Here is a 55071-nt window from a genome sequence, read left to right on the forward strand (position 1 = left end):
CGAGTGAACGTCCTGTGGGCTCTCATTCGTGACGGACAGTGCTTCCAACGCGGACTCCCGGTCACAGCGGCTGCTTGACAACAGCATTAGGAGGTGCGGTTGCCGGCGGCGTCGTAGCCGAGGGTGGTGGTGATCGTCTGGCCGGTGGCGACCGGTTCGGTGAGCTTGACCGGGCGGCCCAGCGCGTCGTAGGCGGTGCTGGTGACGGCGCCGGTGGCCGGGCTGGTGGTGGTGAGCGCCCGTCCTTCCAGGTCGTAGCCGGCGGTGGTGGTGCGCAGGACGGTGCCGGCCGCGTCGAGGTCGTCGGTGGCGGCGGGGTTGCCGAGGGCGTCGTAGCGGGTGCGCACGGATTCGCCGAGGGGGGCGGTGACGCGCACGGTGCGGCCGAGGCCGTCGTACTCGGCCTTGCTGACGCGGCCCATCGGGTCGGTGGTGGTGACCGCTTCGCCGGCGGGGTTGCGGGTGGAGCTGCTGGTGTTGCCCGCCGGGGTGGTGACGGAGGTGCGGTTGCCGGCGTCGTCCCAGGTGAACTTGGTGGTCAGGTTCTGGGGGGTGGGCTGGCGTTCGACGGTGGTCGCGGTGAGGGCGCGGCCGAGTTCGTCGTAGGTGGCCTCGGTGCGGGCGCCGACCGGGTCGGTGGCGGAGAGCCGGAGGCCGGTGGGGGTCCAGGTGGAGGTCGAGGTGGGCGGGGTGTCGTAGAAGGGGGGCTGGGTGCCGAAGCCGCCCTTTGTGTTGGGCTGGACGGTCTGGACGCGGTGGTCGAGGCGGTCGTAGGCGTAGGTGGTCCTGCGCTTGAGTCCGTCGGTGGTGGCCGTGACCCGCGAGAGCTTGTCGTACTCGAAGGTGGTGATGGAGCCGTAGGGGAAGGTGGAGCCGGGCTGGTAGTAGGTGGGCAGGCTGATCTGGGTGGTGCGGCCGAGGCTGTCGACCTGCTTGAGGGTGGTGTTGCCGCGCGGGTCCTTCTCCCGGACGGCTTCGCCGAAGGCGTTGTAGCCGGTGGTGGTGGTCGGGCGGACGGTGGTGGCGGCGCCGCCTTCGCTCTCGGCGGCCACCGGCGGGGCGGTGGCGGCGGTCTGACGGCCGAGGACGTCGTACTGGTAGGTGCTGGTGTAGGCGGCCGGGTCGGCGCCGGGGGCGTTGCCGTTGGGGGTGGTGGTGGCGGTGAGCAGGCCGCGCTGGTCGTAGCTGAAGGTGCTCACCGCGGTGGGGCCGCCGGCGGAGGAGGCGAGCTGGCTGCGGGTGCGGCGCCCGGCGGTGTCGTAGGTGCTGGTCTGGACGCTGTTCTCGGTGTCGCTGACCTTGATGGTGCTGGTGGTGACGCGGTCGTCGGCGTCGTAGCCGAGGGTGGTGGTGCGGGCCAGGCCGGCCGGGTCGAGGACGGTCTGGGTGAGGCGCCCGGAGGGGTCGATGGTGCGCACGGCGGTGGTGCGGCCGCCGCCGGTGGTCTGCTTGACGAGGTGGCCGGCGCCGTCGTACTCGTCGGCTTCCAGGACGATGGGGTGGGTGCTGCCGTCGGCCTGGGTGACGTTCTGGGCGGTGACGGTGGCGGGCAGGCCGTCGTCGAAGTAGGTGTAGGCGGTGACGGCGCCCATGGCGTCGGTGAGGGTGGCCAGGCGGCCGGCGGGGTCGTAGGCGCGGGACTCCGTGGTCAGGTCGCGCACGCCCTTGCCGTCGCCGTTCCAGCCTTCGACGACGGTGGTCGCGGGCTGGCTGCGCGGGGTGTAGGTGTAGCGGGTGACCTGGCCGAGGGGGTCCGTGACGGAGGTGCGGCGGCTGAGTGCGTCGTAGCCGTAGCGGGTGACGCCGCCCATGGCGTCGGTGTCGCTCTCCAGGCGGCCGGCGCTGTCGTAGCTGCTGGTGGTGGTGCGGGCTCCGTCGAGGCCGACGATGTCGGCGGTGGTGCTGGCGGTGGGGCGGCCGTCGGCGTCGAAGGTGGCGGTCGTCTTGGTCTGGTGGGTGTCGCCGGTGACGGCGTCGGTGACCTGGGGGCCGGTCTGGGCGGTCTGGCGGCCGAGTTGGTCGTACTCGTAGGTGGTGGTGACGCCGGCGGGCTGGGCGTCGGAGGTTTCGGTGGTCCAGGTCCTGCGGCCGGCGGTGTCGTAGCCGTAGGTGAGGGTGAGTCCGCTGGGCAGGGTGGTGCGGGCCAGGTCGCCGGTGGAGTAGTAGGTGTAGCTGGTGACGGCTCCGGCGGCGGTGGTCTCGCTGGCGAGCAGGCCGGCGGGGGTGGTGCCGCCGCTGTAGCCGGGTTCGGTGCCGGTGGTGTAGCTGGTGCGGGTGGTGCGGCCGTCGGGGCGGGTGGTGGACAGCGGCAGGCCGAGGGTGTTGTAGGCGACGGTGGTGCGGTAGGTGGTGTCGCCGGGCCCGGCGGAGCGGGCGTCGCGGGTCTCGGTGGGCTTGTCGTTGCGCGGGTCGCGCGGGTTGGCGGGGTCGTAGTAGTAGCTGGTGTAGGAGGTCCAGCAGGAGTTGACGTCGCGGCAGGTGGTGAGGGAGACGGTGTTGCCGCGGGCGTCCTGGCCGCTGACGGTGGAGTGGCCGTTGGGGTCGGTGACGGTGTGGACGAAGCCGCCGGTGTCGTAGGTGTAGCTGGTGGTGTTGCCGGCTTCGTCGGTGCGGGAGATGAGGCGGTTGCCGCGGGTGGCGTCGTGGATGTCGGTGGTGGTGTTGCCGGCCGGGTCGGTGAGGGTGACGCGGGAGGCGAGTTCGGTGGCCGAGGAGGCGGAGCGCGCCTGGTAGTGGGCGGCGACGCGGTCGGCGGACAGCGGGTGCTGGTAGATGGCGACTTCGTCGATCTGGCCGGTGAGCCAGGACCATCCGCCGTTGCCGGCGGGCCAGTTGCCGAGGTAGCCGCCGCCGACGGTGACGCGGTCCATGTCGAGGTGGTTGACGGTGCCGGAGGCGGTGCCGACCAGGGCGCCGTCCAGGTAGAGGGACTGGGTGCCCTGGGCGGCGCTGATCACGACGTGGTGCCAGGAGCCGTCGGTGACGGTGCCGGCGGTGGTGATCGGGCCGTTGTTGGCGCCGAAGAACATGCCGCGCAGCTTGCCGTCGGTGCCGACGTACAGGACGGGCACCGTGTTGCCGCTGGCGTTGTTGGCCTGGTCCAGGAGGATGCCGGTGCCGCCGGTGCGGAACCACATTTCGGCGGCGAGGTCGGTCTGGCTGCGCAGGATCTGGGCGGGCACCTCGACGTAGGAGGTGTTGGTGCCGTTGAGCTCGACGGCCCGGCCGTCGCCGGGGCCGAACACGCCGGTGGTGCCGGGCTTGGCGGCGGGGGTGTAGGTGCCGTTGCCCTTGAGCGCGGCGACCTCGCTGGCGGCGGTGGTGCCGCCGGTCTCGTCCAGGCGCCAGTAGCCGCCGGGCGAGTCGGCGACGACGGAGCCGCGGTAGCCGGTGCCCTGCCCGCTGACCTGGGCGCTGCGGGCGCGGTAGTGGGCGACGACGTCGCTGTCGGTCAGCGGGTGCTGGTAGATGGCGACTTCGTCGATGCTGCCGGTGAAGTGGCTGATGTCGCCGGGGCTGGCGGGCCAGAAGCGGGCGGTGCCGGCACCGATGTAGGTGTGACTGTTCTGCTGGTAGTCGACGGTGCCGTTCTGCACGCCGACGATCCGGCCGTCGAGGTAGATGGTCTGAACGGTGCCCTGGACGGAGAACACGGCGTGGTGCCACGTGCCGTCGGTGACGGCGTTCGGGGAGGCGATGGTGGTGTCGGCGGTGCCGTAGAAGCGGTTGCGCAGCTTGCCGTCGGAGCCGATGTACATGACCGGGGTCCAGGTGCCGCCGACGCCGTTCGGATCGTCGATGGTGCGGCTCTGGTCGCCGATCAGCACGCCGGGGGTGGTGGTGTTGAACCAGAGTTCGACGGCGACGTCGGTCTTGGCGTGCAGGACGTCCTGCGGGATCTCGATCTGGGACTTGGCGGAGCCGTCGAAGCGGGCGGCGGTGTCGTCGGTGGGGGCGAAGACGCCGGGGGCCTTCTTGGTGACGCCGTCGCCGTAGGTGCCGGCCAGGCCGTTGCCGACCTCGCTGGCGGCGGTGGCGCCGTCGCGTTCGCCCAGGCGCCAGTAGCCGGCCGGGCCGGAGGCCTTGACGGCGTTGCTGTAGAGGAAGGAGCCGCCGCTGTAGGTGGGGTCGGAGAGCTTCCAGTCGCCGAGGGCGGCGTCGGTGACCTTGGTGACGCGCTCGGTGGTGGCGTCGTAGGTGACCTGGGCGCTGGGGCGGCCGCTGGGCAGGGTGGTCTTGGTGAGCTGGGCGCTGCCGGTGCGCAGGGCGTAGTGCTCGGCGACGGTCTGCTCGGTGAGCGGGTAGTCGTAGATCGCGGCTTCGTCGATCTGGCCGGTGAACCAGGACCAGCCGCCGTTGCTGGCGGGGTAGTTGCCGGCCCAGTTGCCGGTGTAGCCGCCGCCGAGGTAGGCGCGGTCCATGTTGAGGTGGTCGATGTCGCCGGGGGTGGTGCCGACGAGGGCGCCGTCGAGGAACATCGCGGTGTTGTCGCGGGCGCCGGCCAGGACGACGTGGTGCCAGGTGTTGTCGGTGACGTCCTTGGTGCTGGCGACGGGGGCGCCTGGGCTGTTGAACTTGCCGCGCAGCTTGTTGTCGGTGCCGACGTACAGGGCGGGGACGACGTTGTACGGGGTCTCGCCCATGGCGCGGTTCTGGTAGGTGAGGATGACGCCGGCGGAGCTGGTGCGGAACCACAGTTCGACGCTGCGGTTGACGGAGGCACTGATGGCGCGGTTGGGCAGTTCGACGTAGCTGGTGGAGCGGCCGTTGAAGGTGAGGGCCTGGTTGCCGCTGGCGGTCAGGGCGCCGTCGGTGCCGGGGGTGGTGTCGCGGGCTTCGGCCGGGGCGCGGTCGCTGACCTGGGCGTCGTTGGTGAGGGAGCTGCCGTCGGCCTGGCCGAGGCGCCAGTAGCCGGCGGGGCCGGCGTCGCGGACGGCGGTGCGGTAGCGCGAGCCGGTGCCGTAGTCGTAGGCGGTGCAGCCGGTGGGGGCGGCGAGGTCGACTCCGGGCGGGCAGACCTTGGTGAGGCGATCGCCGTCGTACTGGTAGGACCAGCCGCCGGTGGAGCCGGCGGGGGTCACGGAGGTGACGTGGCTGCCGGTCCAGTTGAGGTTCAGGGCGCGGCCGGAGGCGGTGTCCTTGACCTGGACGAGGAGGCCGGAGGTGTAGACGAGGTCCTGGGTGTGGCCGGCGGTGTCGGTGATGCGGGTGAGCTTGCCGTCGGCGCCGAAGGTGTGGACGGTGCCGGCGCGGTCGGTGAGGGTCCAGCCGCCGCCGTCGGCCTTGCGCAGGTCGGCGGCCATGCCGCCGCCGGGGACGTAGGCGTTCTTGCCCGGGTCCCAGCCGAAGCGGGCGCGGGAACCGTTGGCGGCGGTGAGCAGGACGTTGCCGGGCAGGGCGAGCCAGTTGCTGGACTCGACCTGGATGCGCATGTCCCAGGAGGTGGACCAGCCGGCGCCGAAGGCTCCGTCGGTGCGCGGGTCGAGGGAGTTGTAGCTGCGGGTGACGGACAGTTCGGGGCCGACGGTGGGCAGGGCGGCGTCGGTGGCGGCGGTGGTGTAGTTGCCGGCCGCGGTGTTGACGCTGCGGCCGGCGTCGGCGGCGGCGCTGTACTGGTTGGGCTGCGGCAGGACGGTGCGGATGTAGGAGGCCTCGGTCCAGGGGCTGGATCCGGCGCCGTCACCGGCCTTGGCGTACCAGGCGTACTGCTCGTTCCAGGTCAGCCATCCGGGCGGGACGACGAAGCGCGGCTGGCGCTTGAGGTAGTCGGTCTCCTTGCAGTCCACGTGGGCGTCGGCGCCGACGACCCGGCAGACCTGGAACTTGTAGTCCAGTTCGGGGTAGGGCGCGCGGTCGGGGTCGACGCCTTCGGCGGTGAGGGTGGGCTGGAGCTGGTAGACGACCGCGCCCGAGGGCGGGGCGAGGCGGGTGATGTACGGGGGGACGTTGACGGAGGAGATCTGGATGTTGACGGTCGGCACGCCCGCGTCGGCGTAGAAGTTGCTCACCTGGTACTGGTCCATGGTGAACGCGACGGTGTAGGCGCCCTGCGGGAGGGCGCGGATGTGCGCGTCGACGACGGCGCTGCCGCCCGGGGGGACGTCGTTGGGCATCGCCGTCCAGGCGATGTTGGTGCCGTAGTTGGTGATGTTGTTGCCCCACTGGTCGAACAGCAGGTACGACATCTTGTAGTTGTTGGTGGGGGTCCAGGTGTCCGAACCGCGGTTCCACACGCGCAGGCGCACGATGCCGTCCTGGGTGGCGGTCACCGGCTGCTGCAGGCCCCAGAGTTCGTAGTCGGCGCCGTAGGGGGACCAGGTGACGTCCAGGGCGGGCTGGCCGCCGTTGTTGTTGACGCTGCCGAACTGCTTCCAGGAGTAGTTGTCCCAGACGTCGGTCTTGACGGCCAGGCCGTAGTTCGGGGTCCAGTGGTGCGTCCAGGAGTTGACCAGGTTGCGGCCGTCGGCACCGAGGTCGATCGACTCCCAGGCCTGCGGGCAGGCCCAGGCGCTGGAGGCGTTGGGGCGCCAGCCGTGCGCGAAGGAGGGGGCGGCCAGGGCGGGGCCGGTGGCGGGGGCGTTCGTGGCGCGCACGGACCAGGGCGCCCACCAGGAGGTGACCTGGTGGACGGTCACCGTACGCGGGGTGCAGCTGTAGGACCAGCCGTTGAACAGGCTCAGGCGGGCGCCGAGGATGTTGGCGTTGCTGAGGGAGTCCTCGATGCCGCCGAACTTGATGAACGAGGAGGCCTGGTGGCCTCCGCCGTCGTTGGTGCCGACCTTGAGGACGGTGTCGCCGGAGAAGTCCATGTTGTAGTTGGAGTACGCGTACGTGCTCTCGTTGGCCTGGACCCGGGAGACCGTCGGGTCGACCTTGACCGGGTAGACGCGCTCGGGGGCGTGCAGCCAGGCCCCGTCCAGCGTGACCTTGAGGGCCTGGCCGCCGGCCGGCAGCTGGACGAGCGCGTAGGTGACGCCGCCGGTGATCGCGCCTTCCTCGGTGTTGGGCGTGAAGGCGGAGTCCTGCATCCAGCCGGCGGGCATGCGCCCGCGCAGGGTGCCGGCGGCGTCGGTGAAGTGGACGGAGCCGTCGGCGTCCAGGGAGGCGGTGACGCCCTGCAGGCGCAGCGGGAAGACCCACTCGGTGGGCGCGGTGGCGTCCTTGAGGACCAGGGTCTCCTTGAAGGAGGAGCTTCCGGCGAGGACGGTCAGGTCGGCCTTGGGGCGGGCCTCGGGGTAGGTGATGAGGCTGCCGTCGGCGGTGCCCTGGACGGGGGCGGCGTCCTGGAGGCTGTAGCCGACCGAGATGCCGTCGGCGACCTGGAGCTGGACCAGCGGGTCGGCGTCGGCGGTGAGGCCGAGCTTGAGCTGCTGCTCGCCGGCGGTGGTGGTCCAGTCGTTCTGGACGGGGGCGGCGCGGCCGGCGGTGGCGGTACCGGCGGGTATCAGGGTGGTGTCGATGGCCGCCCAGGAGCCGTCGGCGCGGCGGAAGTTGACCGGCTCGGGGTAGCTGCGGGTGGTGAAGGTCCCGTCGGCGTTCTGGAAGGTCCGTTGCTGCGCGGTGCGCTTTTCGGGGAGTTCCTTGCTGGTGGCGGGGTCGAAGCTCTTGGCCGGGTCGACCTTGCCGGCGGGCTTGGCGACGGGCTTGTCGGTGACCTTGGCTTCGGTGGCGGGCAGCGGCGCAGGCTGCTGCGGGGCCACGTTCTGGGCGGGCGCGGCGGGCTTGTCCTCGGGCAGTTCGCCCGGGGCGGGGGCCGCGGCGGGGTGCCCGGAGCCGTCCTTCGCGCTGGTGGCGGCGGTGGTGGCGGCGTGGCCGTGGCCCTCGGCGCTGCCCTGCGGCTGCTTGGGGCGCGGGCCGGGGTCGGCGGGTGCGGCGGCCGCGGCGCGGCGCAGCAGGGTCTCGGCGGCGGCCGACCCTTGCGCTGTTCCGAGGACGACCATGGTCATGGCCAGCAGGATTGCCAGGGGACGGCGCAGCACTCGGGAACCCACCAGACGGTCATAGGAAGGCAAATGAAACGGCAGTAGGTATAGCTGACCGTCAGTAGGCAGATAAAGAGACAAATAGCTTCATGTGCGGAAGATCACGTTCCGGTACGGGAAAAACACGCACAGCAGGGAACCGGACACCCGAAGTGACGCCCCCGCAGGCGATCGCGCCCAGCTAGGCTCGCCCGTGCCGGGGTCTCCTGCGGAAAGGGCGGGGTGCGCACATGCTCGGGTACGACGCGGACGGGTTCGTACGGAACGGGGCGCCCCACCGGGTGGTGGCCGGGGCGGTGCACTACTTCCGCGTCCACCCCGACCTGTGGGAGGACCGGCTGCGCCGGGTGCGCGCCCTGGGCGTCAACACCGTGGACACCTACGTGCCCTGGAACTTCCACGAACTGCCCGGCGGCCGCTTCGACTTCACCGGCTGGCGAGACCTGGCCCGGTTCGTGCGCCTGGCCGGCGGCCTGGGCATGGACGTGATCCTGCGCCCCGGCCCGTACATCTGCGCCGAGTGGGAGTTCGGCGGCCTGCCCGCCCGGCTGCTCGCGGTGGACGGGCTGCGGCTGCGCTGCGCGGACCCGGCGTACCTGGCCGAAGTGGACGGCTGGTTCGACGCGCTGGCGCCCGAACTGCTGCCGCTGCTGGCGAGCCGGGGCGGGCCGGTGGTCGCCGTGCAGGTGGAGAACGAGTACGGCAGCTACGGCGACGACACCGCCTACCTGCGCCACCTGCGCGACGGGCTGGTGCGCCGCGGCGTGGACTGCCTGCTGTTCACCACCGACGGCGCCCACGACACCATGCAGCAGGGCGGCGCCATCCCCGGCCACCTGGCCACCGCGACCTTCGGCTCACGCGCCCCCGAACGCCTGGCCGTACTGCGCCGCCACCAGAGCCAAGGGCCGCTGACCGCCATGGAGTTCTGGATCGGCTGGTTCGACCAGTGGGGCCTGCCCCACCACGTGCGCGACGCCAAGGAGAGCGCCGCCGCACTGGACGAACTGCTCGCCACCGGCGCCTCCGTCAGCCTCTACATGGCGCACGGCGGCACCAGCTTCGGCCTGTGGGCCGGCGCCAACCACAGCGGCGCCCACCCGCTGGACGCCGGCTACGAGCCGACCGTCACCAGCTACGACTACGACGCGCCGATCGGCGAGGCCGGCGAACTGACCGAGAAGTTCCACGCCCTGCGCGAGGTCATCGGCCGCTACCTGCCGCAGCCGAAGCCTTCCGATTGTGAACTGCCCGCCGCCCCGCCCCGGGTGGCGCCGCAGCGCCTGGAGGGCGCCGACGGGCAGGCAGCGCTGCTGGAGAACCTGGACGCCCTGTCCCAGCCGCAGCAGCACGCCGCGCCGCTGCCCATGGAACGGCTCGGCCAGGACCGCGGCCTGATCCACTACCGCACCCACGTGCCCGGCCCGCGCCCCGAACTGCCGCTGCGCATCGACGGACTGGCCGACCGGGCGCAGGTGTTCGCCGACGGGCGCCCGCTGGGCGTACTGGACCGCAACTCCCCCGGCGCGACCCTGCCGCTGGCCACCGGCGCGGGCGGAGCCACCCTGGACATCCTGGTCGAGGCACTGGGCCGGGTGAACTACGGCCCGCAGATGGACGACCGCAAGGGCATCACCCGCGGCGTCTCCCACGGCGGCCAGCGGCTGTTCGGCTGGGAGATCCACCCGCTGCCGCTCACCGACCTGTCCGCACTGCGCTTCACCCACAGCGAGGCGCAGGCCCGGGACGGGGAGCCGGCCTTCCACCGCTACACCGCCGAACTCCCCTCCCCCGCCGACGCGTTCCTCGCCCTGCCCGGCTGGGGCCGCGGACTGCTGTGGCTGAACGGCTTCCTGCTCGGCCGCTACTGCGCCGCCGGCCCCCAGCGCACCCTCTACGCCCCCGCACCGCTGTGGCGGGCGGGCGGCAACGACCTGGTCGTCCTCGAACTCGAACGGCACGGCCGGGCACTGGAGTTGCGCGACCGGCCCGACCTCGGACCGACCACGGCGGCGCCGAGCTCCCAGTACTGACCGCCCGGCGCGGCGGTCAGTCCCACCAGAAATACCAGCTGTGGGCGTCGACCAGCTGCTCGGCGTACGCGGTGAGGGAACCTGCGCCCTGGTGGACCTGGTCGGGGCAGGCGGCGGTGTGCTCGGCGGCCAGCGGGAGCGCCTCGGCGAGCGTGGCGGGCGGCACGGGGACGCTCAACTGCAGGGTGTCGAAGCCGACTTCGACCACCTGGGCGCCGAAGCGGCGCTCCCAGTCGGCGAGCACGGCGGCGATCTTGGCGGTCCTGGCGTGGTTGGCCGGGCCGCTCCACCCGCACACCGCCAACGCCTCCGCGCCGCTGCCGGCCCGTACCAGGCCCAGGCGGACGTCCTTGACGGACTGCAGCACGTCGGCCAGCCCCCGCGCCTCGGCGTCGGCGGCCCCACCGGGAACGGCGGCGGCGGGCGCGAGACCGGGCCAGACGGCGCCGTAGGGGGCGAGCACCTCGGACTCCTCCTCGACGTCCTCGGGATCGACGTCCTCGGGATCGACGCCCTCACCCGGCTCCCACCACTCGCGCAGCACAGCCGCCGGGTCGTACCCGGCGAGACCGCAGGCCTCGCCCGGGTACAGCTCGCCGGACAGCCAGGGCCGGAAGTCCGGGTCCGCGTCGTCCAGCGGGCTGAGCAGGAGCGGCCACAGCCCGCTCTGCGGGTACGCGCGGTGCAGCTGCGCCCACAGCCCGGCGGGGGCGGGGGCGTCGCTGATCCACAGCAGCGGCTCCCGCCCGTCCCCAGCCCGCCCGTCCCCCTCCTCTCCGACGACGAGGCGGCCGGGCGGGAGGGGGACGGTCAGGTCGGCGAGGGCGGCGGCGAGGTCCGGGGGCTGGCGCATGCGGCCCACCGTAGGGGCGGGCACCGACAACGGGCCGACGACACCGGGCCGACGACGGCCGCTCAGGCCCAGGGCAGGGACGCCCGCGTGCGCCAGTACTCCTCGGCGGGCTCGGCCATGCCGTCGAGGGCGGCGAGGTCCTGCGGGGTCAGCCGTGCGTCGGCCGCGGTGAGGTTGGAGGCGAGCTGGTCGAGGGTGGCGGCGCCGGAGAGGACGACGTCGGCCCAGGGCTGGGCGGCGGCCGCGGCCAGGGCGAGGGCGTCGGGGGTGGTGCCGGTGCGGGCGGCGAGGGCGCGCAGGGCGGCGGTGTCGGCTCCGGTGGCGTTGCGCCCGGCCAGGCGGCCGTTGGCCATGCCCTCCTTGACGACGACCAGCCAGCCGGCCGCGTGGGCCTCGGCGAGGGCGGGGGCGGCGGAGGTCTCCAGCGGGTTCCAGGTCGCCTGGACGGCGGCGAACAGCGGGCGGCCGGCCACGGTGACGGCGAGGGCCTCGCGGATGGTGTCGCCCTGGGCGGGCCCGCTGGTGGAGAGCCCCACCCGCACGCCCTCGGCGGCGAGGGCGGCCAGGCGCTCGTGCAGGGCCGGGTCGGTGAGGGCGGGGCTGCCGGGGACCACGGAGTGGACGAGGTAGACGTCCAGGCGGTCGCCGAGCAGGGCCCGGGTCTCGCGGATCTGACGGTCGTACACCGCCGTCGAGTGCTCCTTGACCTCGTGCGCGGCGACCCCCTCGGCCTGCCAGCCCGCCGTGTAGGTGTAGCCCCACTTGCTGCCGATCGTCGCCTGGGCCGCCGCCTCGGGGCGGGCGTCCAGCCACTGCGCGAGGAACTCCTCGGCGCGGCCGTAGGAGCGGGCGGTGTCGAAGTAGCGCACCCCGGCCGCGTACGCGGCGTCGAGCAGGGCGTGGGTGCGCTCGCGCAGCGCCTCCACGGTGCGCTCGGCGGGCAGGTCCGCGTCGCGCCCGAGGGTGATGTAGCCGGGCCGGCCGACGGCGGCGGTGCCCAGGCCCAGCCGCGCGGGCTGCGGGCGGGCGACTGCTGCGGTGGTGTGGTCGGTCGGCATGGCGTGGTCTCCTCGGGCGCGACGGTGCTCACCTGGGACTCTAGCCGCGGGCCGGCAGCCGCCCGTGATCACGGGCCCCCGGCCGGGACGCGGGGACGGCGGCGTGGCCGGGTGTGACGGTATGCGCGGGTGTAACGGTGTGCGCGGGGACGACGCGCCCGGGCTCCGGGTACCCCGAGGACGAGGTGCGGACGGCCTGGACCGGCGCGGCGATCGGCGCCCCGGCCTCGCGGGCGGCACGCCCCGGCACGACGGCCGGGGCGAGGGCCTGGTCCAGGCGCAGCACGAAGTTGACGTAGTCGAGCGGCTTGCCCGGCCAGTGACAGTCGTTGCTGGTGAGCAACTGGCTGCGCACACCGTCGCGTTCGGTGACCGGCCCGGGGGTGGTGCGCAGGTTCGGCTGCCAGCTGCGCCCCCACAGGTGGTGCTCCAGGGACAGCGTCCAGTTCTCCTCGTCCACCTCCAGCACGGCCCCCTCCCGCCCGGCGAGCACCCGGGCGCCGTACGGGCTGCGCACGACCGCCCGCTGGTCGAAGTCGGCGCTGCGGCCGACCACGGTGATCCGCCACGCGCCGTGGAACCTGAGCATGCCTGCCTCCTGACGCCGCGGCGCCCGCTCCGGCAGAGGGCGCCCCTTCCACGTCTACGGCCGCCGCCCGCCCCACGGCTCAGCCACCCGAAAGGTCGGCCCCGCCGACTTCCCGCGCAGCCGCCCACCTCCACCCACACACCCCCGCCTGAATCCCGGCTACGCACCAAAAGTCGGCCCCGCCGACTTCCCACGCAACCGCCCACCTCCACCCAACACCCCCCACCACCAACCGAACCCAGCCACCAGCACCACACCAAAAGTCGGCCCCGCCGACTTCCCGCGCGGGTGGGCGGTCAGCGGCGGGCGGTGGCCAGGGAGCGGAGCTGGACGTGGACGGTGGCGGGTTCGGTGCCGGTGAGGGCGGCGACCTGTGCGGCGGACAGGTCGAGGACCAGGTGCAGCAGGAGGACGTCCTGTTGCGTGGCGGTGAGGTGGGCGACGGGGCCGAACGGTCGCGGCCCGGCCAGGGCGCGGACGCGGCGCCGTACCGCCTGCCAGGCGCAGGCGGCGGGGCTGGCGGTGGCCAGGGCGTCGAGCCAGTGGCCGCCGAGTTCCTCGAAGGCGTCGCGGACGGCCAGTGGCGCGTCGGCGGGCGGCAGGAGCAGGGCGGCGTAGTCCAGGTAGTGGCGCAGGTGGAGGTCGTGCAGCGCCCACAGGCCCAGGTCCGCTCCGGGGGCGGCCGGTTGGCGTGGTGGTGTCGGCATGGTGGTGTCCCGAGGTGGCGCGGGGTGCGCGGGTGCGCGGGTGGGTGCCGGTCCGCGGACGGAGCGCGGGTGTCGCGCTCCGTCCGCGGGCCTGGTCACACGGGTACCGGCGGGTTGTCGTCGGTGCCTTCGCGGCCCGGTGCGGCGGGGTGGCCGGGGTCGTCGGCCCGTTCGGCGGCCAGGCTGTTGCGCAGCATCACCCAGAGCCGGAACAGGATGTCCGTCGAGGTGCCGCCGCTGGAGGACTGCATGGCCCGGGCGAACTCGGCATGGTGGATGCGGGAGTTGACCGGGACCGGGATGCGGGCGTTGTTGGTGCGGTCCCAGGCCGCCGCCCACAGGGTGCGGCGGACCTCCCTGACGTCGCAGGCCTCCATGTAGGTCAGGAACACGGGTTTGTGCAGCGGGGCCTCGCCCTTGAGAACCAGGGCCAGGGTGCTGGAGGGCAGGCGTCTGCCTCTGGCGCGGGCCCGGCGGTCCAGTTCCTTCAGGGAGGGCCAGTCGGCCTTGCGGCGCATCTCGTGCATCGCCCTGCGCAGGTCGGCGAAGGAGTCGACCTGTTCGGGGTCGACCCGCCGGGGTGCCCGCAGTCGCCGGGTCCCGGAGGGTCGGGGCACGTGGGCCCAGTAGTTGGCCTGGGACCATTTGCGCCGGGCCGTCTTGAGGTCGCCGCCGCATTCGCGGGTGACGGCCTCGACGACCTTCCAGCTCGGTACGGAGCGGCCGCTGGCGGCCCGTTGCAGGGTGGTGGCGTGGTAGTTGGTCCGATCGGCGAGCTGACGGTACGTCAGGCCGGTCTGTTCGCGCTGCTCGCGCAGCCATGCGGCCAGCCGGCCGAGCGCCGGCTCGGTCGCCTCGATCGGTTTCTCTCGGCGTCCCATCGCAGGCAGACGCTCCCCCGCTAGGCCCGCTCCCGTCGCAGTCTGGCGGCCAACAGCCAGCCGCTGGTGGCGAGTTCGAGAGCGGCGCCGGCCGACATGCCGGTCGCCACCAGTGCCGCGGTCAGGACGACCGTCAGGACGACCACGACGACGACCACGGCCGTCTCACCGGCAGCGGGCGGCCAGGGCAGGCGCGGGCGTGCGGGCTTCGGGGCGCCGGCCGCGCAGTGGATGCGGGCGCGCCGGTTTCGTTTCCTCGACATCGAGGAACCCTCCTCTTTATCACTGTCCACTCCAACGAACGGGTACTTCGCGCGGTTGGCGTCGCACTGGGTGCCCGGTGGGATCACACTCTGTCAGGCGAACGGGTGATTCCCAATCGGTTCGGTGAACATCGCGCAGATTGATGCGCCGCCGTCCCGACCTCCGCCCGTGATCTCGTGAACTCCCTACCAGAAATGGGCAGTTCAGCGACTTGAAACCGGATTTTGATGCGCCTTTGTGCAGCGTCCTCTTGTAAGCCGTCCTGGCCGGATGTGACGATTTGCAGCGGCGTCACCAGGACCTGCGGGTCCGGAACCCGGGGGGCGCTGTTCACTCCAACAATCTCGGGAACATCGGCAGCGGGCCGTGTTGGCGCATGGGCCCGTCCGGACAGCAGAGACCGCCCGGCCCTAGCGGCCCGAGGCGGTCTCTCTGCATTGCGCTGCCGCGCGAGAAGTCGGCGGGGTCGACTTCCTGCGTCTACGGGTGGGCGGCCTGGGCCGCCTGGGTGGCCTTCCGTGCGTGGTCGCGGCAGCGCAGGAGGGCGAACTTGATGCGGGTGTCGGGGTTGGGGGTGGTGGTGAGGAGTTCGCCGGCGGTGACGAGGGCGGTCCAGTAGCGGGTGGGGTCGCCGGTGCGGGGCATGGGTCGGGCGGCGATCAGGGAGAGGTAGGCCGTGGCCAGGTTGCCGGTGGTGAACCAGCGGTCCAGGCCGTGGCGGTGGCCGGGGCGGATGCCGCCCATGGCGTCGACGGCGACCAGGAAGAGGTCGACGACGGCGAGCTCGGTGGGGGTGAGGGGCTTGGGGACGTCGAAGACGCCGAGGGCTTCGAGGAGTTCCCCGGTGTCGGCCTCGGAGTTCGGCCGGGGGTTGGCGAGCAGGACGTCGTAGATGTCGTCCAGGCGGCGGGCGGTCTCAGCGGCGGGGATCCCGAGCGCGGTGCAGAGCGCGCGGGCGGCGCGTAGGGGCTGGCCGGTGCGGCGGGCGAGGGCGGCGTAGGCCTGGGCGGGGGTGCGGCCGGTGTCGAGGAGGTGCCGGGCAGTGAGGGCAAGTCGCATGGTGGGTGCCTCCGTTCAGACCGCGATGGCAGCGGGGGCGACGAAGGCCCAGACGAACTTGCCGATGCCGCCCAAGCGGGGGCAGCAACCCCAGCGCTCGGCCAGCTCGTTGACGAGGAACAGCCCGCGCCCGCACTCCTCGTCGGCGGAGACGACACGGACGGAGGGGCGGCCGCTGCCGGCGTCGTGCACCTCCAGCCGCAGGCGGGAGTTGACCAGGGCGAAGCGGATCTCGATGTGCCGGTCGTCGGGCGCGTCGGAGTGCTGGACGGCGTTGGCGAACAGCTCGCCGAGGAGCAGCTCGGCGACGTCGGAGTAGCACTCGCCGGTGGGCAGCGCGGCGAGGTAGGCCCGCAGGAGGTGCCGGGCGAGCGGCGTGGAGTCCGTACGGGAGTCGAGGCGGGCGGCGAACGTGCGGGGGTGGCGGGGCGCGAGCATGGCGAAGTTACCTCGGGGGCGGAAGGGGGCGTACAGAAGGGGCGCGATGTGACGCTGTGCAAGCAAAAGATCGCGTTCCGGCATCAATCATCGAGGTGTCAGAGCTACGGTGGCGACCAAAACAGTGTGGTGAGACCCGTGGCACCTGAGGGGGAAACGCATGGCACATCGGCGCCTTGAGATCAGGCCGACGTCGAGCCCGGCAGAGATGTTCGGCGAAGCGCTCCGCTTCGCGCGTGAACGGGCCGGCTACACCCAGGAGGATCTGGGCAAGCTCCTGCACTGCCACCGAACGGTGATCACCCGGTTCGAGGGCGGCAAGAGGCCGATGGACCGGGCCACAGCGGAAAGAGCCGACGAGGTGCTGGCCATGGGGGGCCTGCTGGTCCGCCTGTGGGAGCGAGTGGACTGGCAGGCGGATATCGAAAGCCCGGACTGGTTCGAGAAGTTCATGGAGCTGGAGGAGGAAGCTCTGGCGATTCGGGTGCTTCAGTACTCTCGGATCAATGGCCTTCTGCAGTGCGAGGAGTACGTTCGCGCGATGTTTTCCATCGGAAACGCACGCAACAACCCGAGGCTGCTCGAAGAGCGGATCGAGACGAGGCTGAACAGGCAGCGCCCCTTCCTGGTGGCCGATGGGCCGACGCTCATGGTGGTGTTGGATGAGAGTGCCATCCGTACGGTCATCGGTGGTCCGGGCGTGATGAGGCGGCAGATGGAGCACCTGCTCGCAGTGACTGAGCGGTCGAACATCGTGCTTGAGGTGGTGCCGTTTGGTCGCGCAGTGCCGGCAGCGCCGGCTACCTCAATGGTCTTGATGCTGATGCCCGACGGGCGAGAGTGGGTGTACTCGGAGAGCTTGTATCGCGGACACTTCAGCGATGCGCCGTCAGTTGTTGAGGAGTCCAGGCGAGAACTCGACATGGTGCGGACCGGTGTACTCTCGCCAGCGGATTCTCGCGCCCTGATCGCCGAAGCGATGGAGGAGTACCGTTATGCAGAACGTCGATCTCAGGAAGGCTGCCTGGCGCAAGAGCAGCTACAGCGCTGGCGACGCGGGCGAGTGCATCGAGGTAGCCCCCGGATTCCCGGACCTCGTTCCCGTACGTGACTCCAAGGACCCCGACGGCCCGGCCCTCGTTTTCCGGGCCTCCGCGTGGGAAGCCTTTGTGGCGGCCGTCCGTGAGGGCGACTTTCCGACGTAACACCGTCTCCAGAGGAGTAGTTGGCGATGCTGGCCTGGCGTAAGAGCAGCTACAGCGGCAACGACGGCGGCAACTGCATCGAGGTAGCCCCCGGATTCCCCGGCCTCGTCCCCGTCCGTGACTCCAAGGACCCCCACGGCCCGGTCCTTGCCTTCCCGACTGCCGCATGGAAAGCCTTCATCGCCGCGATCCGGGCTGGCGACCTGCCGATCGAGGGCTGACCGGGAGTTCAACGACGCAGGGGGGCGGGGCACCATTCGGTGCCCCGCCCCTGATGCTTAGTAGGGTCGGGGACTGGCGCGGTGGCTGATGCTCCGTTTCCAGTCCCCGCCGCTTCAAACCGTGCATGCAGTTCTCCCGCACACGGCTTTCCGACATCGTTCACCGGCTGGCATGCACCGTCGCCCCGCGCACGTTCCCGGTCAGGCGGTAGACCCCGAGCCGAGTGATCCACCCATAGGTGTAACGGGTGGTCCAGTTCCGGCCCGCGAGTCCGTGTTTCCGGCTGGCGAAGATCGCCAGCCGCTCGTGGACGTAGCCGTCGACCGCGTTGAACTTCCGCCCGGAGTTCCCGTTGCGAAAATACGCGGCCCAACCCCGAAGGACGGGGTTGAGGTCGGCCACCACGGCGGCCACCGGCCGTTCGGTCCGGGACCTGGAGGTCGCCGCACGGACCTTGTCCCGCAGCACCCCTAACGCCCGTGCCGAGGGCCAGCGTTGCAGGTAGAACCTGCCCCGCCACTTCCACGACTCCGCCTTCCGGTGATGGAATCCGAGGAAATCGAAACCCTGCCCGCCCCGGGTGAGGCAGACGATGCCGGACTTCTCCGGATGCAACCGCATCCCGAGCCCGCCCAGCACGACCGCCGCCAGCTCACGCGCCTGCTCAGCGCGCTGCCTGGTCGGCGACAGGACCACGAAGTCGTCGCAATAGCGCACCAACGTCCCCAGCCGCCGGCCGTGCGTCTGCCACACCTCATCGAGAACGTGCAGGGCGATGTTGGCCAGCAACGGAGAAATCGGTGAACCCTGCGGAGTTCCCGCCCCGGTCGGAGAAGTCACCCCGCCCTCCAGCACTCCCATCCGCAGCCACGACCGGATCAGCTTCAGCATCTGACGGTCCGCCACGCGCCTCGCCACCTGAGCGACGAGTGCCTCGTGATCAATCGTCCCGAAGCAGTCCCGGATATCAGCCTCGAACACCCACTCCTGCCGCTGGTTCGCCGCGACGCGCACAGCCTCGCACGCGTCGATCGCCGACCTCTTGGGCCGGAAACCGTAACTCGCGTCGGTGAAATGAGCCTCGAAGACCGGTTCGAGAACCAGCTTCGCAGCCGTCATCACCACCCGGTCCGCCACAGTGGGGATCGACAGCGGCCGCAACTCCCCCGACCGCCCCGGCTTGGGAATCTGGACCCGCCGCAGCACCGACGGACGATACGTATGCGTCCGCAACCGCTCCGACAGGTCCTGGAGGAACGTCTCCACCCCGGCAGCGGCCACCGCGTCGACGGACACGCCGTCCACGCCCGGCGCGCCCCGGTTCGCACACACGCTGGACCACGCCCGCCACAAGACGTCCATGCGGAGGACGTGGCCGTACAGGGCATGGAACCGGCGTTCGGGTTCTTGCTTGGCACAGCGGTAGAGCGTCCACTGCAAGGCTCGGACCTTGTCCAGAGGACGCCGCTCGGCGCGGCCTGTGTCCTCCCGGCGGGCGGACATAGCCGTTTCGGCACTCACCCGGGCCCCTCCTTGTTCGTGTCACGCATCGATGAAGCAGGGGCCCTTCGCTCCCGGCGGGTTGTGTTGTCCCGCCGATCGGCACTACTACGACCCCCTCCGACTGCCTCTCGACAGCCCGCCACTTCCCGGTTCCGCCGGTTATAGGCGAGCCACGCTTCCCGGGCCGCAAATCCCGGGGCCGAGGAGGCCCTCTCCAGTTCCCAGGACAACCCTCCGACCATTCCACGCCCCTTACGCCGGGAGGTTCTTGAGCGCCCGCTCCAGGATCTGGGACGCCTTCCATGGCCTTCGCCCTTCAAGCACAGGCTCGGCTCCTCCTTGGCCCACCCCAGCGGGGCGGGGGTTAAATGACGGCGCTGCAGGCTTCACTTGATGTTGCGGACTGGCCGGTCGCACGCCCCCGAAGGACGCTTGTCACTCCACTTCGACGCCGCCCTCTCGAACGACGCCGGGAGTCAGCTACCGGGGACCCTGGCGTCTCCCCGGACCGGACTCACACCGGCTGGCTGCCCTGAGCTTGACGCCCGGTTACATCCTCTCCACCTCCTCTGAACTGGGACGATGCCCGAGCTGCTGGACGTACGCTTGACGTTTAACCTCTCGCCCGGGCCTACGTGGCGTCTGAGTATGCGAGGTGGCTGCCGCAGGCCCGGCAGCGGAAGAGGTAGGCAGTCGGCTGACCGCTTTTGGTCAGTGCCTTGAGGTACTGCTCGGCCTGTGACAAGGACCAGGGCCCGTGGCCGAGTTCTTCGCGAAGTGATGCCCATGCTTCGGGGTGGTCGGTAAGTTCAGCGGCTCCGACGGTTCCAAGGAAGGCCGCTCCGTCTCCGCAGTGGACCAGCCAGCGCTCCTGCTGCCACCCGCTGAATCCGGGCGTGCGTTGAGTGATCGCGAAGAGTCGGTCCACTGGGATGTCGTCGAGGACGTCAGTGAACAGGGCCTCGAAACGTTCGGCGGCACTGCCGTCCGCGATGCACCAGGGGCAGAGCCGGCCGCTGAGGTTCTCCACCGCGTAGACGGGGCCGGTGTAGATGTAGCCGCGTGCCCGGCTGCAGCAGCTGCACTCCGCGTCGGACTGGATGATGGCGCCGGTGCCAACCGGGTCGGGATGGTACGGAAACACGGGAAGCGGCTCTGTCACGGGCAGCGACGGTATCACCGCTGCTCCGGCTGCTCGGATGAGCCGGTCCGTCGAGGTTTGGTGAATCTCCGGAGGAAGGACTGCCAGCAGCGGTCGACGTCCTCGCCAGTGGCGCCCGTGCGCGACCACCAGAGCCAGACCGGCTTGTTCGCCCGCCGCTGGGCAGCTTCTCGACGGCCAGGCGGATCACGGTGCCCTCGATGATCGGCAGCGGACCGTCGTGGTCGAGCCAGGCGGCCCGGCGGGTCAGCCGTGGGTGGAGGCGGTCCCAAGCCTGCGCGACCGCCGTCCCGTACCGGAGGGTCTCAGTGGTCGTGACCGCCTGCTCGGTGCCCCATCTATTGGGCTGGCCGAAGACGAATTCGCCACCGTGCTTGGGCGGTCGGCCGCCTTGCGGGTTGTAGACCCTGGGCGGCGTCGGACGGCGCATGACTCGGTCCGAGCGGAGCCGACCGAGGATCTGCACTGGCAGCCCGGTCAGCAGGTTGGCAATGCGCGGGGCGTCGTAACCGGAGTCGAGAACGACCAGGATCTCCCGGTCGCCCTCGCGCCACTTGCCAGCGGCGATGAGGCGCACGACCACGTCCCGGAGCTGGGCGGCCGTGACGGCGGCGACGTCGGCGCCAGGTTCCAGCCGCACGCGGCGATGGCCGCTCCTGACATTGCCCCCGAGTCACGCGCTAGACCCACAAGCCGCAGCCTCCCCAACTCGCCCCGTCGTCAGCACATGCTTGTGCCGGCCCAGGCGAATAGAGCATGTCGCTGTAGAGCGCCGACCAGTAGCCGGAGCTCTCCAACCGGTTGCTGTACGCCTGGTGAGCTCCGTCGGCTTGACGCCAGACAAAGACCGTGGCGAAGCCGGAGTAGCCGGTGGACACGATGCGCCCCCAGTTAGTCTGACAGGTCGGCGACCACCACAACTCGACCTTGGCGGCCACAGGCCCGCGGCCATAGTTTTCGTCGAAGTGCGGGACGATCGGGTAACTCTGTACGACAAACGAGCCGTTGAGACAGGCGCCTCCGTCGGCTGCGGCGTCCGCACCGTCACAGTTCGCTGTGCTCGGGCTCGCGGCACACGCCGCAGCCGAGGCCGCGTGGGCCACCGGTGCCCCTGCGCTGAACTGGGCTGTGAGAGCAAGCAATGCACCGCTTCCCGCCAGGATCGTGCGGCGCGCTTGACGCCGCACGGTTGACGGCTCCTGCCGGTCGATCCCTGTGCGCCTGTTTCGGATTCGCATGGACCCTCCCTGGCCTGGTGTTTCCGAGTCGGGCAGGCACGGCATACCGGGAACCGCTACCCCGGCAATGGCCATTGCAACAGTGGGCTGGGGAGCCGCACAAGGGGGCCGCCATTATGACGGATCGTCGACCGTATGCGAGCGACCTGATCCTTGGCGTGATCCGAGCTCTTCGATGGTGGCCGGAGCGAGTCACGTTGGGTGACGGCAGCCAGGAGGAAAGTAGGGAGGGGCCCCGACAGATGACGGGCACGAGCTGCTGCCTGTAGGAGCGGTGGGGTCACTCACTGTGGAACAGACAGATTGAACGGACCCCATAACCTACCCCCGAATCGCCCCTTTTCCCCAGTTCAGAGTACTTATCCGCTCCGGCCCGCTCGGGGTCAGTTCTTCCACACGCCCCAGTAGACGTCGGCGTTGTTGCCGGTGCCGCCGTCACGGGTGGTGCGGAAGGCGCCGAGGTCGGTGCCGGCCTCGTCGTAGCTGTTGGAACCGGCATACGGGTTGGCCCAGTGCAGGACGACGGCCCTGCCGTTGCGCCAGCCCTCCTCGCAGTCGTACGTCCTGAACGTCACCGTGCCCTCGGTGCCGGTCATGAACCCGTTGCTCTCCGACTGGAAGACGGCGCCCCAGCCGTTCCCCACTGTCTGCGGCGGCTCCTGGGCCTGCGTCCAGATGCCGTGGGCCAGGGAGTAGTCGGCCCGGTAGAGCGTGCAGCCGGTCCCGTTGTGCAGGTGGACCGTGGTGCTCCGGGCGGCCTGGGTGGTGGCCGGCGCGGCCTGGGCGGTGCCGGTGGCGATGGTGCCGAGCCCGATGGCGGTCACCGCGGCCAGCGCCGCGACGCGTGCGGAGGTACGCATGGTTTCCCTCGATTCCGTGCGACTTCGATGGGCGGCGCGAGCCGTTTCCCGCGCCGTGGTGAACGATGCGGCCCGTCGGTCTACAAACGATGGACGACACGGTGAGCGATGCATCCCGCACCGTCCGTCAAGTTGTCCATTGTTCGTCAACTATCTTGGCGTACACGCACTCAGGCGTGGCCCCGGGGTGGGGACAGCCCCCGGGGGGGATCGGCCGGTCAGCAGGAGGGCCCCGGGCGGGCCGGGCGCGGAGGATCGGAGCCGTTCACACGACCGCTCCTGACGAAGCGTCAAGAATCGAGGGCCCCGCGATGTCCCACTCCACCACGAGCCTGCCCGCCACCGCGCCGCACGGCACCCGGCTGCCACCCGCCCCGGTCCGTACGGCGTTCGCCCTGTGGGTCACGGCCGTTGCCGCCGGCGCGTTCGAGACCGTCCTGGCCGTCGGCCGGATGCTCGCCGACTCCTCGGGCTCGGCGGGCGGCATCGTCATGGGCCTCGCCGTGCGGCTGGTGGTCTTCACCGCCGCGATCCTGGTCGCCCGGCAGATGCGCCGCGGCCGCGGCTGGGCGCGGATCGCCCTCGCGCTGGGCCTGGGCGTCCTGGGGACGGCGTCGATGGTGGTGCAGCCGATCCGGGCGCTGGCCCAGGGCCGTTCCCTCGCCTGGGAGCTGGCGCAGGCCGGGCCGATGGACCTGGCCTTCGCGGCCAGCCGGGCCGTGCACGTGGGCGCGGTGCTCACCGCGGTCGTGCTGATGTTCCTTCCCGCCGCCAACGCCTACTTCCGGTCGGGGCGTCGCACGACGGGAAGCTGAGTACGGGAGCGGACCGGCTCAGGTGTCGTGGCGGTCGGTCCGGCCCTCGGGAACCACAGGCGCCACCCGCGACTACGGACGGTGACGGCCCGGGGCGCGGCCGTCGGCGGGGGCCGCCGACGGCCGCGCGGTCAGCCGCTCAGCACTGGGGGCGGCGGCGGTGGTTGGCCCCGCGCCTGGCCCGGGCCTTCTTCTTGCGGCGGCGCTTCGACGACATGGCCACTCCTCTCGCAACCGGGGCACCCCCGGTCTTCCACCGTTCCACACCCGGCCCGCTCCGGCCCGTCGAGCGGCCCGGCGAGCGGCCCGGGGGCCCCTCAGGGCGCCGCTCAGACGCGGCTCAGGCGCGGCCCGCCAGGGCGGCGCGCCAGACGGGGCTGTCGACGTAGTGGTTGTCGAAGCGCTCGGAGGAGGCGGCGATCGCCCCCGGCTCGGTCTCGCCGCGCATGACGCTGCCGAGCAGGCGCAGGTAGTCGAAGCGGTCCATGCCCGGGGTGAACAGGAACAGCACATCGGCCTCGGCGCCCTTGGCGGCGGCGAAGGCGTGCGGGGTGTGCGGGGGCACGGCGAGGAAGTCGCCCGCGCCCAGGACGGTGGTCTCCTCGCCGACGAGCACCTCCAGCGAGCCGCTGATCACGAAGAACAGCTCCCAGGCCCGGGTGTGGAAGTGCGAGGGGGCCCCGGCGGCGCCGTCGGCGAACGTGGAGCGGTACACGGTGAAGCCGCCCTGCCCCGGGTCCGTCTCGGCGAGCAGGGTCATGGTGGAGCTCGGGTCGGCGCAGGTCTCGGCCGAGGCGCAGCGGGTCAGGATCGGGGCCTGGGCGGGGGCGGCGGTGGCGGTGGCGGTGGCGGTGTTCGTCGTCGTCGTCATGTGACCAACCTATGGCCCGAAAGACCCATGATCATGTGGCAATCAGCGACCGTTTCCATGGGTCAATTGTGCTCGCCTCGGCCCGGCGTCTCAGTCCGGCAGGTTCCCGTTGCCGCCCATGTTCGCCACCATGCGGCGCAGCACGTTGACGGTGGTCACGAAGTCCTCGGGGTCGATGCCCTCGTGGGCCTGCTCGTGGATGCGCAGGTTGCGTTCGCGGGCGCGCAGGCGGCCGGCCTCGCCGTCCTCGGTCAGGGTGAACGTGCCGTCGGTGTCCTCGGTGAGCCAGCCGCGGGCGATCAGGTCGTCGAAGACGGTGTCGAAGGCGGTCGCCTGGTCGTCGTACGGGGTGAGGCGCTCGATCAGGGTCGTGCGGGTCCAGCCGCCTGCCTGCTGACCATGGCTGCACCGCCCCCGTCCGTTCAGACGCCCAGTGCGTTCCTGAGATCCATGGCCCACATGCCGTCGATGGCCTCCGGGACCGTCCGCCCTTCCCTGAGCATGGCTCTCCGAAGACCGCCGTCCAGCTCCGAACTTCCGTGCTCCACACACGCCTTGTGGAGTCGGACGAGATGCTCGACGGGCGCGAAGGAGGCCACCGCCGTCAGCAGGGCCGACCGCGCCTTGCTCTCCCCGCTGTCCCTGGAGAGGAAGTGGAAGAGGTCGACGGGCTTTCGCAGCCGGGCAAGCGCACGCTCGACGCTGGTGCTGTCGTACACCCGGCGCATCGCCTCGAACTCCTCGACGAGACGCATGACATCCCCGACGGAGTAGCCGAGCACGATCTGTTCGATGAGCCGCTCGGCTGCTTCGTCCTCATCGGCATCGCGCAGATGGACGACCGCCGCGCAGATCCCCGCGAGATCCCCCGGACCGCCGCCCTCCCACACGGCCAGTTCGACGTTCGTGGCGCACGTGAGCTGGTCGAGGGTTTCGACGGCCCTCTCCCGCAGCCTGAGCGCGGCCCCCGCCTGCCGGATCTGGCCTTCGAGCTGGGCGATGCGGTCGAGCGCGGCGTCCCGTTCCTCAGTCAGCATGCGGACTTCCTCACGGCTGCGGGACACCAAGTCCTCCAGGGCCTCCTCCGCATCCTGGCGCCGATCGCGCTCGTCCTGGAGTTCCTGCTTGAGGTCGGCCAACTCCTGGACGGCCCGGGCGCGGTGGCGATAGAGGTCCTCGCGGGCAGTGGCGAGCTCGAACTCGCGGGCCTGCAGCGGACTGCGCACGCGCGCCGCCGCGTACATCACCGCCCGGGTCTCCGCGACCTCCTCCGGTGACGTCTCCACGCCCTCGCACGCGGCCGCCAACCGGTGCAGCCGGACGGCGATCTCCCGGCGGGGCACCTCCCGGCCGTTGAGGAACTTCGACAGCCGGGTCGGGTCGACGCGGATGCCGTCCCCGCTCAGCCGTTCGGCCAGTTCCTCCGAGGAGAGGCCGATCCGCTCGCGCAGCTCCCGCAGGCGCTCCGCACAGCGCCGCTCCGGCTCCGACAGCCGTTCGTCCAGCGGGGCCAGCCCCCGCCGTACGGGCATCTGCTCCCGCGTCACGCACGCCCTCCTCGGTGTTGCACGGCCGGCATGGTGCGTCCGCTCGCCGCAATTCGAGGTTGCGGCCTGACGCAACTGCCGTGCAGGCCATTGTGATGGGGGGCGTACCGAGTTGTCCCGATCCCTGGAGATCCACGTGCCCCGACAGCAGCAACCCCCTCCCCCGTTCCTGGAGTTCCGCGTGGGCGGCCTGCGCCTGACCCTGCAGTCGCGGCCCCGCCGCCTGCTGCTGTTCCTCGGCCCCGCGGTCAGCGCCGTCGCGGGCGTCCTGGCCCTGCGCCGGTAGGGACGGCTCCTACTTCCCCGCCGTCTCCCGCAGGAAGCCCGTGAACGCCTCGACCGCCGGCGGCAGCCGCTGCCCCTTCCGGGTGACCGTGTGGACGTGGCGGACGGGGGTGTCGTCGGGGTGGAGGGGGATGAGGGCGATGTCGGGGCGGGCGGCGCGGGCGGCCAGGGCGGGGATCAGGGTGGGGCCCAACCCGGCGGCGACCAGGCCGAGTTTGGCGGTCCAGGCGGAGACCGCGTACTCGATGCGGGGTTGGAAGCCGCTGCGCAGGCAGGCCGCGAGGAGGGTGGTCTCGGCTTGGCGGCGGGCGGCGATCCAGGGTTCGTCGGCGAGTTCGGCCAGCCGCAGGCGGCGGCGCCCGGCGAGGCGGTGGCCCGGCGGCAGTGCGACCAGTACGGGGTCGTCCAGCAGCGGTTGCAGGTCGAACTGCTCGGCGGCGTAGGCGTCTTGTTCGTAGGAGGCGACCACCGCGAGGTCGATGGCGCCGTCGGAGAGCAGGTCCAGCAGGTGGGCGGAGAGGCCTTCGGTGAGGCTGATCGCGACCTGCGGGTGCGCGGCGCGGAAGGCGGCGAGCGCGCCGGGGACGAGGGCGGCGTTGGCGCTGTCGTAGGCGCCCACCCGCAGGCGGCCGGCGGTGAGTTCGGTGAGCGCGGCCAGGTCGCTGCGGGTGGTGTCGAGGCGTTCGAGCATCGCCTCGGCGTGCGGCAGCAGGGTGCGGCCGTGCTCGGTCAGCCGGACCCCGCGGGCCAGGCGGTCGAACAGCGGGGTGCCCAACTCGGCTTCCAGGGTGGCGATCTGGCGGGAGATCGCGGACTGGGTGTAGCCCAGCCGTTCTCCGGCGGCGGTGAAGGAGCCGAGGTGTGCGACGGTGCGGAAGACGTCCAGCCAAGCCATGTCCATTCCGCATGGCTACCATGCCGGACATTCGTTTGTCGCCTGGCTGGTGGTTGCCTAGCGTGGTGGCCATGAAGAAGATCGCTTTTCTGGGGCTGGGCCGGATGGGCCTGCCGATGGCCCGCCGTCTCGCCGCCGCCGGCCACCCGCTGACCGTCTGGAACCGCTCCCCCGGCCGCGCCGACGCCCTCACCGAGGCCGCCACCGACGGCGCCACCGCCCTCGCCACCGACGGCCTCACCGCCGGGGCCGTCACCGAGGCCGCCACCCCGGCCGAGGCCGTACGGGGGGCCGACGTCGTCGTCACCATGCTGTCCGACCCGGCGGCCGTCGCCGACGTCGCCGCGCAGTTCACGCCCGAGCTGGCGCCGGGCGTGCTGTGGATCGACATGTCCTCGATCGGCCCGCGGGCCGTCGCCGAGCTGCGGGCCGAACTTCCGTACGGCGTGGCCCTGGTGGACGCGCCGGTGATCGGCAGCGTGGGCCCGGCGGCCACCGGCGACCTGGTGGTCTTCGCGGGCGGCGAGGAGGCCGATCTGGACCGGGCGCAGCCCGTCCTGGAGCAGTTGGGGCGGGTGCGGCGCTGCGGCGGTCCGGGGACGGGTGCGGCGCTGAAGGTGGTGGTGATCGGCGCGATCGTCGCCTCGGTGACGGTGGTCGGCGAAGTGCTGGCGGTGGCCGAGGAGTTGGGTGTGCCGCAGGAGCTGGCGCGGGAGGTGCTGTCGGCCGGGCCGCTCGCGGGGGTGGTGGCCCGGGCGTACAGCACGGAGTCGGATTTTCCGGTGCGTCTGGCTGCCAAGGATCTCGCGCTGGCGGGTGGCGGCCCGGTCCTGTCGGCGGCTCGCGAGGTGCTGCTGGCGGACCCGTCGATCGCCGAGGAGGACCTGTCGGCGGTGGTGGGGTCCCTGCGCCGCGGGTAGGAACTCCCCTGCGCTCACGCACGGTTGACGACCGGGCCAGCCGTCAACCCGCCCCTGCCGGCCTCACCCGATCCGGGGTCCGGGCTCGCGGCGGGCCCCCGGCGGGACGTAGCGTCGTCGCGGCAGGCGGTCACGGCCCTGGGGAAGGGTGGCGGGGGTGCGGGGAGGGCGGGTGCCGGCCGTGCTGGCGGCGGCGGTGCTGGTGCTGACGGCGGCGGGCTGCGGAGGCCCCCCTGGCGGGGGCGAGGAAAGCGAGCGGGCGGACGGCCGGCCGCTGGCGCTGGTGTACCGGGGGCCGGCGGCCTGCGAGGGGTGTCCGGAGGCGGCGCGCACGATGCTGGAGCGCGGCGGGTTCGCGGTGCGCTACGTGGGGCCGCGGGAGCGGGTTCGGTTCGGCCCGTCCGCGCTGACGGGCGTGGCGCTGTACGTGCAGCCCGGCGGCAGCAACGGGCAGGAGGTGAGCACCGCGTGGGCCCTGCTGGGGCGTGAGCCCGGCTTCTCCCCGGACCTGGTGCGGGCCTATGTGCGCGGCGGCGGGCGGTACTTGGGGCTGTGCATGGGCGGCTACCTGGCCGGCGACCCGGGGTTCGACCTGCTGCCGGGCGACTCCGGGGAGTACGTCCGCTCCCCGGGTGCGACCGTCACCGACGAGCAGGACGGGCTGGTCGACGTCGCCTGGCGCGGGCGCCCGCAGCGGATGTACTTCCAGGACGGCCCCTTCTTCGACGTCGACGGCCCCGGCACGGAGGTCCTCGCCCGCTACCCCAACGACCGCCCGGCCGTCGTGGTCGCCCCGTACGGCACCGGGCGGGTGGCGGTCAGCGGCCCGCACCCGGAGGCCCCGGCCGACTGGTACCGCGACTACGGCCTGCCCGACGAGTCGCAGGCCGACCTCGCCCTGGGCGAGGACCTGCTGCACACCCTGACGGGCACGCGGACGCCGTGAGCCGCCGCGGAGCCGGTTGCCCGCCTCCAGGCGACGCTGCGCCGGCTGGACAGGGCGTTCGTGGCGTTCTTCCGTCGGGTCAAGTCCGGTGAGACGCCCGGCTATCCGCGCTTTCGTGGGGTGGGCCGGTTCGGCACGGTGGAGTTCCCCGGGGACGGGGATGGCTGTCGCTGGGACTCCCCTGACCTGCCTGCGCCTGCGCCACCACCGGCCCGGGCCCTGACCCGCGCGCCCCGGCCCGGCCCCACGGGGGTGGACCGGACCGGGGCGCAGGGCGCTACCTCGTGCGGGGCTGGTTGAAGCGGAGCATGTTGCCCGCCGGGTCGCGGAAGGCGCAGTCGCGGACGCCGTAGGGCTGGTCCATGGGTTCCTGGAGGACTTCGGCGCCGGCGGCGCGGATGCGTTCGAAGGTGGCGTCGCAGTCGTCGGTGCGGAAGATGACGCCGCGCAGCAGGCCCTTGGCGAGGAGTTCGGCGGCGGCCTGGCGGTCGTCGTCGGAGGCGTGCGGGTCGGCCAGCGGGGGTTCCAGGACGATCTCGACGTCGGGCTGGTCGGGCGAGCCGACGGTGACCCAGCGCATGCCTTCGAATCCGACGTCGTTGCGGACCTCGAAGCCGAGGATGTCGCGGTAGAAGGCGAGGGCCTTGTCGTGGTCGTCGACGGCGATGAAGCACTGCGCGAGTTCGATGCTCATGGCGGTCACGCTACGGGAGGCGGCCCGCCCTTCGCCTCCGGTCGTCGGACCGGGCGGGTGCGGATCTTGGCGATGCAGGCGGGGATCGCGGCGCCGTCCTCGTGGTCGCGGGCCCGGTAGGCGCTGGGGCTCTCGCCGACGAGTTCGGTGAAGCGGGTGCTGAAGGAGCCCAGCGACGTACAGCCGACCGCCATGCAGACGTCGGTGACGCTCAGGTCCCCGCGCCGCAGCAGTGCCTTGGCCCGTTCGATCCGGCGGGTCATGAGGTAGCTGTACGGGGTCTCGCCGTAGGCGGCGCGGAAGCTGCGGGAGAAGTGGCCGGGCGACATCAGCGCGGTGTGGGCGAGCGCGGGCACGTCCAGGGGCTGCGCGTAGTCGCGGTCCATCCGGTCGCGGGCCCGGCGCAGCCGGACGAGGTCGGCGACGGGCACGCGGGTGGGGCGCGTCGGGCGGGTCGCGCGGTTCGGGGCTGGCTCGGGGGTGGACACACCGGCCACCGTACCCACCGCCGGTGACAGGCGGCCTGCCCCGTCCGGCACGGCCCGGACGGGGTCCACGAGTTCCGGGGGGCCGGGCCCGCCGCTGCTGGACGCGGCCGGCCCCCCGGCTGCGGGTCCCACCTGCGGAGATCTAGGGTGCTGGCATGATCCCCACACCGATATCCGGACCCACACCGATATCCGACCCCGATCCGGTATCCGACCCCGATCCGGTATCCGACCCCGGCGAGGCGCTGCGGGTGCTGATGGAGGGCAACGCCCGGTTCGTCGCGAGCAGCCCCGCGCACCCGAACCAGGACGCCGGGCGCCGGGCCGCGCTCGCGCCGGCGCAGCGGCCGTTCGCGGTGCTGTTCGGCTGTTCGGACTCCCGGCTGGCCGCCGAGATCATCTTCGACCAGGGGCTGGGCGACCTGTTCGTGGTGCGCACGGCCGGGCACGTCACCGGTTCGGAGGCGCTGGGCAGCATCGAGTACGGGGTGAGCGTGCTGGGGTGCCCGCTGGTGGTGGTGCTGGGGCACGACTCCTGCGGGGCGGTGGCGGCGGCGCTGGACTCGCTGGAGCGGGGGCGGATGCCGGGCGGCTTCGTGCGTGACGTGGTGGAGCGGGTGACCCCGAGTGTGCTGTCCGCCAGGGCGGCGGGCATCGAGGACCGTGACGCGATCGTGGACGAGCACATCCGCCAGACCGTGGACCTGCTGGTGGAGCGTTCCCAGGCGCTGGCGGCGAAGGTCGCCGAGGGCACGCTGGCCGTGGTGGGCCTGTCCTACCGGCTGCACGACGGCCAGGCCCGTCAGGTCGCCGCCCGGGGGCCGGTGGGCTGACGGGCCGGTGGGCTGACGGGCCGACGGCCTGGGGCGCGGGAGCTACGGCAGCTGCGGGAACTGGATGTCCGATCGCCGCCAGCGCCCCCGTACGGGCGGGGGCAGAGTCGGTGTCCGACAGCGGTTCCCCCGCTCCCCCCTCTCCCGAAGGACGGCAGTCCCGTGCACAAGGTGACCGACCTCAAGGTCCTGTACTTCGGCACCCCGGTGGTGCTGATCGGCTCGCGCAACGAGGACGGCAGCGCCAACCTGGCGCCGATGTCCTCGGCGTGGTGGCTGGGGCAGTCCTGCGTGCTGGGCCTGGGCAACGGCTCGCAGACCGCCGTCAACCTGCGGCGCGAGGGCGAGTGCGTGCTGAACCTGCCCTCCTCGGCGCAGGTGGACGCCGTGGACGCCCTCGCGCTGCTGACCGCCAATCCGCACGTCAGCGACCTGAGGCGCGGGCAGGGCTACCGCCACGAGCGGGGCAAGTTCGCCGCGGCCGGGATGACCGAGCTGGCCGGGGAGCTGGTGCGGGCGCCGCGCGCGGCCGAGTGCCCGGTGCAGCTGGAGTGCCGGCTGGAGGCGGCGACGCCGCTGGCGGGCAACGAGCGCTGCACCGCCTTCGAGGTCACGGTGGTGCGCGCGCACGTCGAGGAGGGCCTGATCGTGCCGGGCAGCGACCACTACGTCGACCCGCTCGGCTGGGACCCGCTGATCATGAAGTTCTGCGAGTTCTTCGGCGGCGGCCGGCGCCTGGCCCCCTCGCGCCTGGCCGAGGGCTGGCGGATGCCCGGCCGGCTGCCCGCCGCCGTCTGACGGGCCGCCGTCCGACGGCCAGGCGCCGAACGGCCGGCCGCCGAACGGCTCACGGTGCGACGCTCGCCCCGCAGGAGTCGCACACCCGGGTCGCCGGCAGCTCCAGGAAGCAGTTCGGACAGATCGCCGGCGGGCGCGGTGCGGCGGCGGCGGCCGTCCTGCGCTCCGCGGCGGTGCCGGCCGTCCTGCGTTCTGCGGCGGTGGAGGCCGTCTTGCGTTCCATGGAGGCCCGCAGGCGCGGGGCGAGGGCGGGGGTGCCGCCGTCGGCGGGCAGGTCGGCGCCGAAGTGCCGGTAGCAGGCGAGGCGGGCGGCGGCGGCGTGCTGCTCGCGGTCCATCTCCTCCAGCACCGGCGGCTGTCCGGCCACCGCCAGCACCTCCTGGTAGCCGGCGCCGACCTTGCCGTCCGCCGCGTGCACCACCAGGGCGGTCAGCGGCGGGTCGCCGCGCCGGTGGGCTTCGAGGACCACCAGGGACAGCACCTTGCCGATCCAGTGCCGCTGGTTGACCCGGGTGCGCACCCCGGAGGCCTCCTGGACCGCCTCGGCGAGGTCCGCGTAGGTGATCACCCCGTGGTAGTGGTGCGCCACCTCGACCAGGGCGGGGTAGGCCGCTCTGGTCCACACGATCTGCGCCTGGGCGGCGCTGACCGCCGAACCGTCCGACACCCGCCAGTAGCTGCGCTGCTGCTCCGTCATCCGCCCCGTCCCTGTCCGCCTCGTCCCGCCGGCCCCCGCCGAGAGCGAGGCTACCGGGCTGCGGGGGCCGGTGGACGGCCGGGGGCTTGCCGGGGTCTTGCCGGGGGCTTGCCGGGAACTTGACTTCAACCGCTGTTGAAGTTGTCGAATGGCATCCGACCGCAGCCGTACGGGCACCACCCGCGGTCGATGCCCCGCCCGTACGGAACCCGTACCCGGGGCCCCCGCCGGGGCGTGACGGACGCCGGCGCTCAGGCGGCAGGCTCGGCGAGGGTGTGGGCGACGAGGGCGTTGGCGTGGCCGTGGCCGAGGCCGTGCTCGGCCTTGAGCCAGGCGACGAGCTCCATGTGCCTGGCGAGGGGGGAGGTGCGGATGAGGTCCTTCCACTCCTGGATCGGGCGGCCGTACTTCTTCTCGGTGACTCCTCCCCCGGCTGAAGCCGGGGGCTTCTCGCTAAGCCGGGTTGGCTTCGCGGCGGACCAGCCCGGCCCGTAGGACGTTGAGAGCACCTACTGTGTCAGCGTGTGCCGTGTGGCCGCAGGACTGACAGTGGAACTTCTCCTGGGTGGGCCGGTTCTGCGCCGAGACGTGCCCGCATTCGGGGCAGGTCCGGGAGGTGTTGCGGGGGTCCACGGCGATCACTTCCCTGCCGGCGCTTTCAGCCTTGCTGGTGAGGATCGCGAGGAACACCCCCCAACCGGCATCCATGATCGAACGGTTGAGTCCGGCCTTCGCCGCTGCACCGTTGGGCAGGAAGCGGCCCGGCGTCCCGGGGTCCGGTTTCGGCGCTACGGCCTTGCTCATGTTGCGGATCTTGAGGTCTTCATGCGCGATGAAGTCGTGCTCACGAACCAGGCCGAGGGCGGTCTTGTGCGCGTGGTCGAGCCGCTGGCGTCGGACCTTGCCATGCAGGCTCGCGACCCTTTCAACCGCCCGCTGGTGGTTGGCGGTTCGCTTGTCCCGGCGCACGCGCGGGAACCGGGAGAGGGCCTGCTGTGCGGATTCGAGTTTCGCGGCGGCAGTGCGGCTGTGACGCGGGTTGGGAACGAATCCGCCGTTGGAATCGGCGAGGAAGTTCGCTATGCCCAGGTCGATGCCGACCACGCTGCCGGTCGGGGGCGGCGGCTTGGGCTGTTCCTGCTCGGCGCTCAGCACGACGAACCACTTGCGGCCCTCGCGCTTGACGGCGACGGTCTTGACCCTGCCGACCACGGCGCGGTGCTGGTTGACCTTGACGTGCCCGACACCTTGGAGCCGGACGCGGGTGACCGGGTCGTGCGGGGTGGAGTCCCACCGGCAGCCGTCCCCGTCCTTGGGGAACTCGACCGTGTCGAACCAGGTCACCCCGCGAAAGCGCGGGTATCCGGGTGTCTCGCCGGACTTGACCCGTCGGAAGAACGCCGCGAATGCCTTGTCGAGACGACGCAGTGTCGCCTGCTGGGAGGAGAACGACCAGCGGCCCTGACGCTCCGGGTCGAAAGCCCGGATGTCCTTGAGCTGCGCGGACTGCATCCCGTACGTGACGCTGGTCCTGGAGACGTGCCGGTATGCATCGCGGCGTTCCTGCAACGCCCCGTTGTACAGGGAGCAGTGATCGCGCAGCATCTCGGTCAAAGCCTGCTGCTGGCCCACGGTGGGCCGCATGAGGAATTTGTATGCACGGATCATCCGGCCCACCCCCTTTCTGTTCTGACGGTTGGTCACACTACACTTGGGGTATGTCACCGCGCTGGGTTACGGACCCCAATATCCGCACCGGTCGCCACGTCGCCTACAATCTGCATGCCCACTTGGTGTTCGTCACGAAGTACCGCAAGGGGATCTTCGACGACGAGATGCTCAAACGCTGCGAGGCGATCATGCGGGACGTGTGCGCCGGCTTCGAAGTGGAGCTGCGCGAATTCAACGGCGAGGCCGATCACGTGCACCTGCTGGTCCACTACCCGCCGAAGCTGGCCCTGTCGAAGCTGATCAACTCGCTCAAGGGCGTCAGCTCCCGCTACCTGCGCGCGGAGTACACCGGGCGCATCAACCGAACCGGTATGGGATCGGCCCTCTGGTCCCGCTCGTACTTCGCGGGCTCCTGCGGCGGAGCGCCGATGGCTGTGATCCGTCAGTACATCGAGGGTCAGAAGCGTCCTGTCTGACCGTCAAAGATCAGCGACGCCCCCGCGCCGCAGTCGCATACACTCCCCGGCTGAAGCCGGGGATACCCTGCGCCACCGGATGGACGGGAAGTAGGCGGCGGGGCCCTTCACGGGGGCGTTCTTCACAGGAGCGGTGGTCATGCGGGTGGTTCCTCTCGAAGCGCATGAGGCGAAGCGGTGCGGTCACAGGTGGAGACCGTGACCGCACCGCCGACTCATCGCCCCACAGGAGTGATCCGCGTCACGCCGCGGTGGAGGCCCGGCGCCTGCTGCGGCCGGCGCGCCGGCCCGCGGGCGGGGTGGGGTCGGCGTTCCACGCGGCGACGGGGTTGCCGAGCCAGCGGGTGGCGCCGGGGACGTTCTCGCCGCGCATGACGAGGGAGGCGGGCCCGACGGTGGTGTCGGCGCCCAGGGTGGAGTTGAGCAGGACGACGGAGTGCGGGCCGGTGGTGGAGCCGGCGCCGAGGTGGACGGGGCCCAGCCGCATGACGCGGTCGTGGAAGAGGTGGGTCTGCAGGACGGTGCCGCGGTTGACGCTGGCGCCGGCTTCGACGGTGACCAGGTCGCTCTCGGGCAGCCAGTGGGTCTCGCACCACACGCCGCGGCCGATGTGGGCGCCGAGGCTGCGCAGCCACACGTTGAGGTAGGGGGTGCCGGTGATGGTGTGGCCGCCGAAGGGCATGGCGAGTTCCTCGACGAAGGTGTCGTAGAGCTCGTTGCGCCACACGAAGGTGGACCACAGGGGGTGTTCGGCGACGCGGAAGCGTCCGACCAGCAGCCATTTGGCGGCGGTGGTGACGGCGCAGGCGACGACGGAGGCGCCGATGAGGACGAGTCCGGCGGCGGCCAGGGCGGTGCCCAGCCCGTAGGCGTCGCGCAGTTCCTGCAGGACGGCGAGGACGAGGTCGCCGAGGAGGGCGGCGAGGATGACGGGCAGCAGGCGGCAGATCTCGACGCCGGCGCGGGCCCACATCAGGCGCCGGGGCGGGTTGTAGGTGCGGGCGTCGGCGCCGGTGTCGGCGACGCGGGGCAGGGCGAAGGCGGGGCGGCCGAGCCAGGAGGAGCCTTCGGGGGCGTGGGTGGGGGCGTCGGACAGGACGCCGACGAGGGAGCCCGCGGGCAGGTGGCGGTCGGGGCCGACGATGCCGGAGTTGCCGACGAAGGAGCGGCGTCCGATGTGGGCGGGGCCCAGGCGCAGCCAGCCGCCGCGCAGTTCGTAGGGGGCGATGAGGGTGTCGTCGGCGAGGAAGGCGCCGTCGTCGACGCGCATGAGGCCGGGCAGGGCGAGGACGGTGGAGGCTTCGACGCGCCGGCCCACGCGGGCGCCGAGCAGGCGCAGCCACACGGGGGTGAAGAGGCTGGCGTAGAAGGGGAAGAGGGTGCGGCGGGCGGTGTCGCTGAGGCGGCTGACGGCCCAGGCGCAGAAGGCGACGCGGCCGCCGGCGGGGTGGTGGCCGGGGCGCAGGGGCAGGGAGAGCAGGCGTACGAGCAGCGCTATGAGCGCGGCGTGGCAGAGCAGGGTGAGGGCGGCGAGGGGGATGGTGGCGGGCAGGAGTTGGAGGAGGGCGCCGGTCAGGGTGCGGTCGGTGTCGATGACCGGGTAGACGATGGCCAGGGCGGGCAGGGCGGAGAGGATCGGGACGAGGCCGAGGAGGGCGAAGCCGGCGCCGTAGGCGAGGTTCCAGGCGCGGGAGGCGGTGGCCGGTTCGGTGGGCCAGTCGGCGGGGGGTTCGGCGGCGGGGCGGGCCGGGGAGCCGTGCCAGTGTTCGCCGGCGGGGACGGTGCCGGTGACGCAGGAGCCGGGGGCGATCTCGGCGTGGGCGCCGATGCGGGCGCCGGGCATGAGGGTGGCGCGGTGGCCGATGCGGGCGCCTTCGCCGATGTCGACGCGGCCGAGGTGGAGGGTGTCGCCGTCGAGCCACCAGCCGGCGATGTCGGCTTCGGGTTCGAGGGAGCTGTGGGCGCCGAGGCGGGCGAGGCCGGTGACGGGGGGCAGGGTGTGCAGTCGTACGCCGGGGCCGACGCGGCAGCCCAGGGCGCGGGCGTAGCGCACGGCCCAGGGGGTGCCGGCGAGGGCGGCGGCGCCGAACATGGCGGTGTAGCGTTCGGCGGCCCACAGGCGCAGGTGGACGTGGCCGCCGCGGGGGTGGCTGCCGGGACGGATGCCGGCGGTGAGGGCGCGGGCGCCGGTGGCGGCGAGCAGGGTGCGGCCGGGGGCGCTGTAGAGGAGGACGAGGCCGGCGGCGACGGGCCACCAGGAGCTGTGCGGGGCCCAGGTGAGGTGGTTGCCGGTGAGGTTGTCGAGGGCGATGAGGGCGAGGATCCAGCGCAGTCCGGAGAGGGTGAACATGCCCAGGAGCAGGAGGGTCTGCCACAGGGCGGCGGTGCGCGGGGTGCGGCGTACGGCCTTGTTGCGGGCCGGGGCGGGGGTGGCGGCGCTCTGTCCGGGTGCCGCGCCGGGGGTGTCGAGGGTGTCGAGGTAGGCGGCGAGGTCGGCGAGGACGGGGTGGGCGTACAGGTCGGCGACGGAGACGCCGCTGTGGCGGGTGCGCAGTTCGGAGACGAGGCGGGCGGCGGTGAGGCTGGAGCCGCCGAGGGCGAAGAAGTCGTCGCCGGGGCCGGGGGCCGTGCCGAGCAGGCGTTCCCAGTGCCCGGCGAGCCGGCCGGCGGTGCCGTCCGGGGTGTGGGCGGCGGGGGCGGTGCCGGTGGTGGCGAGCGGCCAGGGCAGGGCGCCCCGGTCGACCTTGCCGGAGGTGCGGGTGGGCAGCGAGTCGACGAGGGCGAGGACGGGCACCAGCGGGGCGGGCAGGCGGTCCAGGAGCCGGCGGCGGGCGGTGGTGAGGTCGGGGGCGGTGCCGGGCCGGGCGACGAGGTAGCCGACGAGCAGGTCGGCGCCGGCGGGGGTCTTGCGGACGGCGGCGGCTGCGGCCCGCACCCCGGGCAGGGCCTGGAGGGCGGCGTCGATCTCGCCGAGTTCGATGCGGCGGCCGCCGAGTTTGATCTGGTCGTCGGCGCGGCCGAGGAAGACCAGGCCTTCGGGGTCGTTGCGCACGAGGTCGCCGCTGCGGTAGACGCGGGGTGAGGCGAGGGCGGGGTGGGCGCTGAACTTCTCGGCGTCCTTGGCGGGGTCGAGGTAGCGGGCGGTGCCGACGCCGGTGATGAGCAGTTCGCCGGTCTCGTACCAGGGCACGGGGTGGCCGGCCTGGTCGACGACGGCGATCTCCCAGCCGTCCAGGGGGGCGCCGATGCGCACGGGCTCGCCGGGGAGCAGGCGGGCGGCGGTGGCGACGACGGTGGCCTCGGTGGGGCCGTAGGTGTTCCAGAACTCGCGGCCTGCGGTGGCGAGGCGCTCGACGAGTTCGGCGGGGCAGGCTTCGCCGCCGACGATGATCAGGCGCACGGCGTCGAGGCATTCCTGCGGCCACAGGGCGAGCAGGGTGGGGACGGTGGAGATGGCGGTGATGCGGCGGTCCACGAGCCAGGGGCCGAGGTCGGTGCCGGCCTTGACGAGGGAGCGGGGGGCGGGGACGAGGCAGGCGCCGTGGCGCCAGGCCAGCCACATCTCCTCGCAGGAGGCGTCGAAGGCGACGGACAGGCCGGCCAGGACGCGGTCGCCGGGGCCGAGGGGCTGGGTCTGGAGGAAGAGGCGGGCCTCGGCGTCGACGAAGGCGGCGGCGGAGCGGTGGGTGACGGCGACGCCCTTGGGGCGGCCGGTGGTGCCGGAGGTGAAGATGATCCAGGCGTCGTCGGCGGGGGTGGGCCAGGCGGGGCGGCCCGAGGGGCGGGCGGCGGGCCCGGCGGCCAGGCGGGCTCCGGCGCCGATGACGGCGCAGACGGCGGCGTCCTGCCAGATCATCTCGGCGCGCTCGTCGGGGTCGTCGGCGTCCACGGGGACGTAGGCGGCGCCGCAGCGCAGGACGGCGAGGATGGCGATGTAGAGGTCGGCGGTGCCGGAGGGGACGCGGACGCCGACCCGGTCGCCGGTGCCGATGCCGTGGGCGGCGAGGCGTCCGGCGAGGGTGTCGACCTCGTGGAGCAGGGCGCGGTAGCCGAGGACGGTGTCGCCGGTGTCGAGCGCGGGCGCGTCGGGGTGCGCGTCGGCGGTGGCGGCGATGACGTCGAGCAGGCTGCGGGGGTGCGCGGGCTGGGCCACCGGCCAGCCGGCCGCGGGGCCCGGGTGCGGGCGGTGCAGCGTGCCTGGGCCGGCCGTGTCGTGGCGTGCGTCCATGGGGTGGGTTTCCTCGGCTCCGGTGGTACGGGGGGCGCGTACGGGCTGTGACGGCGGGTGGTGTGGTGTCGCCTGGTGGGACGCGCCCACTCACCATGACTCTGCGGGGAGTCCGCTGGATGCAGCGCAGGTGCGGTCAAAGGAAATTCTCATGATCTGCGCCGAATGGGTCCGCCGACGGAATGAATCGAATGTCGTTTCGGGTGTTTTCGATCGATTCCGCTGGTGAAGGGTAATCGCCGGACATCGGAGCGGCATGTCGGGAGGGGCGGGAGTGATGAACACCATGGCGTCCGGCACGGTACCGGTCGTGAGGGGCCTGCTACTGAATCGGGGGGTTTCGGTCGGATCATCACACCGATCGGGGGGCTTGTGGTGAACAGACCGTGGAGCGGGGGCGTCCTCGTCTGGTACGTGGCGTACGGGTCCAACCTGCACGCTGCCCGCCTCGCCTGCTACCTGAGCGGCGGGCGCCCGGACGGCGCGGCGCGCACCCACCCCGGCTGCCGCGACCGGCGCCCGCCGCGCCGGTCGGTGGCGACCGCACTGGCGGGCACGCTGTACTTCGCCGGGCGGTCACCGACCTGGGGCGGCGGCTCGGCCTTCTACGACCCGGCCTGCGAACCGTCGGCGCTCGGTGAAGTCCCGTGCCGCGCCTACCTGTTGACGGCCGGACAGTTCGCCGACATCGCCGCCCAGGAGATGCACCGCTCCCCCGGCACCGACCTCGACCTCACCCGGGTCCTCGCCGACGGCCACGCCGAACTCGGCCCGGGCCGCTACGAGACACTGCTGCACGTCGGCGACCTGGACGGGCACCCCCTGCTCACCTTCACCGCCCCCGACGGCGTAGCCGGCGCCGAACTCGCCGCCCCCTGCGCCCCCTACCTGCGCACCCTGGCCGCCGGGTTGGCCGAGTCCCACGCCTGGGGCCCCTGGCGCACCGCCGGCTACCTCGCCACCCGCCCCGGCGCCGCCGGGCACTGGACGGCGGCGGCGGTGGCGGCCCTGCCGGGGATCACTCCGATGGCGCAGCAGGAGGCAGCGCGCAAAGCCGTCTGACCCCCGCCGGCCCCGCCGCAGCCCTCCCCCGCCGCAGCCCTGCCCCGCCGCAGCGCGGCCGGGGCCGCCCGGCGGGGCGGCCGCTCCCCTGCGGCGGCCGTACCGTCGGGCGGCCCGGTCTGTCCCCCGGCCGCGCGTGCCCGGTCAGTTCAGGAACGGCGCGGGGCCGAAGCGGCCCCAGGCCACGAAGGCGGCCAGCAGGATGTAGAGCGCGTCCACCGCGACCAGCCCGTACTCCCGGCGCCGCAGCCGTACGACGGCGGCGCCCGCCATCAGCAGCACCAGGCCGACGGCCGCCAGCGGGACGAGCACCGGTGCGATGCCGAGCACGGCGGGCAGGACCAGCCCCGCCGCCGCCAGGACCTCCACCGCGCCGATGGCCTTCACCCCGCCCGCGCTTGCGCCCGCAGAAGTAGCGCGCGGCGGCGTGGAGCAGGAAGTCGGCCGGGCCGACTTCCTGCTCCGGGGCACGGGGCACGGATCGCCGGGCCGGACGCTAGCCCGGTCGGGCGCCGGTGTTGCGCCGCCCGAGTCGCCGGGCGCCGCCATCGGCAACCGGCACGCTCCTTCGGGCACGCATCGGATCCGACGCGGGAAGTCACCCCCGCCGACCGAAGCCAAACCCCCCACCCAAGGAAGCCGCCATGGCCCGCACCGCCCGCACCGCCCGCATGAAGCCCCTCGCCCTGACCGCCCTCGCCGTCCTCGGCATCCTGGCCGCAAGCACCGCGGCCGCCACCGCCGATGGCAAGCCCGCCGGCAGACCGGCCGACAAGCCCGCCGCGAAGCCGGCCGTCACCGTCCCGAACGACCCGGCCGCCGCCGACGCCTCGCTGCTGGCCGGGCACGTGCAGGTGGTCGGGGACTGGGTCGTCGTGGCCCCGGGCGGGAACGGGGTGGCCACCGTCACCTGTCCGTCCGGCGAGGTGCCCACCGGCGGCGGCGGCCAGACCAGCGCCTTCAAGATCTTCTTCACCGACTCCTACCCGAGCGGCAGCGCCTGGGTCGTACGCGGCACCAACACCAACACCGTCAGCGAGTCCATCCGCGCGACCGCCGTCTGCACGACCCCCTGACCCCCTGCCCCCGAGGGCGCCCATCCCCCGCCGGACCGGCCGAAAAGCCGGTCCGGCGGCGGCGTTTCCCCTGGACTTCCCTGTTCGATCAAGGAAACGCCGAACGGGGGCACGCTCGTGACCATCCGTCACCTCAACACCGCCGCCCGCGTCATAGGACGCCGAAACGCCCTGCGCCATCGGATCCAATCGCAGCGCACCGGGCTTCAGCCCGGTGGTGAACCGACTCCGAACCTGCTGTGACGTGCGGGGTTCGCTCCCTCCCGCGCTGTTGCTTCTCCTATGTCCTGGAGAACAAGCCGGACGCCGACACCCAGATCGTGGAGGACGCCTGCCTGATCGGCGCGGCCGGCGGCCAGGAGGCGTTCCAGAGCTGTTACCACCTCTTGCGCGACGACTACGTCCCCGCCGTCATCGCGGGGAACGCCTGCCGCAAGGCCGCGATGGAGTAGCCCCGGGGCGGCGGGAGCAGCAGCGCGGGAAGTCGGCCGGGCCGACTTCCCGCGCTTCGCCGCGCCTTGGGCAGCGGGCCCTCACGCGGGCACCGGGTCGGGGACGGCCTCGCGGTCGCGTGCCTCGTCGGCCAGGATGACGAACACACCGGGATCCACCTCGACGGACCGCGCCCTGATCCCGTCGTACAGGCCGGCCGGCCACCTGGTCGCCACGGACCACCGCACCGTGACGAGGTCGGCGGCGGTCAGGTCGGCGCCCGTCAGGTCGGCGCCCGTCAGGTCGACGCCGCGCAGGCGGGCGCGGGTCAGGTCGGCGGCGAGCAGGCAGGCGCCCGTCAGGTCGGCCCGGAGCAGCTCCGCGCGGGCCAGCACGGCACCGCACAGGTTGGCTCCGCGCAGGACGGCGTCCGCCAGGTCGGTACCGACGAGGTCGGCGCCGACCAGGACGGCGTCGGTGAGGTCGGCGCCGGCGAGGTCCGCGCCTCGCAGTACCGCGCCGCTCAGGTCGGCTCCCACCAGGCGGCCGTCGAGCAGGTAGGCGTGGCCCAGGTCGGCCTCCCGCAGGTCGGCGCCGCTCAGATCGGCCCCGAGCAGGCGGGCACGGAACAGGTAGGCGCAGCGCAGGTCGGCGCCGCGCAGATCGGCGCAGGCCAGTTTCGCCCCGCTCAGGGAGCTGCGGGACAGCTCGGCGCCGCGCAGGTCGGCGCCCTCCAGGTCCGCTCCCCGCCCGACCTTGCGGAACGGCTGGAAGGCCAGCGCCGCGCGCAGTGTGGCGCGAAAGCCTGGGCGTGGTGACACCGGCTCGGCGGGGCGGAAGGGCGGTTCGGTGCGGGCGAGGTAGCGCAGCACCCGGCGGGCGAAGGAGTCAGCGGGCATCGAAGGCGCCTTCCTCCGAAGCGGCTTTCGTCGGGGCGTCGGGCTCTGGCTCGTGTGCGGCGGAATGCTCCGGCGTGGCCCGGGGTGGTTGCGCCGCCGGTGTGCGCCGGGCGAGTTGCTCCAGGATCTTCGGGGCCGCGATGCCGACCGTGACCGCGCCGATGGCGCCGGCGATCTGCCCGGAGGCGGCGTACACGGCCGCCAGCGCCGTACCCACGGCGAGCCGGATCGCCACGGCCGCCAGGTACGGCGGCAGGTCGAGCCGGTCCCGGCGCTTCCACGGGAAGCCGCTCGCGGCGTGGATCGCGGTGTAGAGGTCCCAGCCCTCGATGAGGCCTGACCCGAGCAGCCCCCACAGGCCCGCCTGCCAGGTCGACATCCCGCCTCCTCACCCGCTGTGATCGGGCGGCCAGCCTGGCACCCGCCGGGGCGGGTGGGCAAAGCGCGATTGCGGGTGGCGCGGCGGGCCGGGATAATGCCGGGCCGGCCGCGCCAACTGCGGTTCTCACAGGGATGGTTGGCCCGGCGCGCGGGTGAACCAGCAGGCCAGCAGGAGGTTGGGGACCCAGCACAGCCATGCGATGACGGCGTACGAGGTGCGGAGGTCCAGGTGCGCCGCCTCGGCGGCGAGCAGGAGGAGCCGGAGCGTGACGGCGGCGAAGGTGAGCGCGAAGCTGCGGACCATCCAGCGGCGGTGGTCGGCCACCCGGCGGTGCAGGATCATCCGCAGCCCGGCGGCCCCGGTGACCAGCCAGGCCACGCCCAGGCAGGCGAACCCGAGCCGGGCGACCGCACCCCCGTAGGCGACGGGCGCCAGCAGTAGCGCGCCGATCCCGCCGACCACGCAGCCCAGCAGGTACGTGACGCCGATGCGCCGGTGCCAGCGCGGGCAGCGCCGGCGCAGGCGGGCGGAGAACTGCCAGGGTCCGACGGCCAGGGCGACGATCGCGCCGGATATGTGGACGCCGAGCGGCAGTTCGTGGCGCAGGTAGGTGTCGCGCTGCTCGGTGAAGAAGGCTGATGGGTCGAAGCTCGCGTACCGGGCGGCGAGCAGGACGATCAGCGTGGACAGAACGGTCATGACGGCCCAGCCGGCCCGTGAGATGCGCATGCCTCCGAGTGTCGGGCGCGCCACCCCGGGCCGGCATCGGGGTCAACCCCGAGAAGGACCCTCATATCCCTTGCAGATCACGGGTGTTGACCGGTCAGGCGTGCGGCGCCCAGAAGGAGACGAGGCGCCCGACGCCGTGCTCGACGGCCTTCCAGGACCCGGTGAACGTCAGGACGGCGATGGCGGCCGTCGGAAAGCCGGAGCGGTTCATCCGGGCCAGCGCGTCGCCCTCGGACTCGCCGGCCAGGGCGTCGGCCAGCGCGTGCATGCCCGGGTTGTGGCCGACCACCACGACGTCGGCGACCTCGTCGGAGACCTCGTTGAGGACGGCGATCAGCTCGCCGAGGCTCGCGTCGTAGAGGCGCTCGTCGTAGACCGTCCTGGGCTTGGACGGCAGCTCGGGGACCATCAGCTTCCAGGTCTCGCGGGTGCGCGCGGAGGTCGAGACGAGTGCGAGGTCGGGGGTGATGCCGCTGCCTGCGAGCCGGCGGCCGGCGACCGGTGCGTCCTTGCGCCCCCGCTCGGCGAGGGGGCGCTCGTGGTCGTCCACGTCGGGCCAATCGGACTTGGCGTGGCGCACCAGGACGATCCGGCGTGCCGGCTCTGCGGACATCGGCTTCTCCTCTTCCCGCACGGGGCGGGCGCTTCATGTGGTCGGTCGCCGGTTCAGGAAACACCGGAGCCCCGCAACGCCCCTGTGTCGAACGCGCGTTGGCCGGGATTTGCCGACGATGTTCACTCTTGGGAGTGAAGATCACGCGGGGGTTTCGGCCACCTCGCATCTTCGAGCCCAGGGCGCCCCGGACGGCAGCGACCGCATCTACCAGCGCACCGGCCCGCTGACGGCGGAGGAGAAGCGGCGCTGCGCGGAGGGGACGCCGTCGGCGTGAGCGGCCCTCGGCACGTCGGCGGGGCCGTCCGGCGGGTGTGCCGGGCGGCCCCGTCTGCCGTTGTCAGTGGGTGCGTTGGCCGTGCAGGAGGACGGGCAGGGTGCGGTTGGCGAGGGCTTCGGCGGCGCGGGCGGCCTGGGAGGGGGCCATGTGGTTCGGCAGCTCGTGGGCGGGGACGAAGCGGGCGCCGAGCAGGCCGCTGTACTTCTGCGCCGGGACGGTGAGGCGGGTGGTGTCGGGGACGGTGCCGCCGTCGAAGACCAGGTTGAGGCGCTCCAGGTGGCGGTCGGCGGGGGTGTAGTCGATGGCGAGGACGTGGGTGAGGCGCAGGTTGAGGCCGGTCTCGGCGTGCAGGTGCCGGGCGGCGGCGGCCTGCGGGGGCTCGTTGGTCTTGGCGGCGCCGCCGGGCAGGATGAGGCCGTCCATGTAGTCGGGGTCGACGAGCAGGACGTCGCCGCTCTGGTTGCGGACGAGGACGAGGCAGCCGAGCCGGCAGACGGGCGGCTTGGCGAGCAGGCGGGGGTCGCGCATCAAGGGGGGGTTCTACTTTCTCAGGGCGGTACGGAGGATGACGGCGAGGCAGGCCCACCAGGTGAGGCGGGCGAGGAGGTCAGTCGTCATGGGTGAGGCGCTCGTAGCGCAGGCCCTTGCGGAGCAGGTCGACGATGCGCAGGAGGTCGAGGGGGCGGGCCGGGCCGAGGTCGATCAGGTAGTTGCCGGTCCGGCGCCCGTACTCCCAGTCGACTTCGAGGGACGGCAGTTTGGCGCCGGCCAGGGCGAGGACGGTCGTCAGGTCGTCCAGCACCGAGGCGGCCTGGCGCCGCTGCTCGGCGGTGGCCCGGGAGAGCATCGAGGACATCACCGCTCCCCGGGCCGCTTGTGGACCTCGAACACCTTCCAGGCACTGTAGGCGTCCCCGAAGAAGGTGAACTCCTTCAGCTCCCCGGTCGGTTCACGCAGCCAGTCGCCGGTGATCTCGTTGCGGACCCGGTAGCGCTGGGCCTTGGGGTCGAAGCGCACCCCGTAGCCGTGGGGGGAGTGGGGAACCTGGTCATGGGTCATGGGAAGGGAACCCTCTGCGATCGGAGTTTCACGTTCTGTGTGCATGGTGGCGCAGTGCCGCCTACGATCGGAAGCGGCTTGCTACTTGCCTACGGGCTCGTCAGAAGTTGAGGACCGCCATGAACAAGAAGAAGATTGACCCGGAGTCCAGCCCCTGGGCGCCCTTCGGAATCCAACTTCGCAAGTTCCGAGAGGCCAAGGGCATGCGCCAGGAGGAGCTGGCTCCGCTCCTTGAGTGCTCCCCCTCGCACCTCTCGTACGTCGAACTTGCGCACCGGCCGCCGAAGCGGAAGCTCGCCGAACTGGCGGACGAGGCGCTCGACACCGACGGCACCATGCTGCTGATGTGGTTTCAGCTGAAGAACGCGGCGATCCTGGAGGGCTTCCCGGAGTACGCCCGCTACGAGGCCCTCGCGGAGCAGATCAGGATCTTCGAGAACGATTTCATCAACGGACTTCTACAGACCCGGGCGTATGCGACCGCGCTCCAGATGGGTGCCGTCAGGCAAGGGATTTCAACCCAGACGCTGGCCGAGGCACGCATCGAGTTCAGGCTTGCCCGCCAGAAGATCCTGGAGCGGACTTCCCCTCCACTCCTGCATGTGGTGTTGGACGAGAGCTGCCTCAGGAAGTTCGTCGGTGGACGCGATGTCATGATCGAACAACTGCTCCACCTTGAGCAGTTGTCCACTCGCCCCAACGTAGTCATCCAGGTGGCGCCGTTCTCCCTGGGCGAGAACCGACCGCTCACACACATGGCGGCTTTCCTTACCATGCCAAACCGCAAGGTTCTCGCCTATGGCGAGGTTGAGCAGCGCGGCTACATCGATCGCGATACCAAGTCGGTTGCCGCACTGACCAAGAGCTACGATCGACTTGCGGTCGAGGCCCTTGGCCAAGCCGAATCGCTAGCTTTCATCCGTGCGGTAAGGAGGGACCTGGAGTGGATGTCGACCTGACCGACGCTTCCTGGCGGAAGAGTTCGCACAGCGGCACAAACGGCGGCCAGTGCATCGAGGTCGCCGACGGCTTCGCCGCCGTCACGCCCGTACGCGACTCCAAGGACCCCTCCGGCCCGGCCCTCCTCTTCTCCCCCACCGCCTGGCAGTCCTTCATCACCGCTGTCCGCACAGGCGAGTTCGGCACCGCCTGAGCCGGGACAGCGTTGCAGTCCGGTGACACGGAGGGCGCTATTCCGTCGACTGTTCGCACTAGGTTCGATCGTGCACGCCGCGCACTGCGCGTGCGCTCACCCGTCCTTGTGCTCAGGAGACTCCGCATGCCCCTCGTGACGACCCGCCTGGCCGGCAGCGTCCTGGCCGCCGCCCTGCTCATCCCCGCCGCGACGGCCTGCTCCTCCTCGTCCTCCTCCGACGCGCACGCCACCAGCGCGGTCACCACGCCCGCCGCGCCGCCCGCGGCCACCGCACCGCCCGCCACCGCACCGACCACGCCTGCCGCACCCGCGACCACTCCGCCGCCCGCCGCCAAGCCGTCCTCGCCCGCCACGCCCAAGGCCACCACGGGCAAGGGGCGCAGCCAGTCGCTGGTGGACGGCAGTACGGCGGAGGTCCAGGCGGTCGGGAACCAGAACTACAGCGCCAAGATCGTCAACAAGGGCTCCGTCCTCGCCACGCTGGAAACCCACGACACCGACGCCGGGCTGGACGGCAACGGCATGTTCGTCGTGCTTTCGATGGACGGGACGGTCCACTCGTGGATGGGCGGCGAGCACCAGGGGCCGGGCACGTTCCAGCTCGCGGGCGGCTGGACGGCCAAGGTCACCAAGGTCGGCGAACTCCACTACCGCGCACAGGTCCTGGGCAACGACAACGCGGTGATGGGCACGCTGGAGGCGGACCAGCACGACGCCGGTGCCGTCGCCAACGGCGTCTACATCGTGCTCTCCACCGGCGGCGAGATCAGCTCCCACATGTGAACGACGGGGCCGGGGCAATAGGGGACGGGGGTCCGCTGATCGCGGCGGTGCGCAGCGGGGACGAGGACGCGGTGCGGCTGCTGCTGGAGGACGGCGCGGATCCCGAGGCCGTCGACGGGCAGGGCGCCTCCGCTCTCTGCCTGGCCGTCGCCGCCTTCCACTCCTCGATCGCCGGCTACCTGGTGGAGGCCGACGCGGACGCGCTGCGCCGGCTGCCGGGCGGGAGCACGCCGGTGCTGCGGGCGGTGGACAGCGGCTCGGTCGCTCTCGTCCTTGAGGTGCTGGGTGAGAGGGCCCTTCCCGACGGGTCGTGCGGATCACGCCGTGGGCGCCGCCGTGACCGCCCGCCGCCGGGCAGCGTGAACTCCCAGTCCTGGGTGCCGTTGGTCTGAGCGGGACGTGGGCCCCGCCGGTTGCCCGATGCGGCTCAGCTGCGGGTGAAGGTGCCCAGGCCCTCGTGGTCGAGTTGCTCGACCACCGCCTTGGTGGCCCGCCCGTCGGCGCCCACGGTGAACGTCACCCCGGACAGGCCGGCCGCGTTCTCCCCCCTGGTTTGGAAGCTGAACACGTCGCCGGCGTAGTGCCGCAGCGGGAACTGCAGGTTGTCCGGGCCCAGGCTCATCGTCAGCCCGCCGGCCCCGGCGGTGACCGTCAGCGGGCCGTAGTAGCCGTTGGCGTAGGTGCCCACGTAGGCGGCGTCCGGCCCGGCGGGGGCGGCGCCGGCCGGGGGCTTGGTGTAGTCGGTCGGAGAGACGGGGGGTTCGGCGGCGGCGGGGACGACCTTGCCGAGGAAGGTGAGCCAGTCGACGCTCTCGTGGCCTTCCTGGGCGAGGTCGAAGAACTCCTCGGCGACCGCCTCCGGCAGGCCGGTGGGCTGGCCGTTGGTCAGCACGACGATGCCGAGCTGCTCGGAGGGCAGCAGGGTGACGGTGGTGGAGGCGCCCAGGTCGAAGGCGCCGGAGTGGTTGAGCCGCAGCCGGCCGTGGGAGTCCTGGTTGACGTTCCACCCCAGGCCGTAGAAGGAGGAGTTGCCGGCGGGCGCGGCGGGCGGGTTGGAGACGATGTGCGGCACTCTGGTCTCGTTCAGGGCCGCCGCGTCGACGACCTGCCGGCCCTCGAAGGTGCCGTCGGCGAGCTGCAGGCGCATCCAGCGGGCGAGGTCCTGCGCGGTGGAGCTGACCCCGCCGGCCGGGGACTGCGGGTCGGGGTTCTCGGTGGTGGAGACCTGCCAGCCGCCGGCGCCCCGCACGTGCGGGACGGCCTTGTTCGCCGCGTTGTCGTAGGCGGAGCGCAGCGAGCTCGTGGAGGCCATGCCGAGGGGCTGGTAGAGGGTGGCGGCGGCCAGGTCCTCCCAGCTCGTGCCCTTGGCCTTGGCGACGGCGACGGCGGCTTCGGTGAGGCCGTAGTTGGTGTAGGCGTAGGTGGCGCGGAAGGGGGCGAGGGGCTGGTCGCGCAGGTGCTGGAGGATGTAGTCGCGCTGGTAGCCGAGGTCTCCGAGGAGGTCGCCGGCGTGGTCGGGCAGGCCGCTGCGGTGGGAGAAGAGGTCGGCGATCGTGACGTGGCCGCTCACCCAGGGGTCGGCGAGGGCGAAGCCCGGGTCGTGGGCGGAGACCGGGTCGTCCCATTTCACGGTCTTCTGGCCGACGGCTGCGGCGACGATCGTGGAGGCGATCGGCTTGGAGACGGAGGCGAGTTGGAAGACGGTGTCGGGGGTGACGGTGTCCGGCCGGCCGAGTTCGCGCACGCCGAAGCCCTTGGCGTGGACGACCTTGTCCTTGTAGACGACGGCGAGGGCCAGGCCGGGCACGCCGGTCCTGCGCATGGCGTCCTGGACGTAGCCGTCGATCCGGTCGACGGCGGAGGTGACCTGCTGCTCGGTCAGCTGGGGCGGGGGCTGCCGGGGCGGCGCGGTGGCCGGGGCGGAGGCCGGGGCGGTGGAGGGGCTGCTGGGCGGGGCCTCGGGGTCGCCGACGGTCCCGGAGGTGCACCCGGCGAGCAGCGGGCCGCTCAGCAGCAGGCCGGCCAGCAGGGGCGCGGCGGCGCGGCGGGCTGTGCCGTGGTGGTGCATCTGGGGTCCTCCCTCGTCCGGGCGGCGTGGCCGTCCGCCTCACGGCGCGAGTATTCGACGGCCCCCGGCGGGCCCGGCGGGCGCCGCGCGCCGGGCCCGGTGCAATCACCCGTCCGGCGGCGGGGGCGTTGCGGGCAGGGGCGTCCGGCGGGGGCGATTTCGGATCGGGCTTGACCCGACCGGATGCGAGCGCCGGGGGTCAGCGAGCGGGGGGCGGCTGGAGCGGGACACCTGGATCCTGCTGCAGGCGCTGGACCCGGAGGCAATGCGGCAGGGGGTGGCGGACAAGAACGCGAGCTTCGAGGACCCCGAGCGCCAAGCAGTGCCGGGCGGCCGCGGGGCCGCGCCGGGCGTGAACGGGACGTCGGCCGGGCCGACTTCCCGCCCGGGCCGTCCGTTCCCGCACGCCGAACGTGACCTGACTGATACGTTCCGCCACATGGACTTCACCGGCATCGCGCACTCGTTCGTCCAGCACTACTACACCACCTTCGACGGCGGCACCTCCGTCCGCGCCAACCTGGCCGCCCTCTACCGGCCCGAGTCGATGCTCACCTGGGAGAGCGCCCAGCTCCAGGGGCAGCAGAACATCATCGCCCAGCTGACCAAGGCCGAACTGGCCGTCGTCAAGCACCAGGTGCAGAGCAGCGACGCCCAGCCCGCGCCCGGTGGCGGCGTCCTGGTCCTGGTGACCGGCTCGCTGGCCGTCGACAACGCCTACGACAAGCCCATGACGTTCACCGAGACGTTCAACCTGCAGCCGATCCCCGGCCAGGCCGGCGGCTTCTTCGTCTACAACCAGGTCTTCCGCCTCATCTTCGGCTAACAGGCGCCTTGGTGCTGCGGCTGCGCGAACTGGCCGACGGCGACGCCGAGTCGGTGCGCCGGATCCACGGCGGCGAGGGCGTCGCGGACCTGTGGTTCGGTGCGATGACCGGCGCCCAGGCCCGCGCCTACGTCCGCGAGGCCGCCTCCTGCCCCGCGCTGCTGGTGCGCGGGATCGAGGTGGACGGGGACCTGCTGGGCGTCGTCCGGCTGGAGCGGCCCGCCGCCCGGCTCAGCTACCTGGTGCGCGAGGACGCCCGGGGCAACGGCCACGCCACCGCCGCCGTACGGGAGTTCCTCGCCCTTCAGCAGTGCCCGGCGCGGGTGGTCGCCGAGCACCGGGCGGCGAACACGGCCTCCGGGCGGGTCCTCGCCAAGGCCGGCTTCGTGCCGGTCCGTACGGCGGGCGGGTTCGTCCACTACGCGTACCGGCGGCGGCCGGTGGGCACCCTCCCGCACCACGAGTGCGTGAACCAGCTCGGCCCGGGGGGCCGTTGAGCGGATCGGGGCGCGGGGTGCGCCCCGATCCGCTACCCCTGGAGGACTCCCGTGCCCGCTGCCACCCGCTCCGTCCGGGCCGCCGGCCTGCTGCTCACCGCCGGCCTGGTCTCCGCCGTCGGCCTCGCCGCCGCCACCGCCGCCCAGGCCTCCGGCCCCTCGAACGGGTCGCCCGCCCGGCCGCTGCCCGCGGCCACCGCCACCGCCAACTTCTCGCTCTGCTCCGGCGGCAACTACCCGTCGTACGTGGTGTTCGAGAACCGCCACATGGCGACCCGGATCGCCATGCCGGGTGACTGCGTCCAGCTCTCCCTGACCGGCCAGAGCCGCGAGAAGATCACGATCTACGGGATCCGCCCGAACGGCCAGGAGTTCAAGATCTCCACCGACACCTTCGACGACGCCGTCGGCGAGCACATCCGCACCCTCCGCACCCCGGACGACAACGACTGGACCACGTTCTAACCGCCGCCCGCCCTCCCGCCCTCCCTCCCGTCGAGAACGAGAAAGGCCCCCGGCCACCCGGGGGAACCACAGGTCCGTGCGCGAAGTCATCTCCGGCTTGACATCCTCCTCGTCCTAAAGGACGGGGATTCCTCCCGCGCCTGCGGCACGGACGCCCGTGGTCCGCTGGTCGCCGAGGTGGGTTCCCCGTTCGACGGGCTGTGCCCGGCGTGGGATCGCCACACCAGGTCTTGCCGGCCCTCCAGGGGCGTTTAGCCTGTCCGCCTGCCCGGCGGCCAGGATGTTGCGAGCAGCATTGAGGTCACGGTCATGCAGCACGCCACACGTGCCGCAGGTCCACGCGCGGACCGCGAGGGGCTTGGGCCCGTCGCGGTGTCCGCACTCCGAACAGAGCTGGGAGGACGGGAACGCGCGGTGCACGATGCCGATGTACCGTCCGTACCGGGCGGCCTTCTCCTCCAGCAGTCGCCGGAAGGTGGACCATCCGGCGTCGTGAACGGACTTGGCCAGGCGGCCACGGCCGAGGCCGCGCACGTTCAGATCCTCCAGGTAGACGGCTTGATTCTCGCCGATCAACTTGGTGGTCTGCTTGTGCAGCCAGTCCCTGCGGGTGTCGGCCACCTTGGCGTGCGCCTTGGCGACCTTCGCTCGGGCCTTGGCCCGGTTCTTCGATCCCTTGGCCTTGCGGGAGAGTTCCCGCTGTGCGGCCTTGAGCTTCTTCTCCGCCTTGCGGAGGAAGCGAGGGTTGTCGATCACGCTGCCGTCGGAGAGGACGGCGTAGGTGGTCAGGCCGAGGTCGATGCCGATCTCGGCATCGACCTCGGGCAGGGGATCGGGCTCCACCTCCACCACGAAACTGGCGTGGTACCGCCCGGACGGGTCCAGAACGATCGTCACGGACGACGGATCGGCCGGCAGGGCACGCGACCACTTCACCCGCACATCGCCGATCCTCGCCAGGTTCAGCTTCCCGTTGCCCCGGATGCGGAACCCGTTGCGGGTGAACCGCAGCGACTGCCGGGCATCACGCTTCGACTTGAACCGTGGCAAGCCGACCGGGCGTCCCTGCCGCTTGCCGGACAGCGAGTCGAAGAAGTTCCGGTACGCCGTGTCCAGGTCCCGGAGGGACTGGATCAGCGGGTCCACCCCGACCGAGGCGAGCCACGCCCGCTCGGCGGTCCTCTTCGCCGCCGTGATGACCTGCTTCTGCAAGTCCGTGGACTTCGGGTACGGCAGACCGCCCTTGCGGGCTTCCTTCCGCACCGCCAGAGCGTCGTTGTACACCACCCGCGCACACCCGAACGTCCGGGCCAGCGAAGCACGCTGACCCGCCGTCGGATAGACGCGATAGGAGTACCGAAGATGCACGAGAGCAACCTACCGACAGGCACTGACAACGGCCCACGTCCGAGCCTCCGAAGATCACTCCGCCGCTTCGCGGCTCCGAGCCAAGGCCCCATTCCTCCCCGGCCTGAACGCCGGGGCATCCTGGGAGATCAAAGGTGAACTCCGAAGCCCCGCAGTCCCCGATGCCCGCAACACCCGCAATGCCCGCGACACCCCCGGCGCCTCCTCGGATCAACCGCAGGAGGCTGCTGCTGAGCGCCGCGGGCGGCCTCGGCGCGCTCGCGGTCTGCGGCGGGGCCGGCTGGTGGGCGCGCCGGGACACCGCGCGCGGCCCCCGGCTGTGGGGCTCGGCCGCCCTGGGCGGGCGGGTCGTCCTGCCCGCCGGGGCGCGGCAGGGGCTGTACGCCTCGGGGTACGACGGCAGCGTGCGCGCGATCGACCCGGGCAGCGGCGCGGTGCTGTGGAGCCGGGAGATCGGCGCTGCCGACCCGGACGGCGGCTCGCCCGGGTGGCAGCTGGCCGACTCCGGCGGGTGGCCGCTGGCCTCGGGGGACGGCGTGGTGTGCGTGGTCTCCCAGGCCCGCGTCCAGGCCCGCGTCCAGGTCCTGGACGCGGCCTCGGGAGACCTGCGGTGGGAGGTGGCGCTGCCGGACTGGGCCCCGTCCGCGTGGCAGCAGGACCCGGCCGTCGGCGGTGGCGGCGTGTACACGGTGCACGGGAGTTCGCTGCACTGCCACGACACGGCCGACGGTGCGCTGCGCTGGAGCAGCGACCCGGGCGTCTCGGGGCGGCTGGCGCTGGCCGGTGACACCGTGTTCGCCGCCGGCGAGCGGTCCGGGCTGCTGGCGTTCGACGCGCGCGGCGGTGAGCGGCGCTGGGCGCAGGCGGCCGTCGGGCGCGCCAACGGCGCTCCCGTCGTCGAGCGGGGCGTGGTGTACGTCGCGCAGTCCGGTGAGGGGCCGGGCAGTGCGACGGTCTTCGCCCTGGACGCGGCCAGTGGCCAGGTGCTGTGGCGGCGCGGGCGGATGGACGTGCCGCAGGGCCCGCTGTCGGCCGCCGACCGGACGCTGTGCCTGCTCAGCGGCGCCCGGCTGACGGCGCTGGACGCGGCCACCGGCGAGACGCGCTGGACGGCGGCCGTGCCGGTGGGCCTGGGGCGCGGGACGGGTTCGATGACGGCCGCGGACGGCACCGCCTACGTGGGGACGAACGACGACCGGCTGTTCGCCTTCGACCTGGCGACGGGCCGGCTGCGCTGGCAGGACGAGCCGGAGCACCTGGACGCGGCCGGCGAGTACACCAGGGTCTTCCTGGCGGCCGCCGGCTCGGCCGTCTTCCGCGGCAGCCGCACGGGCCTGCACGCGCTGGGGGCGCTGCCGTCCGCCTGAGGTGTTCCGGCCCCGGCTCCTGTGGTGTGAAGCGGCCCGGGGCGCCCCGGGCCGGGGTCGCCGACCGGGCGCCACCCCGACCGCCACGGCGACAGCGGCGCGGACTTCGACGTCACCCGCCCGGTCAAGGACCACCTCGCCTTCGGGCACGGCCCGCACGTCTGCATCGGCGCGCCGCCGGCCCGCCTGGAGGGGCAGAGCGCGCTGCGCAAGCTCTTCGAGCGCTTCCCGGGCCTCGCGCTCGTCCCGGGCGCCCAGCTGCACCCGGTCGAGTCGCTGATCACCAACGGGCACCGCGCCCTGCCGGTGCTGCTCGGCCAGGCCCGGCACGCCGACCAGGGCCGGCCGTACGGCGGTACGGCCGTGGGCGCCCCACGCGGCGCAGTGCGGCGGGCCCGGGGCGGGGCGTGCGTGTGAGCAATGGCCGAGGGCGGGGGCCGTACGCACGGCCGGCGCGGGGGCCGGGTGAGGCGCGCCGGGCGGCTCGCGGCAAGCAGGCGCGCCCCTGTCAGATGTCAGGGACCGCCGCGGGGGCGGCGTTCCTAGGCTGACGGGCACCGGTCCGGCCGATCGCCGGGCCCCGCACCAGCCAAGGGAGTACCACCCCATGCGCAGGATCTCGCACGCCATCGCCGCCCTCGGCCTCGCCACCGCCGCCCTGAGCGCGATGGGTACCGGCAGTGCCGGCGCCGCGGACGGCTCCTGGGCGAACTGCCCGTCCGGCGCGGTCTGCGTCTACCCGCAGAACCAGGACCCGGCCGTCTCGCCGACCGACGTCTACTGGACGTACGGCGCCCACAACCTGAGCAACCAGTCCGGCAACCACTGGGTCCTCAACAACCAGACCGGCGGCGCGCACGCGCACCTGTGCCGCGGTTCGGGCGGCGCGTCCTGCGTCTACGACATCCCGGCCCCGAGCGGCGTCTACTACGACCTGGGGCCGATCAACTCGATCACGCTCGACCGTCCCTGACGGTCCTTCATGTCCGCGTGTGGCGCGCGGGCGCGAGCCGGGGGGTGCCTGCCGCACGGGGGGCGGCGGGCACTCCCCCTCTCCGTCTTGACGTGCCCCTGACCTGTGCCCGGCCCGCCGGTCAAACTCTTGAACGGCGGGCTCCGCCGTGAACCCGGCCGCCGTGGCGCCGAGCTGTCCCCCTCGGGTCCGGCCCTCGGGATCCCCCGCGCGCCAACCGTTCACAAAGATAACGAATAGAGGCATATTCCGGCCTGCTTGGATTTACTTATTGACGTCATGCGCGCGCTCAGGTTTAACTCCCCACACCCAGCCGCAGAGTCGCGGCGACGTCAGGGAGAGGCACCCCCACACATGAACGCCACGATGCGTCGCGCCGTCATCGCCACCACCGGCATATCGCTGGCCCTGTCCATGGCCGCCTGCGGGAAGGCCGGCGCCGACAAGAAGGACAGCGCCGCCGCCGGAGACACCAAGTCCATCGGCCTGCTGCTGCCCGAGAACGCCTCCTCCACCCGCTACGAGTCCTTCGACCGCCCGTTCATCGAGGCCAAGGTCAAGGCCCTGTGCGCGGACTGCAAGGTGCTCTACAGCAACGCCGAGGGCAGCGCCGCCAAGCAGAAGCAGCAGTTCGACACCCTCATCGCCCAGGGCGTGAAGGTGATCGTCCTGGACGCCTTCGACGCCAAGTCCACCCAGTCCTGGGTGCAGGAAGCGGCCGCCAAGGGCGTCAAGGTCGTCGCGTACGACCGCCTGGCCACCGGCCCGGTCTCCGCCTACGTCTCCTTCGACAACGAGAAGGTCGGCGAGCTCCAGGG

The 55071-nt window shown here is 72.6% G+C and carries 56 protein-coding genes and 2 pseudogenes (1 of these 58 only partly in view); 25 read left to right on the forward strand and 33 right to left on the reverse strand.

Going from position 1 to position 55071, the window contains the following annotated elements:
- Window positions 1–86: 86 nt before the first annotated feature.
- Window positions 87–7946, reverse strand: a complete 7860-nt coding sequence (locus OP86_RS17300) for a LamG-like jellyroll fold domain-containing protein (protein ID WP_157849764.1) — start codon at window positions 7944–7946, stop codon at window positions 87–89.
- A 266-nt stretch (window positions 7947–8212) separates the two neighbouring features.
- On the opposite strand from OP86_RS17300, the gene OP86_RS17305 reads away from it, so the two are divergent.
- Window positions 8213–10015 carry a glycoside hydrolase family 35 protein gene (locus tag OP86_RS17305; RefSeq protein WP_051830186.1) on the forward strand — a complete coding sequence of 601 codons (1803 nt, stop codon included), beginning with the start codon at window positions 8213–8215 and terminating at the stop codon, window positions 10013–10015.
- A 16-nt stretch (window positions 10016–10031) separates the two neighbouring features.
- On the opposite strand, the gene OP86_RS17310 is transcribed toward OP86_RS17305, so the two are convergent.
- The 8 genes from OP86_RS17310 to OP86_RS17345 all read right to left on the reverse strand — a co-directional run bounded on the left by OP86_RS17310 (window position 10032) and on the right by OP86_RS17345 (window position 15864).
- Complete coding sequence (locus OP86_RS17310) at window positions 10032–10868, reverse strand: DUF4253 domain-containing protein (RefSeq protein ID WP_051830187.1); 837 nt, start codon at window positions 10866–10868, stop codon at window positions 10032–10034.
- A gap of 62 nt (window positions 10869–10930) precedes the next feature.
- Complete coding sequence (locus OP86_RS17315; RefSeq protein WP_030062465.1) at window positions 10931–11926, reverse strand: aldo/keto reductase; 996 nt, start codon at window positions 11924–11926, stop codon at window positions 10931–10933.
- Window positions 11927–11966: 40 nt separating this feature from the next.
- On the reverse strand, window positions 11967–12515 hold the full coding sequence (locus OP86_RS17320) for a hypothetical protein (protein ID WP_030062464.1): 549 nt from the start codon (window positions 12513–12515) through the stop codon (window positions 11967–11969).
- 296 nt (window positions 12516–12811) lie between these two features.
- On the reverse strand, window positions 12812–13222 hold the full coding sequence (locus OP86_RS17325; protein ID WP_033332231.1) for a sigma factor-like helix-turn-helix DNA-binding protein: 411 nt from the start codon (window positions 13220–13222) through the stop codon (window positions 12812–12814).
- A 95-nt stretch (window positions 13223–13317) separates the two neighbouring features.
- Entirely contained in the window at window positions 13318–14103 is a 786-nt protein-coding gene (locus tag OP86_RS17330; RefSeq protein WP_030062463.1) for a helix-turn-helix domain-containing protein, read from the reverse strand.
- 20 nt (window positions 14104–14123) lie between these two features.
- Window positions 14124–14366 carry a hypothetical protein gene (locus OP86_RS17335; protein WP_033332233.1) on the reverse strand — a complete coding sequence of 81 codons (243 nt, stop codon included), beginning with the start codon at window positions 14364–14366 and terminating at the stop codon, window positions 14124–14126.
- Between the two features lie 481 nt (window positions 14367–14847).
- Entirely contained in the window at window positions 14848–15426 is a 579-nt protein-coding gene (locus OP86_RS17340) for a hypothetical protein (protein ID WP_033332235.1), read from the reverse strand.
- 15 nt (window positions 15427–15441) lie between these two features.
- Window positions 15442–15864: an ATP-binding protein gene (locus OP86_RS17345; RefSeq protein WP_078653588.1), complete on the reverse strand. Its 423-nt coding sequence runs from the start codon at window positions 15862–15864 to the stop codon at window positions 15442–15444.
- A gap of 160 nt (window positions 15865–16024) precedes the next feature.
- Between OP86_RS17345 and OP86_RS38135 the strand changes: the two genes are divergently transcribed.
- The 3 genes from OP86_RS38135 to OP86_RS17355 are packed head-to-tail and all read left to right on the forward strand — an operon-like array spanning window position 16025 to window position 17290.
- Window positions 16025–16975 carry a helix-turn-helix domain-containing protein gene (locus OP86_RS38135; RefSeq protein ID WP_030062063.1) on the forward strand — a complete coding sequence of 317 codons (951 nt, stop codon included), beginning with the start codon at window positions 16025–16027 and terminating at the stop codon, window positions 16973–16975.
- Window positions 16932–17069, forward strand: a complete 138-nt coding sequence (locus tag OP86_RS34865) for a DUF397 domain-containing protein (RefSeq protein ID WP_245231789.1) — start codon at window positions 16932–16934, stop codon at window positions 17067–17069. Before OP86_RS38135 ends, OP86_RS34865 begins: the two co-directional genes overlap by 44 nt.
- Before the next feature lie 26 nt (window positions 17070–17095).
- Window positions 17096–17290, forward strand: a complete 195-nt coding sequence (locus OP86_RS17355; RefSeq protein WP_033332236.1) for a DUF397 domain-containing protein — start codon at window positions 17096–17098, stop codon at window positions 17288–17290.
- A 160-nt stretch (window positions 17291–17450) separates the two neighbouring features.
- Here OP86_RS17355 and ltrA read toward each other — a convergent pair whose 3' ends face one another.
- The 4 genes and pseudogenes from ltrA to OP86_RS17375 form a co-directional block, all read right to left on the reverse strand.
- On the reverse strand, window positions 17451–18812 hold the full coding sequence (gene ltrA / locus OP86_RS17360) for a group II intron reverse transcriptase/maturase (protein WP_157849765.1): 1362 nt from the start codon (window positions 18810–18812) through the stop codon (window positions 17451–17453).
- Between the two features lie 613 nt (window positions 18813–19425).
- The gene (locus tag OP86_RS17365) at window positions 19426–19956 is read right to left on the reverse strand and encodes a CbrC family protein (protein WP_051830196.1); all 531 of its coding nucleotides are present in this window, start codon (window positions 19954–19956) and stop codon (window positions 19426–19428) included.
- A gap of 62 nt (window positions 19957–20018) precedes the next feature.
- Window positions 20019–20596 (reverse strand): annotated as a pseudogene (locus tag OP86_RS34870) (transposase); the annotation flags it as partial.
- A 981-nt stretch (window positions 20597–21577) separates the two neighbouring features.
- Window positions 21578–22054, reverse strand: coding sequence for a hypothetical protein (locus tag OP86_RS17375; RefSeq protein ID WP_030062057.1), 477 nt, complete (start codon window positions 22052–22054; stop codon window positions 21578–21580).
- Window positions 22055–22365: 311 nt separating this feature from the next.
- Here OP86_RS17375 and OP86_RS17380 point away from each other — a divergent pair, with 311 nt between their 5' ends.
- A complete protein-coding gene (locus OP86_RS17380; protein WP_051830189.1) occupies window positions 22366–22869 on the forward strand; it encodes a hypothetical protein in 504 nt (167 codons plus the stop codon).
- Between the two features lie 340 nt (window positions 22870–23209).
- On the opposite strand, the gene OP86_RS17385 is transcribed toward OP86_RS17380, so the two are convergent.
- From OP86_RS17385 to OP86_RS17395, 3 genes are all read right to left on the reverse strand, one after another.
- Entirely contained in the window at window positions 23210–23740 is a 531-nt protein-coding gene (locus OP86_RS17385; protein WP_030062055.1) for a cupin domain-containing protein, read from the reverse strand.
- 90 nt (window positions 23741–23830) lie between these two features.
- Window positions 23831–24199 (reverse strand): hypothetical protein, encoded by a 369-nt coding sequence (locus OP86_RS38140; protein ID WP_033332238.1) that lies wholly within the window; start codon window positions 24197–24199, stop codon window positions 23831–23833.
- Complete coding sequence (locus OP86_RS17395) at window positions 24163–25287, reverse strand: helix-turn-helix domain-containing protein (RefSeq protein WP_030062053.1); 1125 nt, start codon at window positions 25285–25287, stop codon at window positions 24163–24165. The genes OP86_RS38140 and OP86_RS17395 overlap by 37 nt, the downstream gene beginning before the upstream one ends.
- Before the next feature lie 136 nt (window positions 25288–25423).
- On the opposite strand from OP86_RS17395, the gene OP86_RS36650 reads away from it, so the two are divergent.
- Window positions 25424–25573 carry a hypothetical protein gene (locus tag OP86_RS36650; protein ID WP_157849767.1) on the forward strand — a complete coding sequence of 50 codons (150 nt, stop codon included), beginning with the start codon at window positions 25424–25426 and terminating at the stop codon, window positions 25571–25573.
- Between the two features lie 9 nt (window positions 25574–25582).
- Here the strand turns inward: OP86_RS36650 and OP86_RS17400 are convergent, their stop codons facing one another.
- The gene (locus OP86_RS17400; RefSeq protein ID WP_033332239.1) at window positions 25583–26473 is read right to left on the reverse strand and encodes a LysR family transcriptional regulator; all 891 of its coding nucleotides are present in this window, start codon (window positions 26471–26473) and stop codon (window positions 25583–25585) included.
- A 65-nt stretch (window positions 26474–26538) separates the two neighbouring features.
- Between OP86_RS17400 and OP86_RS17405 the strand changes: the two genes are divergently transcribed.
- From OP86_RS17405 to OP86_RS38145, 3 genes and pseudogenes are all read left to right on the forward strand, one after another.
- Window positions 26539–27387, forward strand: a complete 849-nt coding sequence (locus OP86_RS17405; protein WP_030062050.1) for an NAD(P)-dependent oxidoreductase — start codon at window positions 26539–26541, stop codon at window positions 27385–27387.
- A gap of 172 nt (window positions 27388–27559) precedes the next feature.
- On the forward strand, window positions 27560–28333 hold the full coding sequence (locus tag OP86_RS17410; protein WP_078653590.1) for a BPL-N domain-containing protein: 774 nt from the start codon (window positions 27560–27562) through the stop codon (window positions 28331–28333).
- 27 nt (window positions 28334–28360) lie between these two features.
- Window positions 28361–28513 (forward strand): annotated as a pseudogene (locus tag OP86_RS38145) (RNA-guided endonuclease TnpB family protein); the annotation flags it as partial.
- Window positions 28514–28610: 97 nt separating this feature from the next.
- On the opposite strand, the gene OP86_RS17415 reads toward OP86_RS38145, so the two are convergent.
- Together OP86_RS17415 and OP86_RS17420 are read right to left on the reverse strand one after the other, a co-directional pair.
- Window positions 28611–29027: a VOC family protein gene (locus OP86_RS17415; protein WP_030062048.1), complete on the reverse strand. Its 417-nt coding sequence runs from the start codon at window positions 29025–29027 to the stop codon at window positions 28611–28613.
- 5 nt (window positions 29028–29032) lie between these two features.
- Window positions 29033–29458, reverse strand: a complete 426-nt coding sequence (locus OP86_RS17420) for a helix-turn-helix transcriptional regulator (protein ID WP_030062047.1) — start codon at window positions 29456–29458, stop codon at window positions 29033–29035.
- A 314-nt stretch (window positions 29459–29772) separates the two neighbouring features.
- Between OP86_RS17420 and OP86_RS17425 the strand changes: the two genes are divergently transcribed.
- Together OP86_RS17425 and OP86_RS17430 are read left to right on the forward strand one after the other, a co-directional pair.
- Complete coding sequence (locus OP86_RS17425) at window positions 29773–30348, forward strand: carbonic anhydrase (protein ID WP_033332260.1); 576 nt, start codon at window positions 29773–29775, stop codon at window positions 30346–30348.
- A gap of 162 nt (window positions 30349–30510) precedes the next feature.
- A complete protein-coding gene (locus OP86_RS17430) occupies window positions 30511–31146 on the forward strand; it encodes a flavin reductase family protein (protein ID WP_033332240.1) in 636 nt (211 codons plus the stop codon).
- A gap of 49 nt (window positions 31147–31195) precedes the next feature.
- On the opposite strand, the gene OP86_RS17435 is transcribed toward OP86_RS17430, so the two are convergent.
- The 3 genes from OP86_RS17435 to OP86_RS17445 form a co-directional block, all read right to left on the reverse strand.
- Window positions 31196–31843, reverse strand: a complete 648-nt coding sequence (locus tag OP86_RS17435) for a hypothetical protein (protein ID WP_030062044.1) — start codon at window positions 31841–31843, stop codon at window positions 31196–31198.
- A gap of 251 nt (window positions 31844–32094) precedes the next feature.
- Window positions 32095–32352: a DUF4287 domain-containing protein gene (locus OP86_RS39190; protein WP_051830190.1), complete on the reverse strand. Its 258-nt coding sequence runs from the start codon at window positions 32350–32352 to the stop codon at window positions 32095–32097.
- Window positions 32297–33511 (reverse strand): RNA-guided endonuclease InsQ/TnpB family protein, encoded by a 1215-nt coding sequence (locus OP86_RS17445; RefSeq protein WP_033332241.1) that lies wholly within the window; start codon window positions 33509–33511, stop codon window positions 32297–32299. Before OP86_RS17445 ends, OP86_RS39190 begins: the two co-directional genes overlap by 56 nt.
- Before the next feature lie 50 nt (window positions 33512–33561).
- Between OP86_RS17445 and tnpA the strand changes: the two genes are divergently transcribed.
- Window positions 33562–33990, forward strand: coding sequence for an IS200/IS605 family transposase (tnpA, locus tag OP86_RS17450; protein WP_078653595.1), 429 nt, complete (start codon window positions 33562–33564; stop codon window positions 33988–33990).
- A gap of 241 nt (window positions 33991–34231) precedes the next feature.
- On the opposite strand, the gene OP86_RS17455 is transcribed toward tnpA, so the two are convergent.
- Window positions 34232–38218 (reverse strand): Pls/PosA family non-ribosomal peptide synthetase, encoded by a 3987-nt coding sequence (locus OP86_RS17455; RefSeq protein WP_078653596.1) that lies wholly within the window; start codon window positions 38216–38218, stop codon window positions 34232–34234.
- 375 nt (window positions 38219–38593) lie between these two features.
- On the opposite strand from OP86_RS17455, the gene OP86_RS17460 reads away from it, so the two are divergent.
- The gene (locus tag OP86_RS17460) at window positions 38594–39280 is read left to right on the forward strand and encodes a hypothetical protein (RefSeq protein ID WP_063832400.1); all 687 of its coding nucleotides are present in this window, start codon (window positions 38594–38596) and stop codon (window positions 39278–39280) included.
- Between the two features lie 144 nt (window positions 39281–39424).
- On the opposite strand, the gene OP86_RS38815 is transcribed toward OP86_RS17460, so the two are convergent.
- Window positions 39425–39829, reverse strand: a complete 405-nt coding sequence (locus tag OP86_RS38815; protein WP_078653597.1) for a DoxX family protein — start codon at window positions 39827–39829, stop codon at window positions 39425–39427.
- Between the two features lie 95 nt (window positions 39830–39924).
- Between OP86_RS38815 and OP86_RS17470 the strand changes: the two genes are divergently transcribed.
- The gene (locus OP86_RS17470) at window positions 39925–40356 is read left to right on the forward strand and encodes a hypothetical protein (RefSeq protein ID WP_030062037.1); all 432 of its coding nucleotides are present in this window, start codon (window positions 39925–39927) and stop codon (window positions 40354–40356) included.
- Window positions 40357–40595: 239 nt separating this feature from the next.
- Complete coding sequence (locus OP86_RS17475; RefSeq protein WP_051830191.1) at window positions 40596–40808, forward strand: hypothetical protein; 213 nt, start codon at window positions 40596–40598, stop codon at window positions 40806–40808.
- Window positions 40809–40889: 81 nt separating this feature from the next.
- On the opposite strand, the gene OP86_RS38820 is transcribed toward OP86_RS17475, so the two are convergent.
- From OP86_RS38820 to OP86_RS17510, 7 genes are all read right to left on the reverse strand, one after another.
- Entirely contained in the window at window positions 40890–41687 is a 798-nt protein-coding gene (locus OP86_RS38820) for a pentapeptide repeat-containing protein (RefSeq protein ID WP_051830192.1), read from the reverse strand.
- On the reverse strand, window positions 41677–42066 hold the full coding sequence (locus OP86_RS17485) for a hypothetical protein (protein ID WP_051830193.1): 390 nt from the start codon (window positions 42064–42066) through the stop codon (window positions 41677–41679). The genes OP86_RS38820 and OP86_RS17485 overlap by 11 nt, the downstream gene beginning before the upstream one ends.
- 126 nt (window positions 42067–42192) lie before the next feature.
- Entirely contained in the window at window positions 42193–42798 is a 606-nt protein-coding gene (locus OP86_RS17490) for a DUF2306 domain-containing protein (protein WP_030062033.1), read from the reverse strand.
- A gap of 94 nt (window positions 42799–42892) precedes the next feature.
- Window positions 42893–43411 carry a SixA phosphatase family protein gene (locus OP86_RS17495; protein ID WP_030062032.1) on the reverse strand — a complete coding sequence of 173 codons (519 nt, stop codon included), beginning with the start codon at window positions 43409–43411 and terminating at the stop codon, window positions 42893–42895.
- Window positions 43412–43751: 340 nt separating this feature from the next.
- A complete protein-coding gene (locus OP86_RS33630) occupies window positions 43752–44219 on the reverse strand; it encodes an NUDIX domain-containing protein (RefSeq protein WP_051830194.1) in 468 nt (155 codons plus the stop codon).
- Between the two features lie 79 nt (window positions 44220–44298).
- Window positions 44299–44547: a hypothetical protein gene (locus OP86_RS17505; RefSeq protein WP_030062011.1), complete on the reverse strand. Its 249-nt coding sequence runs from the start codon at window positions 44545–44547 to the stop codon at window positions 44299–44301.
- Window positions 44547–44750 (reverse strand): hypothetical protein, encoded by a 204-nt coding sequence (locus tag OP86_RS17510; protein ID WP_030062010.1) that lies wholly within the window; start codon window positions 44748–44750, stop codon window positions 44547–44549. Before OP86_RS17510 ends, OP86_RS17505 begins: the two co-directional genes overlap by 1 nt.
- Before the next feature lie 119 nt (window positions 44751–44869).
- Here OP86_RS17510 and OP86_RS17515 point away from each other — a divergent pair, with 119 nt between their 5' ends.
- From OP86_RS17515 to OP86_RS36660, 4 genes are all read left to right on the forward strand, one after another.
- Window positions 44870–45709 carry a helix-turn-helix domain-containing protein gene (locus OP86_RS17515; RefSeq protein ID WP_030062009.1) on the forward strand — a complete coding sequence of 280 codons (840 nt, stop codon included), beginning with the start codon at window positions 44870–44872 and terminating at the stop codon, window positions 45707–45709.
- A complete protein-coding gene (locus tag OP86_RS17520) occupies window positions 45694–45903 on the forward strand; it encodes a DUF397 domain-containing protein (protein ID WP_030062008.1) in 210 nt (69 codons plus the stop codon). Before OP86_RS17515 ends, OP86_RS17520 begins: the two co-directional genes overlap by 16 nt.
- Before the next feature lie 126 nt (window positions 45904–46029).
- Entirely contained in the window at window positions 46030–46689 is a 660-nt protein-coding gene (locus OP86_RS36655) for a hypothetical protein (protein ID WP_030062007.1), read from the forward strand.
- Window positions 46686–47081 (forward strand): ankyrin repeat domain-containing protein, encoded by a 396-nt coding sequence (locus tag OP86_RS36660; protein ID WP_078653598.1) that lies wholly within the window; start codon window positions 46686–46688, stop codon window positions 47079–47081. Before OP86_RS36655 ends, OP86_RS36660 begins: the two co-directional genes overlap by 4 nt.
- 35 nt (window positions 47082–47116) lie before the next feature.
- Here OP86_RS36660 and OP86_RS17535 read toward each other — a convergent pair whose 3' ends face one another.
- Entirely contained in the window at window positions 47117–48757 is a 1641-nt protein-coding gene (locus tag OP86_RS17535; RefSeq protein WP_030062005.1) for a serine hydrolase, read from the reverse strand.
- Between the two features lie 439 nt (window positions 48758–49196).
- Between OP86_RS17535 and OP86_RS17540 the strand changes: the two genes are divergently transcribed.
- From OP86_RS17540 to OP86_RS17550, 3 genes are read left to right on the forward strand one after another with little or no spacing between them, the layout of a single operon-like run.
- Entirely contained in the window at window positions 49197–49583 is a 387-nt protein-coding gene (locus OP86_RS17540) for a nuclear transport factor 2 family protein (protein ID WP_033332243.1), read from the forward strand.
- Between the two features lie 11 nt (window positions 49584–49594).
- Window positions 49595–50080 carry a GNAT family N-acetyltransferase gene (locus tag OP86_RS17545; protein ID WP_030062003.1) on the forward strand — a complete coding sequence of 162 codons (486 nt, stop codon included), beginning with the start codon at window positions 49595–49597 and terminating at the stop codon, window positions 50078–50080.
- A 51-nt stretch (window positions 50081–50131) separates the two neighbouring features.
- The gene (locus OP86_RS17550) at window positions 50132–50545 is read left to right on the forward strand and encodes a hypothetical protein (protein WP_030062002.1); all 414 of its coding nucleotides are present in this window, start codon (window positions 50132–50134) and stop codon (window positions 50543–50545) included.
- A gap of 114 nt (window positions 50546–50659) precedes the next feature.
- Here OP86_RS17550 and OP86_RS17555 read toward each other — a convergent pair whose 3' ends face one another.
- A complete protein-coding gene (locus OP86_RS17555) occupies window positions 50660–51913 on the reverse strand; it encodes an RNA-guided endonuclease InsQ/TnpB family protein (RefSeq protein ID WP_033332245.1) in 1254 nt (417 codons plus the stop codon).
- A 179-nt stretch (window positions 51914–52092) separates the two neighbouring features.
- Here OP86_RS17555 and OP86_RS17560 point away from each other — a divergent pair, with 179 nt between their 5' ends.
- From OP86_RS17560 to OP86_RS17570, 3 genes are all read left to right on the forward strand, one after another.
- Window positions 52093–53280: an outer membrane protein assembly factor BamB family protein gene (locus OP86_RS17560; protein WP_033332247.1), complete on the forward strand. Its 1188-nt coding sequence runs from the start codon at window positions 52093–52095 to the stop codon at window positions 53278–53280.
- A gap of 607 nt (window positions 53281–53887) precedes the next feature.
- Entirely contained in the window at window positions 53888–54253 is a 366-nt protein-coding gene (locus tag OP86_RS17565; protein WP_030061999.1) for a hypothetical protein, read from the forward strand.
- A gap of 354 nt (window positions 54254–54607) precedes the next feature.
- Window positions 54608–55071 carry the 5' portion of a sugar ABC transporter substrate-binding protein gene (locus OP86_RS17570; RefSeq protein ID WP_030061998.1) on the forward strand. It continues 631 nt past the right edge of the window, so 464 of the gene's 1095 nt are visible here — the first part of the coding sequence; its start codon is at window positions 54608–54610; the stop codon falls past the right edge of the window.

It is taken from the genome of Streptomyces novaecaesareae, from assembly GCF_000716875.1.
GTDB classification, from domain to species: domain Bacteria; phylum Actinomycetota; class Actinomycetes; order Streptomycetales; family Streptomycetaceae; genus Kitasatospora; species Kitasatospora novaecaesareae.

Coding starts and splice junctions, on each gene's coding strand:
- OP86_RS17490 (WP_030062033.1), bottom strand. CDS start 42,798: ATGCGCATCTCACGGGCCGGCTGGGCCGTCATGACCGTTCTGTCCACG.
- OP86_RS17435 (WP_030062044.1), bottom strand. CDS start 31,843: ATGACGGAGCAGCAGCGCAGCTACTGGCGGGTGTCGGACGGTTCGGCG.
- OP86_RS17470 (WP_030062037.1), top strand. CDS start 39,925: ATGGCCCGCACCGCCCGCACCGCCCGCATGAAGCCCCTCGCCCTGACC.
- OP86_RS17505 (WP_030062011.1), bottom strand. CDS start 44,547: ATGTCCTCGATGCTCTCCCGGGCCACCGCCGAGCAGCGGCGCCAGGCC.
- OP86_RS17400 (WP_033332239.1), bottom strand. CDS start 26,473: ATGGACATGGCTTGGCTGGACGTCTTCCGCACCGTCGCACACCTCGGC.
- OP86_RS17355 (WP_033332236.1), top strand. CDS start 17,096: ATGCTGGCCTGGCGTAAGAGCAGCTACAGCGGCAACGACGGCGGCAAC.
- OP86_RS17445 (WP_033332241.1), bottom strand. CDS start 33,511: ATGATCCGTGCATACAAATTCCTCATGCGGCCCACCGTGGGCCAGCAG.
- OP86_RS17320 (WP_030062464.1), bottom strand. CDS start 12,515: ATGCTCAGGTTCCACGGCGCGTGGCGGATCACCGTGGTCGGCCGCAGC.
- tnpA (WP_078653595.1), top strand. CDS start 33,562: ATGTCACCGCGCTGGGTTACGGACCCCAATATCCGCACCGGTCGCCAC.
- OP86_RS17385 (WP_030062055.1), bottom strand. CDS start 23,740: ATGACGACGACGACGAACACCGCCACCGCCACCGCCACCGCCGCCCCC.
- OP86_RS17345 (WP_078653588.1), bottom strand. CDS start 15,864: ATGCTCGCGCCCCGCCACCCCCGCACGTTCGCCGCCCGCCTCGACTCC.
- OP86_RS17515 (WP_030062009.1), top strand. CDS start 44,870: ATGAACAAGAAGAAGATTGACCCGGAGTCCAGCCCCTGGGCGCCCTTC.
- OP86_RS17510 (WP_030062010.1), bottom strand. CDS start 44,750: ATGACCCATGACCAGGTTCCCCACTCCCCCCACGGCTACGGGGTGCGC.
- OP86_RS17375 (WP_030062057.1), bottom strand. CDS start 22,054: ATGCGTACCTCCGCACGCGTCGCGGCGCTGGCCGCGGTGACCGCCATC.
- OP86_RS38135 (WP_030062063.1), top strand. CDS start 16,025: ATGGCACATCGGCGCCTTGAGATCAGGCCGACGTCGAGCCCGGCAGAG.
- OP86_RS17565 (WP_030061999.1), top strand. CDS start 53,888: ATGCGCAGGATCTCGCACGCCATCGCCGCCCTCGGCCTCGCCACCGCC.
- OP86_RS17380 (WP_051830189.1), top strand. CDS start 22,366: ATGTCCCACTCCACCACGAGCCTGCCCGCCACCGCGCCGCACGGCACC.
- OP86_RS17455 (WP_078653596.1), bottom strand. CDS start 38,218: ATGGACGCACGCCACGACACGGCCGGCCCAGGCACGCTGCACCGCCCG.
- OP86_RS33630 (WP_051830194.1), bottom strand. CDS start 44,219: ATGCGCGACCCCCGCCTGCTCGCCAAGCCGCCCGTCTGCCGGCTCGGC.
- OP86_RS38815 (WP_078653597.1), bottom strand. CDS start 39,829: ATGGCGGCGCCCGGCGACTCGGGCGGCGCAACACCGGCGCCCGACCGG.
- OP86_RS17560 (WP_033332247.1), top strand. CDS start 52,093: ATGCCCGCGACACCCCCGGCGCCTCCTCGGATCAACCGCAGGAGGCTG.
- OP86_RS17325 (WP_033332231.1), bottom strand. CDS start 13,222: ATGCCGACACCACCACGCCAACCGGCCGCCCCCGGAGCGGACCTGGGC.
- OP86_RS17330 (WP_030062463.1), bottom strand. CDS start 14,103: ATGGGACGCCGAGAGAAACCGATCGAGGCGACCGAGCCGGCGCTCGGC.
- OP86_RS17495 (WP_030062032.1), bottom strand. CDS start 43,411: ATGTCCGCAGAGCCGGCACGCCGGATCGTCCTGGTGCGCCACGCCAAG.
- OP86_RS17340 (WP_033332235.1), bottom strand. CDS start 15,426: ATGCGACTTGCCCTCACTGCCCGGCACCTCCTCGACACCGGCCGCACC.
- OP86_RS17335 (WP_033332233.1), bottom strand. CDS start 14,366: ATGTCGAGGAAACGAAACCGGCGCGCCCGCATCCACTGCGCGGCCGGC.
- OP86_RS17405 (WP_030062050.1), top strand. CDS start 26,539: ATGAAGAAGATCGCTTTTCTGGGGCTGGGCCGGATGGGCCTGCCGATG.
- OP86_RS17305 (WP_051830186.1), top strand. CDS start 8,213: ATGCTCGGGTACGACGCGGACGGGTTCGTACGGAACGGGGCGCCCCAC.
- OP86_RS17300 (WP_157849764.1), bottom strand. CDS start 7,946: ATGACCATGGTCGTCCTCGGAACAGCGCAAGGGTCGGCCGCCGCCGAG.
- OP86_RS17310 (WP_051830187.1), bottom strand. CDS start 10,868: ATGCGCCAGCCCCCGGACCTCGCCGCCGCCCTCGCCGACCTGACCGTC.
- OP86_RS38820 (WP_051830192.1), bottom strand. CDS start 41,687: ATGCCCGCTGACTCCTTCGCCCGCCGGGTGCTGCGCTACCTCGCCCGC.
- OP86_RS17485 (WP_051830193.1), bottom strand. CDS start 42,066: ATGTCGACCTGGCAGGCGGGCCTGTGGGGGCTGCTCGGGTCAGGCCTC.
- OP86_RS17415 (WP_030062048.1), bottom strand. CDS start 29,027: ATGAGCATCGAACTCGCGCAGTGCTTCATCGCCGTCGACGACCACGAC.
- OP86_RS17535 (WP_030062005.1), bottom strand. CDS start 48,757: ATGCACCACCACGGCACAGCCCGCCGCGCCGCCGCGCCCCTGCTGGCC.
- OP86_RS17425 (WP_033332260.1), top strand. CDS start 29,773: ATGGAGGGCAACGCCCGGTTCGTCGCGAGCAGCCCCGCGCACCCGAAC.
- OP86_RS17315 (WP_030062465.1), bottom strand. CDS start 11,926: ATGCCGACCGACCACACCACCGCAGCAGTCGCCCGCCCGCAGCCCGCG.
- OP86_RS36655 (WP_030062007.1), top strand. CDS start 46,030: ATGCCCCTCGTGACGACCCGCCTGGCCGGCAGCGTCCTGGCCGCCGCC.
- OP86_RS17540 (WP_033332243.1), top strand. CDS start 49,197: ATGGACTTCACCGGCATCGCGCACTCGTTCGTCCAGCACTACTACACC.